The following is a 57,671-nucleotide window of genomic DNA, read 5'->3' on the forward strand; positions in this document are numbered from 1 at the left end:
TACGCTTCATCTGTGCAGGGTTGATCTGTATGGTCTCTCCGGTTTCCAGGTCTTTTAGTGCGGCATAGTTGCCAAAGTCCATTTCCAGTTCGTTCCTTCCCATCAGGTGAAAAACGATGAGCTCATGCTGCAGGGCAGATAAAGCGGACAGCAGGTGGCTGATCTCTTCTTTCTGCTGGTACATATCAGTGATAAAGATCAGCAGCTCGCGGCGGCGTTCACCGGTGAACAGCTGTTTGTAATGGATCTCTTCAGTAAAGCGGCCTGCGGGCTGCAGCTGCTCCAGCTGGAAGAACAACCTTGAAAGGTGCTGGGGATCTTTCCGGGAGGGCAGCGAATAAAGATGCGCATCGCGGAAAACATACAAACCTATTGCATCTCCCTGCATATAGGCCAGGTAGGCCAGCGCTGCGGCCAGGTAACGGGCATAATCCATCTTGGAAATGTCTCCATCCTTATGGTTCATGGAATTGCTGGCGTCTACCAGGAAGCGGACGGAAATGCTGGTTTCCATTTCAGATTCGCGGATGTAGTAACGGTCTGAACGGGCGTACATTTTCCAATCCAGCCAACGCAGATCATCCCCCGGCTGATAGCTGCGGTACTGGCTGAATTCCAGTCCGGCACCCTTCATCTGGCTGCGGTTAAGGCCAGACATAAAACCGTCTATCACCGTGCGGGCTGCCAGGGACAGGTCTTTAATGGCCATCAACACTTTTGGATCCAACAGCTGGCTCATAGGGGAGATTGTAACCTGGGTATTGTTTTTAACAGCTCTTTCGTAACGTCGTCTGCACTGATATGTTCTGCATCTGCCTTAAAGTTCATCAATACCCGGTGCCGCAATACGGGGTAAGCCATCGCATGCAGGTCTTCCATTGTTGCGGCATAGCGGCCTTTGAACAGGGCCCTGGCTTTAGCGGTAAGAATGAGGGCCTGCCCCGCTCTTGGCCCGGCGCCCCAGCGCACCCATTCCTTTACGTAAGGAACGGTGGTGGTATCCGGACGGGTGGCGCGTATAAGGGTGGCTACATACTGAATAAGATCTGTATCAATACTTACTTCACGCACCAGTTGCTGCAGCTGTTGTATCTCTGTGGCGCCCAGTACAGGCATTACCGTTACCTTTCGGTTGCCGGTGGTGCTGCTAAGGATGGCGGTTTCTTCCTCTGCGCCGGGGTAGCCGATCTTTATGTATAGTAAGAAGCGGTCCAGCTGCGCCTCCGGCAAAGGATAAGTGCCCGCCTGCTCAATCGGGTTCTGGGTGGCCAGTATGAAGAAGGGCCTGTCTAACACATAGGTTTGTCCGCCGTAGGTGATCTCAAACTCCTGCATGGCTTCCAGCAGGGCGGACTGTGTTTTGGGCGGTGTACGGTTTATTTCATCGGCCAGGATGATATTGGCAAACAGCGGCCCGCGGTTAAATTTGAAAAAGCGTTTACCGGTGGCATGGTCTTCTTCCAGTATTTCAGTGCCGATGATGTCTGTAGGCATCAGATCCGGTGTGAACTGTATACGGCGGAAGCTCAGGTCCAGCGCCTGTGAGAGGGTACGCACCATCAGGGTTTTGGCCAGGCCGGGCACCCCTTCCAGCAGGCAGTGGCCGCCAGCCAGCAATGCTACCAGTATCTCTTCTACTATGGCCTCCTGCCCTACTATGACCTTCTGCACTTCCTGTTTAAGCTGAGCCAGCTTTTGTTGTAACTGTTGAACCGTACGTTCTGTGATCTCCATGGGCAGGTTTATATATAAAAAAATGAAATAAATGCAGCTCCTTGTCTGAACGCAAGGAAATTATATATAAAAGCAGGAATTTTAAAACAAAAGCCGGATTTTTACACCAACGGCGAATGGAAGTTGCCGTTAACCCGTAATTTTCCAGCACTATCATGAACAGCGCCAAATTTACATTTACCCGTTTACGTTACCGTTCCGGCGATTGGGACACTGATCAGCGCATGCCTTCCAACCTGCTGAACTCATTGATAGAATACACCACCATCCCCGTTCACCTGCAGGAAAAAATAATTGACCTGGGCAGTAATGAATTGTTCAATGCCCCCTTTTGTTATCTGAGCGGTCATAAACTGGTACAATTTGACGCACAGGAAAGCGCCTTTTTCAAGAAGTATGTACAGAACGGCGGGTTTGTTTTTGTGGATGATTGTAACCATGACATAGACGGCCTGTTTGCCAAATCATTTGAAGCGCAGATGAGCAGCCTGTTCGGACCAGCCGCTCTAAAAAAGATACCCAATACTCATGAGCTCTATCGTTCCTTCTTTCACTTTGAGAAGGGACCGCCCACAACTTCATTTGAGCTGAACGGCTGGGGAGACGACCTGGTGCATGATTACCTGAAAGCAATTGAGATCAATGGCCGCATGGCCGTATTGTACAGCAACAAGGATTATGGATGCGAATGGGATTATGATTTCAGGAACAAGCGGTTTATGGCGGAGGACAATACAAAGTTCGGGGTGAATATTGTCGTATATGCAATGGGGTAAGCAACCGGCAGTAAGCATGATACTTACCACCGGCTGCAATAGTTTATTGAATATTAATAAAGGCTTCTTTTACATTCCATCCGTATAGTTCTACCGCCAGGTTGTTGTTACCGGGCGTATAGTTAATGGTGATGGTCTTCTCTTCACCGGGCATTACAGACACATAGTTATCATTGAAGAAGGCGGGCAGTACGCGCTGCTTTGTTGCGGCGTCTACCAGTGCTACGCGGTTAAAGAAAGCCACGGGGCCGCCTGCGGGGTTGCGCAGGGTAACGGCAATGCTGTCTTTACTGATGCGTTTGGCGCTCGCCTGCAGATCTGATGCCGTCATTTTCTGCAAACCGGAGTAATTGCCCTGCTCATCCGGGAACCAGTAGAAATTTTCAGAAACGGTCTGCTTGTTCATATCGAGGAAGCGCAGGCGGAGAAAAGCGCCCCGGTCTTTACGCGCCGCATCTACCGCCTTTTTAACGGGCAGGTATTTTTTTACGGATGAAGCGCCAATCTCTGCGAACACCTGTGTAAGCTGGTGGCTTTTACCATCCAGATCATACAAGGTTACTTCCAGCATCAGGTCGCGGCGGGGTGTGAAAGTGTTGTTCACCGCCATTACCATTCCCTGTACGGGATCGTACATTACGTGCAGCGGTTCACTGCCGTTGTGCAGGCCATAGAGGCAGGCGTTCACATCCAGGTAGTAATCATACATCTGTCCGCGCATGGCCGTCCAGGGGTTCTGCGTTTTCCAGATGATCACGCCTGTATACCAGTCCCACATGTGGGAACTGAAGCCTTCCATTAAAGCGCGGTACTGGTCATAGTTCACCAGCTGGGCTTTGTTCGCAAAGTCTTTGGCGTCTTTTGCCCGGCCGTAGGGATCGATATACTGATCATACCCGATGTACTTATGGTATTTCCAGACGGAGTCTACTTCTTCCTTATACTGCGGCGCGATCATGTTCTCTTTGGGAATGAACCGCTCCAGGGAAGCATAATCACCCACACCTACAGAGCCAATCTCTGAGTTAAAGGGCCAGGTACGGTGTGCCCAGAAAGTTTCCGGATCCTGGATGCCGTAGGGACCGTCGCCATTTCCGCCCAGGAAATTATAAGACATGCTGTCTGAGTTGGAATAGTCAAAAAAGTAGCGGATACCATCCAGTTTGGGCAGAATGGAATCTTTCAGCGGAACGATGATATCTTCCGGCGGGGTGATCTCGTTACCGCCGCACCAGAGCGCCAGGGAAGGATAGTTGCGGATCATTTTCACCTGGTCTTCGACAGAGCGCAGCACCAGGCCATGATCATCGGGGTAGCGGCGGCGGGTCCACTGATCTTCTTTCTTCATCGGGTCTACCCAGCGGCCGTTACAGTCGCCGGAGAACCAGAAGTCCTGGAACACCAGCAGGCCGTATTTATCACAGGCCTCGTAGAATTCGGGGCGTTCTGTCAAGGCCCCTCCCCATATGCGGATCAGGTTCAGGTTCATATCACGGTGGAACCTTATTTCTGCGTCATATCTTTCTTTGGAGAAGCGCAGCATGGCATCAGAGATGATCCAGTTGCCGCCTTTGATAAAGATCTTTTGTCCGTTTACGTTGATCTGGCGGCTGCGGGTGAATTCGTTCCAGGGCGTTTGGATTTCACGTACGCCTACCTGTACATTTTCCTTATCGCTTACTACATTGGCGGCATCAACAAACTGCAGCTGCAGCTGGTACAGCTCCTGGGCGCCATAGCCGCTGGGCCACCATAGTTTAGGGTTTTGCAGGGTATGATCCGGTAACTGTACCTCTGTGGTGGCATTTGCAGGAAGGGTTACTCTCTTTGATACCGTTTTACCGTCCAGCACATATTGCAGCGTACCGGTTACAGGTTTGGCAGCAGCATTCTCCAGCTCTGCAGATACCTGTACAATAGCAGGCGCCTGAGGGCCCTGCGGCTGACGGACACCAGGCACCCGGGTTACCACGTGCGGGTTTTTCAGGTTTACGGCGCCGGTGCGTTCGATCGTCACCTTATCCCAGATACCGGTGTTACGGTCGCGGATGGGTTGTATCCAGTCCCAACCGGCGGTGTATTGATGCGCCACGCTTTTGGCAATGATGCCATCGCCCCCTTGTCCTCCGTTAGGATTACCCGGAAGAGCAGCCGGGTGTATCAGCACGGCCAGGCGGTTGCGGCCATCTTTAGCCAGCAGGCCGGTAATGTTATAGGTTTGCCGCAGGAACATGCCGTAGTGAGTGGTTTTATTGAGACGCTGGCCATTCAGGTATACATCGCAACCATAGTTCACCCCACGGAAATGCAGCCATACCTGTTTACCTGCTGCTGCGGGCTGCTCGGTAAAATCCTTTACGAACCAGTAGGTGTAATGATCGTTCCCGGTGTGGTAAATGTCCGGGATCTGCTCATTGTTCATTCCATAAAAGGGATCCGGTACCTGCTTATTGTTCAGCAATGTGGTGAGCACGGTACCCGGAACGGTAGCAGGTATCCAGCCGTTTAATGCGTGTGCGGGATTGGAAAGCGCTTCTCCCTTGTCTGTTACTTTGGAAATATTGGCGCATTGCCACCCTGTATTTAATTCATACTGATCCTGGGCCCTGGCAGTGATACAGTAAGATAGCATCAGTAAAATGATGCAAAATTGTCCCCTGTTCTTCTTCATAGTGGCATAAAGATGAAAATAAAATCGAAAAAAGGGAAATGAAAAGGAAGAACGGGGAATAAAAGGCCCGGAAGGCGGCTGTCTGTGTGTACTATTTTAACTGGCTTATCCTTGCTTTATCCTTACTGTCAGGGCATCTGGTTAAAATAGTATCAGTACGTCAGCACCTTCCGGGTCAGCGGTTAGGAAAACGTTTATTGATAGTAGGGATTCTGGTACATCTTTACCGGGTCCAGCTGATATTCATCGAACGGTATCGGGAAGTACTGATCTTTTATGCCGAAGTTAGACAGCTTTGCTTTTCCGTAATCAGCCTGGTTCTTGGCATGCATGTAGGTAACCAGTTCGTCGATGGTAAAGAAGCGTAGCAGGTCAAACCAGCGGTGGTGCTCAAAGGCCAGTAATACACGTCTTTCATGCAGGATGGCCAGTTTGAGAGTTGGGAACTTACTGCTGTAGGCAGGATCATTCTTGACGGTGTTGTACAGCGGCATATTGGCTCTTTCGCGCACCATATCCAGGTACTCAATGGCTGCGGTGTTATCGCCCAGATACATATTAACTTCCGCCAGCATGAGGGCTACATCTGCATAGCGGATCAGGATCCAGTCGTTGCCGCCGTAGCCGTTAGTGCCTGCTGCCGTGCTGGTATCCCAGGGTGTCCTAACGTCTTGTATACAGGCATCATCTTCTATGGTTTGTTTAATGTTGCCATCCAGCGTATGTGTTTTCAGCAGGCCATTCCAGTCAATGCAATAGATCACGGCTTTCCATGCTGTACCCGCTGCGTTGAGGCGGATACTATTGCCGATGAACGTTGGACCAATACCGTTATAAGCAATACCGGTAGGATGACCGATCAGGCCTTCGCCGTTTACGGTGAGCTTATATTCATTACCGGTATATAACAGCGTGTCTTTAGCGGGAATGATAGTAGCCCAATAGCCATAATAGCAGCAGTGATGTGTATTTTCATCATTCTTGGTTTTTTGTTCCCGGCAAACAGCCCTGTTTCACACGTATGCTGGTGAGATGATATAAGGTTCCCGTGGCCACAAAGTATGGATGAGCAATTATGTACGATTGATTGTCCCGCTTAGCGTTCGCAAAGAGAATATTCCATTATTACTGAATGGTTAAGCATATATTACGCTATTGTTATAATAAGGTTACCTGCGGGGCTTCAACAAAAAACTTGCGTATTATGCTGAAATTTAGTTACTTACAAGGTCCCAAATAACCAAACCACCCCTCATATGAAAACCAGATACACCACCGCGGGCTCAATTGCGCGGATGATCCTGATTGCAAGCCTTGTATTTTCAGCCTGTAAAAAAGACAATGATGTAAAGCCGCCGCCGCAGTATTCCCTGGATGAACTGTATGCCCACTCTATCACGGATGCCATGGTAGCCGACAGCAGTGAAAGGATAGATACGCTTTGGGCCATCTCCCCGGAGAACAACAACCTGCAGTGGAAGACCATCAATGGCAAGCAATATGTGCTGATGGCCACCTTTATGCGTTTCCCAAACAGCTATCCTGCCGGGGATTCAATTACCAACACCTGGGGAGAATCGTGGGTATTTGCCCCCGCGCAAATGAAAAGGCGCCTGCTCCCCAGTTTTAAACCTGGTTCAGATACCATTTTGCGCATTTCACAACTACTGGGTTTACCACCGGTGAACAGCAGCAGCAATACCCATATTGCAGAGATCTGGGTAGAAGCCTCAAGGCTATACCGCCCGGCAGGCGATCCGGCCATTAATACCACTACTACCGGAGCGGTATTGGTAGAAGGGGTTTCTCCGAGCTACACCACCTGGTTCGATAATAATATTATCTACTCTTATTATCGTCCTTTACAATCTTCCACTGATTATTACTATCCCTGGACAAGGCTGGGTTATACTTATGACTGGAACCCCGAAGCCAAAGAAGTGGGTTTAAGTGAATTTGTGCTGCAAACCAATTCCGGTATCTGGGTAGAAAGAACAAGCACTGCACCGGCGTTTTTCAGCAACTAAACACCGTCATTTGTCATACCTGTTTACCCGGGCCCCGCGAATATTATATACGGCATAGGCCCGGGTAAATTTCTTTATTAACTTTAGGCATGCAAGCAGCAACTGTACTTTGGTTACTGGGGATACCCTGTTCCGGGAAAACAACATTGGCATATAAGATTAAAAGTGAGCTGGACAAGCAGCGGATCCCCTGTAAGGTACTGGATGGGGACGAACTGAGAAGCGGTATCAATGCAGATCTGGGATTCTCTCCACAGGACCGTGAGGAAAATATCAGGAGGGCCGCTGAAATTGCAAAACTATTCCTGGACGCAGGTTTTGTAACCATCTGCTCCTTCATAACCCCTACGGCTAAACTTCGGCACCTGGCGCGGGGCATTATCGGAAGCGAACATTTTCATGAAATTTATGTGAGCTGCAGCATCAGCGTTTGTATGCAGCGGGATGTGAAAGGCATGTATAATAAAGCCCGGAATGGAATCATAAAAAACTTTACCGGCTTACAATCAGCATTTGAGGCGCCGGAAGCACCTTTTCTGACAGTTAATACCGAAGAAAATGACGTGGCTGCGTCTGCCAGTGAAATATTAGCAGCGGTGTTCCCGTCCCTGTTCGGACAAATGGGCCGGGAGGCACTACCATCAACACTTTAGGAGCATTTCGGCCACATCCGCATTATCCGCTGCAAGAAAAAGATGAAGAAACATTTGCAGGAACAAAAATTTGTACCTTTCTTTGTGTCAAAATAACACAAACGGAAATGAAACCGTTCTCCTCATATAAGAACCCTGCGCTTGCTGTTGACCTGGTAGTATTTGGTTACCATGAGCAAAACCTGTCTGTGTTATTGCTGAACAGGAAGGAAGCGCCCTTTAAAGACCAGTGGACCTTGCCTGGCGCTTTTCTTCAGATAGAGGAAACTTTTCAGCAAACCTGCTCCCGTATATTGAAAACAAAACTGGGGATGGACGATGTGTACCTGGAGCAGCTGTTCTCTTTTGACGACCCGGCCCGCGACCCGCGGGGACGTGTGATATCTGTTACCTACTACGCCCTTGTGAACCCGCACAAACTGGAGATCGCTGCCGGTAAAATGGCCAATGATGTGCAGTGGTTCAATGTAAAGAAGATTCCGGCGCTGGGCTTTGATCACAAAAAGATCTTCGATAAGGCGCTGCAACGCCTTAAATCCAAGATCCTTTACTTCCCGGTGGGCTTTGAGCTGCTGGATGAGCTGTTTACCATGAGCGAACTGCACCAGCTATACGAATGCATCCTGGGGATAGAGATCGACAGGCGGAATTTCAGCAGAAAGATGCTGGTTGCTGAATACGTGATCAATACCGGGCAGAAGCGCGAAGGCCTACAAAACAGGCACCCGGAGCTTTTCCGGTTCAATAAAAAATTAAAGCACCACAATTTTCAACTTAATATCATCAACCCATGAACATGCTACCTATCCTGCTGAAAGACGGCTATAAAGTAGGTCACAAATTTCAGTATCCCGAAGGCACCACACTGGTTTATTCTAATCTCACTCCCCGCAAATCCCGGAATGCAGATATACAGGAAATCGTTTTCTTTGGCCTGCAGTATTTCATGAAGGAATATCTTGTACGGCAGTTCAATGAAAACTTCTTTAACAAACCCAAAGAAGAAGTACTCAGCCAGTACGCCCGCCGCATCAACAATTATCTTGGCAAAGACAGTATAACCTATGATCATATAGCAGCACTGCACGACCTTGGTTACCTGCCGCTGGAGATCAAAGCGCTTCCTGAAGGAACGCTGGTACCTATGCGCGTGCCTGTTTTCACTATCAAAAATACGGTGCCTGAATTCTTCTGGCTGACCAATATGCTGGAAACCATTCTGAGCGCCGTGCTGTGGAAACCTGCTACCTCTGCCACCACGGCTTTTCAATACCTGAAAACCTTTACCCGCTACGCAAAAGAAACGGTAGGCAACGACATGAGCTTTGTTCCCTGGCAGGGTCATGATTTCTCTTTCCGCGGCATGAGCGGTGTGGAAGATGCCCTGATCAGCGGCGCAGGCCACCTGCTTTCTTTTGCAGGTACGGATACGATCCCCGCAATTGACTTCCTCGAAATGTTCTATAATGCAGATTGTGAGCAGGAACTGATCGGCGGATCTGTTCCTGCTACTGAGCACAGCGTAATGTGTATGGGCACCCAGGATGGAGAGATCGGTACCTTCCGCCGGCTGATCAGCGAAGTATATCCTGGAGGTATTGTATCTATTGTAAGTGATACCTGGGATTTCTGGCAGGTAATCATGGAGTTCCTTCCGGAGATGAAAGATATTATTCTTGCCCGCAATGGTAAAGTAGTGATACGGCCCGACAGCGGCGACCCGGTAAAGATCATTGTTGGCGATGAATCTGCCCCTGTTGGCAGCCCGGAATATAAAGGCGCGATTGAATGTATGTGGGAAACATTTGGTGGTACCATTACCGAAAAAGGGTTCAAACTGCTGGACAGCCATATTGGCCTGATCTACGGCGATAGTATTACTACCGAAAGGCAGCTGGCAATACTGGAAGGACTGAAACGTAAAGGTTTTGCCAGCTATAACGTGGTACTGGGCATCGGCTCTTATACTTACGAATATGTTACCCGCGACACCTTTGGCTTTGCCATGAAAGCTACTTACGGAGAAGTGAATGGTGCAGGCCGGGATATCTTTAAAGATCCTAAAACGGATGACGGCACTAAAAAATCTGCCAAAGGCCTGATGCAGGTACGCCGGAACGCGATCAGTGGTAAACTTGAACTGAAAGATCAATGCACCTGGGAGGAAGAGGCACAGGGAGAACTGAAAACAGTGTTCAAAGACGGGAAACTGGTAGTGGACTGGACCTTGCAGCAGATTAGGGAAAGAATAAAAACAGCATTGGAAAATGATGGAGATGGTACAGTAGTACAGAACTCCAGGACTGAAAACGCTGTAGCCGATTATTGATCTACAGAATATTCAACACATGAACGATAAACAAAAGAAAAATACCAGTAAATTTCTGAGCCTTATTCTGCGGCATAGCCCGGAAAACTATTGACTTTTAAACACGACCGCGATCTATGTCTGCAAGGAACTTTATAAAAGATGTTTTATTAGGCGTGGCCACCGGGGATGCCTTAGGTGTACCGGTGGAGTTCAGGACCAGGGGCGAGCTGAAAGAACGGCCGGTAACCGGTATGCTGGAATATGGCACACACAATCAGCCGGCTGGCACCTGGTCTGACGACAGCTCCCTGACTTTCTGCCTGGCAGAGATGTTATGCAAAGGTTATGATCTGCATGATCTGGCTAACCGCTTCATCAACTGGATGGAGTATGGTTACTGGACCCCTCATGGTGAGGTATTTGATATCGGTATCGCCACTGCTGCGGCTATTCACGGTCTGCAGATGGGAGACAGACCCGTAATGGCAGGCGGCAGGAATGAAGAAAGTAACGGTAACGGCTCCCTGATGCGCATCCTGCCCCTATTGTTCTATGTGAAAGATCTGCCTGTTCAGCAACGGTTCCATTGTGTGGAAGAGGTATCTTCGATCACTCATGGTCATATCCGTTCTATCGCAGCCTGTTTTATCTATATTGAATTTGCCCTGGCCATTATGCAGGGCATGGATAAACATGCCGCGTATAAGGAGATTTGCTCCGGCACCCGAGATTTTCTTACAAAGAACAATGTGCTGGACCTTGTAGAGCAAAAGATATTGGGGCAGATACTGGAAGGTAAACTGCCTTCCCTGCAAGAAGCAGACATCCATTCCAGCGGCTATGTGATCCATACATTAGAAACAGCCATCTGGTGCCTGCTTACTACCAGAAGCTATAAGGAAGCAGTATTGAAAGCCGTGAACCTGGGCAGCGATACAGATACATCCGCAGCTGTTACCGGTGGCCTGGCCGCCCTGCTGTATGGCTGGGAGACCATTCCCACTGAATGGCTAAACGTACTTGCCAGAAGAACAGATATTGAAGACCTGGTCAAAAGACTGGACGATAAACTATAGACTATGCTTACACTGAATCTTATCTATCCTGAGCGATCCGACATTCGTTTTACCACCATGGTCTTTCCTGACGGACAACCTCACATTAAAATAGATATGGATAGTATAACCGGTTTGGATCGCAGCCAGCCGCTGAGGATCCTTACCAGGATAGCTAACACCAACGATCTGCTGTTAGCCCTGTTCATCAAGAACACCCTGGACTATCTCGAATTTGAACAGGTGGAACTGCATGTTGCTTACCTGCTGGCGGCACGTATGGACAGGGTGATGCTGGACGGAGAACCTTTTTCGTTAAAGATCGTAGCGGGTATACTGAACCAGGCGCAGTTCAAAAAAGTAAAGATATTTGATCCGCATTCCGAGGTGGCTACTGCGTTGATAGACCGCTCTTATGCAGTGAGCAATCACCAGTATGTGAAGGATGCGCTGGCGCATTATTTTAATCATCATCCTGCCACGCCATACTGTCTTGTTTCGCCTGATGCAGGTGCATTGAAGAAGATCCATAAGCTGGCGCAATTCCTGGCTGTTGACCACGTAGTGGAATGTATGAAAGAACGGGATGTAAGGACAGGTGCACTCACCAGCTTTAAAACCACTGCCGGGCAGCTGAACGGCCTGACCTGTTTTTTAGTGGATGACATTTGTGATGGCGGAGGCACCTTTGCAGGTACAGCGAAGATGTTGAAGGGAAAAGGCGCACAAAAGGTGAACCTGGTAGTGAGCCACGGTATCTTCAGTAAAGGAACAGTGATTGAAAGCGTGGACGAGATCTATACAACAGATTCTTTCAGGGACGTGGAAAACGTGCAACGCTTTGAGGTTGGGAAGTATCTTTAAACATTAACCCTATTATTTACACCTATGAAAATCCTGTTTAAATACCTGCTATCTGTTTTACTGGTATGGGCTGCTGCAAGGGTAAATGCCCAAATGCCACCGTCAACCGACTTTTATACGGTTATCAAAAAATATGATCTGCGTAAATTGTGACGTGCAGATCACATCCAGATAGAAGTAGAAGGTGAAAGTATTCCGTTCCCGGAACCAATAGGTTTTATTGGTGACAACTTTCAACGCTTTTACATTCACTACCTGTCAGTCAGCAAAAGTCCGGCTGCTCCGTATAGATATCATGTTAAAGGCAAAACAAGAGTAAAAGAAAATATCTGTAATTTTTCCGGAACCATTTCCGTTTTACAGGCAAAGCATTTTAAAGAAAGTGATATTCCAAGCTACAAGCAGGGATTTATTGTCTGCCGTGTAGATTATCGGGAAGACAGTACCCAGAGCGGTAGTGGTTTTATTAAGGGAATGCTTACAACGAACTTTTGCCTTGACAGTAATGGTCATCTTAGTTATGGGATGGGAAAGCTATACTAAGGCTTATGGTGCAGGTGGTGCTGAAGCGGAAAAGGCGCTTCAACTTGAGAAGGAGGAATGGTGGAAGTAGGGGTGGTCGAATGGATGGCATATTGTCTTTTTTATTCGGCCTGAAAAAAAGTCTTCACAAAGTTAAATCCATTATTATAAAACAAGTCATCTGCAAACTGCGCAACATCCAGCTGGTTTACCCATTGCCTGGAATCTTCCAGTCTTTCCAGGAAAATTTTAAAGTTTACCGTGATATAATTTTTCAGCGTTCGCATCTCTTCCACATTGGAGACATTGGTAAAAGGATTGATGAGGCCATCAAAGTCAGATCCAATGGTAATATGATGCTGTGCTTCCTGCAAAGGTATGCCTGCTGTTACGCAAACCTGTAAAAAATGTTTCAGATGCAGCAGTATATGATCATAAAAATACTCCTGGGCGTTCCCCTGCTCTGTACTGGCAGTCAGTTCTTCGATTGTGACACAGTCATCGTGGGGTAAGGGCTTTTCGATCCGCTTTGGCAGACCAAATACTTCCCATTCTGCTTTGGAGATATACTCCTTATCTACAATTGAGCCATCGTCTTTTCTGCCGGTGGGTTCGTGATCAAAGCGGCTGACGTATCCCAGGATGCGCCGGTCCATAGACAGGCCGATCATTCCCCCGTTCCTGACAATCCAGGTTATTTCTTCATCAAAAAGGTTGATGGTGGTCATATTGAAGGCCGGGGCGCCCGGACGCTCAGGCATATTCTTTACCTGCATGGTTTTACCGGTTTCAACATACATTACGCCGTCCAGCGATCTTGTAAGCTTAATATACTTCGGCCATTGAGAGAAGGGAATGCCGGTGAAGCCCGCGTGCGTACAAAGCAATGGCTTTATCTTGCTAAACTTTCCTGCATCTATCTCGTTCCGCAGCTCACTTCGCGACTGATAACTCATGTGCTTGAGATCAACATGAATGCCCCGGTCAAAAAGCGCCTGTACGATCTTCCTGCCGTCATCTGCAAGGCCTTTCCCCCGCGGGTAAAAGGGTGCATTTTCTGTTAGCTGTATACCAAAAGCATGATTACACAGGTTGGATTGCTGCATGTGCGTCAGGTTAACGGCGAGTACCGGTGCTTTGGCGATCAGCAGATCCAGGTTACGGATTATTTCATTGGTATCAAATAAAACGCCCGGGAGCGTTACTTCGTTAATCTTGTCTGCAAATGAATGGCAACCTTCTACCACAAAAAATATATTCACTGTATTCCTTTTCAACGGGGCATCAAAGCTTTGTCTGGATAATACATTGAAAGATGCGGGCGCATTGAGGTAGCTGTTCAGTGTTCTGGAAATGGTAAAATCCTTAAATGATGTAAAGGTGTTGTTACCGATGTGCTCCAATAATGTTGCTGACAGTTTATGTTGCGATTCTTTTTTCAGGAATTTCCGCAATCGGATCACTTCCCTGGCCAGCTTACTTTCCAGGGCGTATAGCGCTACTCCGATCACAACCTCTTCATCTATTTCTGCCAGCTGACTTTGATGGATCTGTGCGCGGATAATATTGGGGAGGTCACTGCAATGCTGTGGTATACCGGCGATATCGCCGGGACTGATCCTGGTATCGATATTGGGATTATCATCAAAAAGCTGCTTCAGGATGATATGCGTGTGAAAGTCAAAGTACTTCATATACGAGGTTTTAACCGGTGTGGTTGGGAGAAGCTGGTGTGCGCAAGCGCCAACCGGATGCCGGCATGAGAATCGGGGTCAGCTACCTCAATAAAGTTACGGATTTTGAGGATAGGAATAGTTAAAGGGAAGGTCCGGGATCATATACTAGTCCGGGTAAACGCTTCTATATGGCTCCATCTGCCGTGATTCTGGACCAGATGCCGTTTGCCAGTGTACATTTTCCTTACGGATCCTTGCTTTGACATCCTGCTCTATTAATTCCAGGTCAATAGGGGACTCCAGGTCTACCTTTATTTCCAGTACCATCCCTTTCCATTACTGCTAATTCATGTGATTTGAGAGTATGGCACATGAGTAAATCCGGTACGCTTTTACCCTAAGCAGGAAGTGGGCTTATTAAACCAGGTGCAGGATGAAAAGACAGTCAATACCATCCGCCAGCATGTGTAACAAAAGACCTATGGCAATAATGCGGGTGCTCTTCGGGACGAGCAGTAACAGATAGGCGCCAATGGCGATGTAGCTGTGCAGGGGATGAAAGCCAATACTGCAGCGGCAGGGGTTGAATATTGGTGTAGCCAGCAGGTGATCCAGATCCACCAGCATGGTGAGCATGAGTATAAGGTAGGTGCTGAACCAATGTGGTTTATTAATAAGATGTGCCAGCAGTAGCGGGAAGATAATGTGCAAGAAATAATGAATGAATGGCTGCATGGTGGAAGCAAAAATAAAAAAAGGTTTCAGCCTTGCCGCTGAAACCTTTTGTGGTCCCACCTGGGCTTGAACCAGGGACCCCCTGATTATGAGTCAGGTGCTCTAACCAACTGAGCTATAGGACCTGTCCTTTCGGACGAATGATTTATATATCTACTTTTTGTGGGTTCCCCTTAAGGGACGGCAAAATTAATTATTTTTTATTCAATAGCCACAAATTTTATTTCTTTTTATTGGCCTGCCTGATATTATTCTCCAGTAGCAGAAAGGGGGCGCTTTTCTGCCACCGGTCTCCTAATCCGGGAAAGTTGGCGGGCCCCTGGGAGAAATTACCGAGCACTAAGTCGGTATCTCCATCTCCATCTATGTCTCCGGCATCCATACATATCCAGTGGCCCCAGGTACCGCAGGGCAATGAGTAGACGTTAAATTTCAAACCGGCACGCTGTTCAAAATACAATACGGCTTCCTGCGGCTGACCTTCATAATCGGCAAAGAAGGCGATTGTCAGCATATCTTCATCTCCATCCAGGTCAATGTCCTTTACAGCCACCTTATAGCATCCGTTCACCGGGTAGAAGTATTCCTGTTCAAAGCGGTGATTTCCTTTATTGAGAAAAATATACACCCCGTGATAATTTTTCAGTACCCGTGAATTGTCTGCATTATCCCCGCAGGTATAGATGATATCCTCAAGTCCGTCATGATCTATGTCCTGCAGGGTAAAACTGCTGGAGCCATAAGCTGGCGGGAACTGCAATACCCGTTCGGGTTTGAATTTACCGTTACCGGTGTTCTCGAGGTACCAGATACTCTCATCGCCCTGAGCGAATAACACCCATATATCCGGACGGCCGTCCCCGTTCTCGTCTCTTATATAGGCTTTAATGGCCCCAGGGGAAGGCATCAGTATATCCGGCTGCCGGCTGTCCGGCTTCAGCCACGCCAGGTAGCCCTGGTTGAACCCAAATCCGCAAACCAACAGGTTTGTTTGTCCGTCCTGCCCCGGAATTGCCAGTGTTTGAACCGGTCTTGGTAACTTATCTTTAACCGGCTGTGCATCCACCAGCAGGCTGTCTTTCAGCTCACAGGCGTGTATACTGCCCTGTAAGGCATCTGAGGGAAAGATGGTACCAATGCAGGTAATATATCCCCTGCCCTCCCTTCCAGGCAGGGTGATATCAGATACAATACTCTGGGAACATGCCCGCTGCACCGGCTGGAGATCATCATTATAGATGTGTAAGGTGCTGTCTTGCGCGTCTGCCGTCCAGATACAGTGGCGCAGGGTATCTATGCCCACGTAGCTGGTGAGCGGGGCTGCATCTCTTGCCTGCCAGTCGGGCTCCCTTACGCTGAATATGGGGGGCGCATTCCGGGAAACAGGAACCGGTCTTTCCTGGGGTAGGGGCCGCCAGGGCGCAACTGTTGTATAGTATTCTACGATCTTATCCCAGTCATCCCGGCCTATAATACTGGCTGTCTTACCCGGGGTATCGGAGAGCACAGGCTCCCGGTAGTAGTTGCCCATGTAGCTTTTAATTCCCAGTTTGGCGCCCATTACCGGCAGCACGTCTTTCTCCCAGGTGGTCTTGTCCAGCAAAGCGGGAGACGGAAAGGCATGGCATGAACTGCAATAGTGGCGGGCCAGCTGACTGCCGGATTTCACCCGTTGGGTCCTTGCCAGGTCTCCGTTACAGGCATTCAGCACCAGCATGATAAGCAGGTACCGGAAAGGTATAAACGATTTGATGCGGTAGGATAGTTGCATAACGCGCTGCGCATTTCTAAAATACAGCATTAATTTGCAGCTTTGCAAATATTTTAAACAGCATGCAAGGAATCAAACATATTATTTTCGACCTGGGCGGCGTTATCCTGAACCTTGATTACCAACGTACGTACAAGGCTTTCGAGGAATTAGGCATTAAGGATTTTACAGGTTTGTATAACCAGTACCAGGCCACCCGTATATTTGACGACCTGGAAACCGGCCGGGTAAGCCCGGAAGAATTCCTGCACGCAATGCGGGAACATGTGCGCCCGGAGGTAACAGAACAGCAGATCATTGATGCCTGGAATGCCATGCTGCTGGATTTTCCTTTGCAGCGCCTGCAATTGCTGCAGCAACTGCAACTGCATTATGATATTTACCTGCTTAGTAATACCAATGCCATCCACCTGGAAAAATTCAACCGGATCTTACAGGAAAGCAGGGGCCTCCCTTCAGTGGATGTGTTCTTTAATAAAGCTTATTATTCACATTTGATGGGCTTCCGTAAACCGGAAAAAGAGGCGTATCAACTGATCCTGGATAATCATGGACTGAACCCGGCAGAAACTGTATTTATTGATGATACGTTGCCAAATATTGAAGGAGCTAAAGCGGTAGGGTTACAAACTATTCACCTGCAGGCGCCTAAAACCATTCTCGAAATATTTAAAACAGCTGTGGGCGGTTAGCTGCAGAACAGGGCTGTTTATTTGACTTCCTCGAAATCTATATAATCACCTTTATCCGCCGGCCGCTGATGATGAGTGGCGCGTTGCTGCTGCTCCTGGGCCCTGTGCTGCTGCGATTGTTGCTGTTGGAACTGTTCGCGCATCCGGGCCTGTATATCGCCCATCTGTTGCCGTACCTGTTTGGTAGACTGGTAAACGGGAATGATGAAATCAAATATCACTTTGTACGCCAGCCACAACAGGAATATGGTAATTAATATCTTCATAGTGTGACAAAGGTAGCAGATAATCTGCTACCCTTGCAGGAAAATCGATTCACTTTAAGGTTTCTTTAACGGTCTACTTTATCCCCATGATGGTAGCGCTTTCCATTGCCGCCTTCTTATTGAATTCCCATGCCAGCTTCTGATAATTAATGGCGTCTACGATAGTGCCCACGAAGCACAGGCCGATTGTCAGGAAATACAGGATCCCCATGCCTATCTGGTTCAGCAGGAAGCGATGAATACCCGCCGGGCCGATCAGGCCTATAAGGCAACAGATCAGAACGGTTTGCGGATCTTTGCGGCGGCCCTGGTAGATGCTCAGGAATCGCTGTTTTTCATCGGTACTCAGGTCTTTGGTAAGCTCTTGCAGCCATATCAGCTCTTCATGCTGGATACCCGGCAGGAAACCAAAAGAGAAGTCGTTCATGTGGGATTGCTTTTTAAATGATGGAATATCTTTATCTGTTGCTTTCCGAGATCAAAAATGCGGTAGCCAAGCACACCCAGGGCCAATATTCCCAGCGGATGGCTTTTCCAGGAAGCTGCCAGTTCTCCATGCAGCAGGTAATGAAGTGCATGTCCCAGCCCGCAGCCCGGGCACCAGCTGATACCCAGCCATTTGAGCGGACACAGGCTGGGGCCGCTGCCATGCGGATCCATGAAGAACAGGGCGACTAGGGCCAAAGGCCATATCAGTAACTCTATGTTGAAACGCTTTATATAAAGGGTGGCTGCAAGCATAAAGGTTAACCCAAATGTATTAAAACATTTCCTAATCCGTACTCCTGGGGCGTTTTTCCCTGCTTTAAATATTTCTACAAGTTAAAGAAATAGTTTTTGGATCAAAATAAAATCCTAATTTTGCAGAGGAAAATGATTCAAACGAAGGGGACGATAATAGTCCCCTTCTCGCTTTTTTAGTATGGCAAATGAACAAGTGATCGCATCGATCCGGCAACTCCTGGAGGGGCTACTATCCTCAAACCCGGAGTACTTTGTGGTAGAAGTGAAGATTAAACCTACCAATAATGTAAAAGTGTTTTTGGACGGGGACAAAGGTGTGCCTGTAGACAAACTGGTGAGTCTGAACCGCGCATTGTACCCGCTGCTTGAATCCGCAGGCCTTTTCCCGGACAACGACTTTTCCCTGGAAGTATCTTCTCCTGGTCTGGACGAACCGCTCAAATTACACCGCCAATACCTTAAGAATATTGGCCGCAAGGTGGAAGTCACCCTGCTGGATGGTACTGCTAAAGAAGGTACCTTACAGGCAGTTACGGATGATCAGATTACCATTGGGGAAGTGATCGGCAAGAAGAAGGATAAGAAAATTTCAGATATTCAATTTGCTGATATTAAGCACACCAAGGTGTGTATAGTGTTTTAAAAATGTGTTTTAAAATATAATTACCAAAACAAATGGCTAGTATTAACCTGATTGAGTCATTCACGGAGTTCAAAGAGGCGGAAAATATTGACCGTCCAACGTTGATGAAGGTATTGGAAGATGTGTTCAAAACGCTGCTGCGTAAGAAGTATGGCTCTGATGAGAATTTTGACGTAATTGTAAATACAGAGAAAGGTGACCTGGAGATATTACGCCGCCGTACCATTGTGGCTGACGGCGAAGTGGAAGACGATAATGCGCAGATTGCCTATTCCGATGCCATTAAGGTAGAGCCCGATTACCAGATAGGTGAAGATCTGTATGAAGAAGTGGAGATCCAGGACTTTGGCCGCAGGGCTATCCTGGCTGCCAAACAGACCCTGTCTGCCCGTATTGGCGACCTGAAAAAGAACATCCTTGTTAAAAAATATGCTGACCGTGTAGGGGAGATCGTCACCGGCGAAGTATACCAGGTATGGAAAAAAGAAGTTTTATTATTGGATGATGAAGGGAATGAATTAATATTGCCTAAATCTGAACAAATTCCGACCGACTATTTCAAAAAAGGAGAGAACGTAAGGGCTGTTGTTAAAAAAGTAGAACTGAAAAACAACGCTCCGCTCATCATTCTTTCCCGTACCCATCCTTCGTTCCTTGCTAAATTGCTGGAAATTGAGGTACCGGAGATCTTTGACGGACTTATAGTGATCAAGAGGATCGTTCGCGAACCGGGTGAAAGAGCCAAGGTAGCGGTAGAATCTTACGACGACCGTATAGACCCGGTGGGCGCCTGCGTAGGTATGAAAGGTAGCCGCATTCACGGCATTGTGAGAGAACTCAGGAACGAGAATATCGATATCATCAACTATACCGCCAACATCCAGCTGCTCATTCAGCGTGCATTAACTCCCGCCAAGATCAGCCGCCAGGAAGTGGACAACGACAACAAATACGCTGCTGTTTATCTGAAACCCGACCAGGTATCCCTGGCCATCGGTAAAAAGGGCGTTAATATAAAACTGGCCTGCGAATTGACGGGATATGAAATTGATGTATTCCGCGACGAAGAACAGGAACAAACTGAATTTGACGTGGATCTGGAAGAATTCTCAGATGAAATAGAAGAATGGGTGATCGATGAACTGAAGCGTATTGGTTGTGATACTGCCCGCAGTGTATTAGACCTTACAATTGAAGAACTTGTGCGCCGTTCCGATCTCGAAGAAGAAACCGTAAAAGATGTAAGAAGGATATTACAGGAGGAGTTTGATAAGGAATAGCGAAACCCGTCCGGAAACCTTCCCAGGATCAGGGTTCGCTTGGAATGGAATATATTTGAGTTATTTTTAAATGTAAAATGGTGTCCGCCTGCTGGCGGATAAAAGGGGAGGCCCGAGATAACAAATTATGCCCGAAGTAACAAACAACACACCAAGATTGCTGGCTGCCGCCAAAGAATTCAATATTGGCAAGGATACGCTCATAGAGTTCCTTGGCAATAAAGGATATTCAACAGAGGGGTTTGCACCCAATACCCGTCTGACGGCTGAAATGTATGCGGCCCTGCAGTCAGAATTCCAGCAGGACAAGGCTAACAAACGCAAAAGCGACCAGATAGCCCTGCCTAAAGGAAGCGTGTTAGATTCAATGAAGAAGAAGGAGAAGGAAGCAGCAGAAGCAGCAAGCAAGAAGAAGGAAACCGCGAAGAAAGAAGAACCAGCTCCGGCAGCAGAAACTACTCCACCCCCGGCAGAAAAACCCAAACAGGAACCGGCGCCCGAGCCGCAGGCCGCCCCTCAGGCAAGCGCCCAGCCCGACGTGCCTCCTGTTGTTGAAAGTAAACTGCCACCCAAATCCGAGGAAACGGAGAAGCCTGCCGCAGAAGATACCAGGAAAATTGAAACACCCCGCCTAAACGGACCTAAAGTTGTGGCTACCATAGATCTTAACGCTCTCCAGGGCAGAAAACCTGCCGCCAAAAAGGATGAGCCGGTTGAGGATAAAACCCCGCCCAAACCCCAGCCTTCCGCAAAACAGGAAGAGCCAGCTCCTGCCCCGGAAATCAGGGAGGTGAAGGAAGAACAACCAGCACCGCCTCCGGTTGCCCCGGCAGCAGAGAAACAGGAACCCGTTAAGGCGCCTGAACCAACGCCCGCTCCTAAAGCAGAGGAGAAACCGGCTGCCCCGCCCGCTTCCAGAGAAGAGAAGGCAGCAGAACCGGTACGCGAGGAGCCTAAACCTGTCAGCCCCCCGGCTCCGGCAGCCACTGAGAACACTCCTCCCCCGCAGGTGGCGGCAGAGGTTAAAAATGAATCAGGAGGAGATGCCGAGCAGGATGATAACAGCAATGCTGTGGTAGAAAATATACAGGCAGAAAGATTAACCGGCCCCAAGGTGATCGGCAAGATCAACCTGCCCGTACAATCCGACAGGCGCGACAATAAAGGAAACTTTAACCGGAACAATAATAATGATGAAAAACGCAAACGCAAGCGTATCATCATTGAAAAGAAACCGGAACCCATACAACCGAAGGAGTTCTCCAAGGACGATAAGGGAACAGGTACCGGCGCTCCGGGTAATCGTAGCGATAACCGCTTCGGGAACCGCGGTGACAACCGCCAGCAGGGTGGTAACCGTCCGCAGGGTCAGGGTGGAGGCAACCGCCCCCATCAGCCAGGACAAGGTCCGAACCGTCCGCACGCACCGGCTAACCGCCAGGGAGCCGGAGGCGGCCATAACCGCCCGGGCGGTGGCAACCGCGGGCCCGGAAACCGCGACAACAACCGTTCAGGATTTAACCGCGATCGCGACAAACGTCCTGACGACAGAGAAATTGACAAAAACGAGATCCAGAATAAGATCAAGGAAACCATGGCCAAATTGGGTGGCGGAGGTCGCGGCAAAAATATCAAGGCAAAACAGCGCCGCGACAAACGTAATGAGCTTGCCGAACAGATGGCCAACCAGAATGCTGAAAACAACAAGCTCCAGGTAACGGAATTTATTTCCGTGAGCGAGCTGGCCAACCTGATGGATGTGAGCTTCGCCGAAGTGATCTCCAAATGTATGAGCCTGGGCATCATGGTATCCATTAACCAGCGCCTCGACGCTGAAGTAATAGAACTGGTGGCCGGTGAATTTGGCTACGAAGTAGACTTCATAGGCCTGGACGATGTAGAAGAGGTAGAAGAAGAGGATGAAGTAGATGCAGAAGAAGACCTGGAGCCAAGGGCGCCGATCGTAACGATCATGGGTCACGTAGACCATGGTAAAACCTCATTGCTTGACTACATCCGAAACGCCAACGTGGTAGCCGGTGAAGCCGGGGGCATTACCCAGCACATTGGCGCCTACCAGGTAACCACCGCTAACGGTAAAAAGATCACCTTCCTGGATACTCCGGGTCACGAAGCCTTTACGGCCATGCGTGCCCGCGGTGCCAAGGCAGCGGATATTGCCGTGATCGTGATCGCGGCTGACGATGCTATCATGCCGCAGACAAGGGAAGCTATCTCCCACTCTCAGGCAGCTGGCCTGCCGATGGTATTTGCCATCAACAAGGTAGATAAAGACGGCGCTAACCCGGAAAAGATCAAAGAACAGCTGGCGGGCATGAACCTGTTGGTGGAAGACTGGGGTGGTAAATACCAGAGCCAGGAAATCTCTGCCAAGAGCGGGTTAAACATAGATGTACTGCTGGAAAAAATACTGTTGGAAGCTGAACTGCTGGAACTGAAGGCCAACCCGGCCCGCGAAGCCTCCGGCAGCATCATCGAGGCATCTCTTGACAAGGGCCGCGGTTACGTAGCCTCCGTGCTTGTACAAAACGGTACCCTGCATCAGGGCGATACCATTGTGAGCGGCGCCTTCTACGGTAAGATCAAGGCCATGTTCAACGAACGCGGCCAGCGTATCAACGAAGCCGGTCCTTCAAGCCCGGTACAGCTGCTGGGCCTTAACGGTGCTCCGCAGGCAGGTGAGAAGTTCAAGATGTATGAAGATGAAGGTGAGGCAAAAGACGTGGCCAACCGCCGCGCCCAGATCATCCGCGAACAGGGCATCCGTACCAAGAAGCACATTACGCTGGATGAAATCGGACGCCGCCTGGCACTGGGTAACTTCAAACAGCTCAATATCATCATCAAGGGTGACTTTGACGGCTCTGTAGAAGCACTGAGTGACTCCCTGCAGAAGCTGTCTACCGAAGAAATCGCTATCGCAGTGGTACACAAGGCAGTAGGTCAGATCACTGAGTCAGACGTATTGCTGGCAACCGCTTCAGACGCCATTATCGTAGGTTTCCAGGTACGCCCCTCTTCCCAGGCAGCCAAACTGGCCGAGAAAGAGAATATTGAGATCCGTACCTACTCCATCATCTATGACGCTATCGATGAACTGAAGAGCGCCATGGAAGGTATGCTGGAGCCGAAGATAGAGAAGAAGGTAGTTGCCAACGTGGAAGTACGCGAAACCTACCGCTTCGACAAGGTGACCGTTGCAGGTTGTTTTGTGCTGGACGGAAAACTGACACGCAACACCCGCGTTAACATTGTTCGCGATGGTATCGTGGTATTCACCGGCGAACTGGCTTCCCTGAAACGTTACAAGGACGACGTGAAGGAGGTTGCCTCCAACATGGAATGCGGTCTGAGTATCAGGAGCTACAACGATCTTAAAGTAGGCGATATAATTGAAGGCTTTGAAGAAGTAGAAGTGAAGCGGACTTTATAAGCCTGTCTAAAAATTTTGTTAAAGAATAAGCCGCACTCATGCGGCTTATTTTTATTGGTTATTTTTGAATTTCACTGCATTAGCTTATATGAACAAACTTTTGGCTCTATCTGCAGCCAGCCTGCTCTTTGGGCAGTTAGCCGCAGGACAGCAAAGAATGGTGGCAGACAAAATTGCCGCTATTGTAGGGGATAAGATCATTCTTAAGTCTGATATAGACGGGGAGGTAATGAACCTTCAACGTAATTCCCCGGATAATACGCTTCCCCCTAATGCCACTTGTATTATCATGGAGCAGATCATTGCGCAGAAAGTAATGGTACTCCAGGCAGAACGGGACAGCTTACCCGTGAGCGATGCCGACGTGGACGGTCAGATCGAGAACCGTATCCGGTACTTTGAAGACCTGTACGGCTCCCGGGAAAAGATGAAGGAAATAACCGGGTATTCCATTTACCAGCTGCGTGAACGCTTCCGTCAGCCCATTAAAGAGGGCTTACAGGCAAAAGCCATGCGCGATAAGATCGTGGACGCTATCAAGGTAACCCCTTCTGAGGTCCAGAAAGAATATGACCGTATACCGAAAGACAGTCTTCATTTCTATGAATCAGAGCTGGAAATAGGTCAGCTGATCGTATTGCCCAAAGCCACCAAAGAAATGGAGCAGTATGCCATAGACCGCTTGCTGGAGTTCAAAAAGCGGGTTGAAAATAAGGAGTCTGACTTTGGCTCTCTCGCAATCCTGTACTCTGAAGACCCGGGCGTAAAAGATAATAAAGGCGTTTACATCTTAAACCGTAACGATAAGGGTAACTGGGACCCCGACTTCCTGGCGGCATCTTTCCGCCTGAAAGAAGGAGAGATCTCTTCCCCAGTGAAAAGCCAGTTCGGTTATCACCTGATACAGTGTCTGAGGCGCCAGGGTGATAATGTGACCGTTCAGCATATCCTGGTAAAACCCAATATCACCAAATCAGATATTGAGCTGGCCACTAAAAAGCTGGATTCTATCCGTACCAACATCATTAACCATAATTATACTTTTGCCGAAGCAGTAACAAAATACAGCGACGCAGAAATGGCCAAATTCGACGGCGGTATGTTGCAGAACAGGATGACCGGCGGGACGCTGCTCACTATTGACCAGCTCGATGATCCATCTACCCGCGATATTGTATTGATGCTGGACACCCTTAAACCCGGCGGTCTTTCAGCCCCGATGCAGTTTACAGACGAGCGGGGACGTACCGGGGTACGTATTGTATACCTGAAAACGCGCACACAGCCTCACCGTGAGAACCTGCAGGATGATTATTCCCGCGTTCAACAGCGCACCCTACAGATAAAACAGGGCGATGCGGTAAACAAATGGCTGATGGAGAAGATCCCGACTTACTATATTCATGTAGAAGATGAGTTTAAAAACTGCGGAAACATCTCTAAATGGCTGGCCAGCATGGCTAAACAATAATAGAAAATTTCAATATCCGGATCCCAAATTCCAAATCAACTGCGGAATTTGGGATTTGGCATTTTTTCGCCGTACCTTTGCGCTTTCAAATTTTAGGGATGAGTGATGCGATAAAGCATGAATGCGGCTTAGCATTCATAAGATTAAGAAAACCATTCTCTTATTACCAACAAAAATACGGGACGGTTTTCTTTGGGCTCAACAAGCTGTACCTGCTGATGGAAAAGCAGCATAACCGTGGACAGGACGGAGCAGGTGTAGCAACCGTAAAACTCAATACAGAACCCGGGGTGCCATTCATGCAACGCATCCGGAGCAGTGCGCCCCAGGCAATCGGTGATATTTTTGGAAAGATCAGGGATGAAATCCAGGAAATCGAGAAGTACCAGCCTGAGATCACCAAATATCCCGGCCTGATGAAAGGCCACGTTCGCTTTCTGGGCGAACTACTGATGGGCCACCTCCGCTATGCTACCCAAGGCAAAAACAATGTGGAGCTCTGCCATCCCTTTGTACGCTACAACACTATTCCCGCCCGTAATCTTACCCTCGCAGGAAACTTTAACCTGGTAAATGCTGACGAGCTTTTCAAGTTCGTAAATGTTGATCCGGGTGAAGTGCACCGCAACAGTGACCTTGCCGCGATGCTGGAAGTAGTGCACCATTTCCTTTGCCAGGAAGATGAAGTGCGCCGTAACGGCCTGGATGTAAAACACATCCTGCAGCAGGCATTTTCCATGTTTGACGGCGGTTACCATGTATGCGGCCTCATTGGCAGCGGCGACTCTTTCGTGATCCGCGACCCGCATGGTATTCGTCCCTCCTACTACTATGTTAACGAAGACGTAATTGTGGCCGCCTCTGAAAGGGCCGCCATCCGCACCGCCTTTAATGTAGGAGAGAACGAAGTGCTGGAACTCATGCCAGGCAACGCCCTCATCGTAAAGAACGACGGCGAATACAGTATAGAGCAGATCCTTACCCCGCAGGAACGAAAAGCCTGTAGCTTTGAAAGGATCTATTTTTCCCGCGGCAACGATGAAAAGATCTATAAGGAGCGCTCCAACCTGGGTTATCACCTGTCTGAAACCGTTCTTAAAGCCATTGATAACGACCTTCGCAATACCATCTTTTCCTTTATTCCCAATACAGCCGAAGTAGCCTTTTACGGTATGATAAAAGGCCTGGAGGACTACCTGAATAAGATCAAGGTAGAACGCATCCTTTCATGGGGTAAGGATTTTGACGAGACCAAGCTCTCTGAAATGGTGAACCGCAGGGTGCGTATAGACAAGATCGCCATCAAAGACGTAAAAATGCGCACCTTCATCTCGGAAGACGCCGGACGTAACGAGATGGTACAACACGTTTACGACATTACTTACGGTACCGTAAGACCTGGCATAGACACCCTCGCTGTAATAGATGACTCCATTGTTCGCGGTACCACGCTGCGCGAAAGCATTATCAAAATGCTGGACCGTCTGGGCCCCAAGCGGATCATCATCATTTCTTCTGCCCCGCAGATCCGCTACCCGGACTGCTACGGCATTGACATGAGCAAAATGGGAGATTTTGTTGCCTTCCAGGCCGCCATAGCGCTGCTGAAAGAGCAAGGCAAGGAATATATATTGCAGGAAGCCTACGGCCTCTGTAAAGAGCTGCAGCGTACAAACACCCTGCACGCCCAGAACGTGGTGCGCAACATTTACAAACCATTCACCACTGAAGAAATTTCAGCCAAGATAGCGCAGATCATCACACCGGCAGGTATCAATGCCAAGGTAGATGTGATATACCAGTCAATCGAAAGCCTGCACAAGGCTTGTCCCAATAACCTGGGCGACTGGTACTTCACCGGTAATTACCCCACACCGGGCGGTAACCGGGTAGTAAATAAAGCCTTCATGAACTATATGGAAGGAAAGAATGAAAGAGGATACTGATCACATTTAACATCATCTCATACAATACCGGGCACTGTTACACCAGTGCCCGTTTGTTTTTCATATATAGACAGCTATTAATATTACAACCGCAACCCGCTGATGTTAATTTTGTTTTAAATCAGCGGGCTGCTGAGTGCCGGATTAGGGTAAGGCTTTAACTTTCTGCTCAATCTGAAATTCCGTATTTTCGTTATGGTTATTAATGGTTTTCAGCGTATGAAAACATTACTCCTTATCCGTCATGCAAAATCCAGCTGGAACGACCCGGACATGGACGATTTTGACAGGCCCCTGAATAAACGAGGCAAACAGAATGCGCCTGAAATGGCTGCCCGTTTGATACACAAAGGAATGGTACCTGAACTGATCATCTCCAGTCCGGCGAAACGTACCCGCACTACTGCCAAGATCATGGCCCGGGAATGGAAGTATCCTAAAGAGGCTATATTACTGGAGGAAGAGCTTTATCTGTGTTATGCGTCCACCTTCCTCAAAGTGATCACCAAGATAGACGATGATTTTAACGCGGTGGCTATTTTTGCGCATAACCCCGGTATTACCGATTTTGCCAACTACCTGACAGAAGAGATCAGGATTGACAATGTGCCAACATCCGGCATTTTTGCCGTGGAAGCCGATATCACGTCCTGGAAAGATTTTGACAGGGCTTATAAGAAATTCCTCTTTTTTGACTACCCTAAACAGGAAATGGTTTAGCCCTTTAATATCTTGTTGTAGGAAACAGTGATCCCCTTGATCAGCGAAGAGCTGAAACCCTGATGCTCCATTTCATTCAATCCTGCTATTGTACAGCCTTTGGGGGTGGTTACCTTATCAATTTCCTCTTCGGGGTGACGGTTGCCGCTTATCAGCAGTGCCGCAGCGCCCTTTACGGTCTGCGCAGCTATGAGGTTGGCCGTACGCACGTCAAACCCGATCTCTATCCCCCCCTGGATACTGGCCCTTATAAAACGCAAGGCATAGGCAATACCGCAGGCACCCAATACAGTAGCGGCATCCATCAGTTTTTCATCTATGCTGACGGTTACCCCCAACTGATCGAACAGCTCTTTTACCCAAACGCCCTGCTCCGGGCTGGTATTTTTATGGCAGATACAGGTCATGGATTCCTGAATGGCAATAGCGGTATTGGGCATGGCGCGTACTACAGCGATCCCCACGCCGGCTATCTGCTCCAGTTCATCCATACTAACTCCTGTAACTACGCTGATGAGCATATGCCTGGTGGGGTCAAAAGCGCTTTTGACCTGGCTTAATACTTCCTTAACGTTATAGGGCTTTAATGCTACTATGATGACATCTGCTGCGGCAATGGCTTTGGCATTATCCGTTTCCGTCTTTACCCCTTGCTTTTCGAGATCCGCCAGGGTGGAAACATTACGTTTAGTAATAATAATATCGTTCCCTTTTGCAAATCCGCTTTTCAATACGCCTTGTGCAATGGCTGAACCCAGGTTACCTCCGCCGATGATGGCGATTCTTTTGGCTGACATATCTACTTTTGATTTGAACAAAAGTAAAGTATCGGTATCAAAAAAACTAAGGCTATCCCTTCCGTTGATTGAACGGTTGGTCTAGCCTTAGTCAGACAACATCAATATTGATCATTCCCGGCAAACCAGGTGTTAATCCGCGCTTACATGGCTCCAGTTCTCACCGCTTTTTATACGGTACAGCTGCATTTCGCTGATGTCGAACTGTTCGGCGATCTGCTTCATGGTACGTTTGCCGGGTTTAGCCAGCAGACGTTTAATACTTTTAACCTTATTTACGTTCAGTTTAAGGCCTTTGAGGCGGTTACGCTGTTTTTCCTTATAAGCCAGTTTGGCCGGACTTTTTTGCTGGTGCTTCTCCATTTCCTCCTTAGTGGCCCAACGGAGGTTAGAGGCCTTGTTGTTCTTCTTATCGTAATCCAGGTGAATAACGTATTTGTGGGTACGGCTGGGTCTTTTGTTGAACAGTTTGGCAACTTCCCTGTGCAGGTACAGCGACTGATAGCTATCCGCCGGTTTTACGTTCAGGACCGTATACCCTTCTACGGTAGAGCCGGATAACAGTTTGCCGTCTTCTATTTTCTCATGGTAACTGATCACTCTCCCCATGTTAGACACAGCATATCTCTTGCGCAAGGCAGACTTGTTCTTGATCTGCAAGTCTTTCCAGACTTCGTTTTTCAGGTTTTTAATTGTGGCCATGTGAAAGTAATTTTTAATAAACGTGAATTTGGGGTTTACCCGTAAACGTTACAATCTACCATTTCATTATTTGCCGGCAGGTAATTACTGTTTGTTATCTGGGGAGTTGTCCGCTCAAAAATGTGATCCTTGTATTGTACTGCGATTGTATCCAGAACCTGTTCTACTTCTGCCAGTGTTTTGCAAGTTACTAATTGTAATCTGAAATCTTTTATATGCGGTAACCCTTTCAGATAGTTGGTATAATGCCGGCGCATTTCAAGTATGCCTACCACATCCCCCTTCCAGGCAACGGAGTGATGCAGATGCTTTTTACAAACCCTTACTCTTTCCAAAACAGTTGGGGGCGGTAAATGTTCACCCGTACGCATAAAATGCTTGATTTCGTTAAATATCCAGGGGTACCCGATAGCCGCCCGGCCTATCATAATACCATCTACCCCATATTTGGCTCTGGCTGCAACAGCTTGCTCCGGCGTGCATATATCGCCGTTACCGAATACCGGGATCTTTATGTGGGGGTTGTTCTTAACCTTACTTATGAGCGTCCAGTCTGCATTTCCCTTGTACATCTGGGTGCGGGTACGTCCGTGGATGGTGATCGCCTGAATACCCACATCCTGTAAACGCTCCGCTACCTCCTCAATGTTCCGGCTGTCATCATCCCAACCCAGGCGGGTTTTGACGGTTACTGGCAAATTAGTCGATTTCACCACTGCGGCTGTGAGCCTTACCATTTTGGGTATATCTTTCAGAATACCCGCGCCGGCGCCTTTACAGGTTACTTTCTTTACTGGGCAGCCGTAGTTGATATCCACAAGATCGGGATTGGTGGCAGCGGCAATCTGTGCCGCCATGGCCATTGGCTCCTCATCTCCCCCGAATATCTGGATGCCGACAGGACGTTCATAGTCAAAAATGTCCAGCTTCTGACGGCTTTTTATCGCATCACGTATAAGCCCCTCCGAAGAAATAAATTCTGTATACATCAGATCCGCCCCGTTCTCCTTACAAACTGCCCGGAATGGAGGATCACTGACATCTTCCATTGGCGCCAGCAGTAAGGGGAAATCCCCTAAGTTTATATTTCCAATCTTCACCATGTGTAATAATAAGTTATCAGTAGCTGTAGGGCTGTGTAGGTCAGTAAACTATTGCCAACTGGTTTTGGCGATGTAAATTTACGCAAATTTAATACAGCTAACATCTATGACCGGCTACTTGAAACAGTCTTCACCTTCGTTACAGTTTGTGGCTTTTATTGGGATCTTTATCGGTTTCATGCTACTCTACGGTACTTTTCTCTATACCGGCTTTCCTGCCCTGAGTGGTTATACTATTCAACAATTGCAAGACGCCGGCGCCACCGGTCCTAAAGTTATCGGCTATTTGAAATTAGTACAATTTTTATACACTTTGGTGGTTTATTTGGTGCCGGCCTTACTTTTTGCCTATCTCACGGATCCCAGGCCGGCAGCCTGGCTGGGCTTGGGTCAGAAGCCCCGTCCGCTGTCGTTGATATTAGCGCTTTTGATCATGTATTGTTCATTGTGGGCCGTGGATCTAACCGGAGAATGGAACCGCCAGTGGGAGGTGTCTGCCAACCTGCGGCAGCTGGAAGAGCAGGCAGACATGCTGGTAGAGCGGATGCTGCAAATGCCGCGTATAACCGATCTGCTTATAAACCTTGTGCTGATTGCCGTACTTCCAGCCATAGGAGAGGAAGTGTTTTTCCGTGGCGTGCTGCAGCGGCTTATTATTCAGATGGTAAAATTACCCTGGCTGGGGGTGCTCATAACCGCCATTCTCTTCAGCGCCGTACATATGCAGCTTCTGGGCCTGGTACCCAGGGCGCTGCTTGGCTTTCTGCTGGGCGCAATCTACCTGCTCAGCGGTAACCTCTGGCTGTCAATAGTGGGGCACTTTCTTGTTAACGGCATACAGGTAGTAGCTGCATACCTTTACCAGGCGAAGGTGATAACTGATGATCCCACCAAAACCGGCAGCACCTCCTGGTATGTAGCCCTGATCAGCGCGCTGGTTACCCTCTCGCTTTTGTGGGTGTTCTATAAACGTGCTAAATTGCCAAACCAACCCATAAAACCTGAGTAATGGAAAAAGACTGGATAAAAATATTTGATACCGACAGGCCTTTTGAGGCAGAACTGATCAAAGGTATGCTGCAGGAAAACGGTATAAATGCCGTATTGCTGAACCGCCAGGATTCGTCCTACCTGCAGGCATTGCCAGGACGAGCGGAAATATATGTCCATGTTTCGCAGCAGGCACAGGCCCTGGAGCTGATCAACGAAGGAAGAAGCACAACCAAACAATAACTGATGAAGACTTTTTTTACCCGTACCGCCTCCGCCCTGGTATTTGTAGCTGTCATGCTCGGGGGAATTTTATGGAGCCCTTTTACTTTTTTCCTGCTGTTCCTTCTCGTGAATATTTTTGCACTACAGGAGTATTTCAAACTGATCCGCCTGATAGATACAGACTACCAGGAAGTATCTGTATGGCACCGTTATGGGGTAGTGGTGGCCAGTTGTGCTATCACCATGGCGTTCACCGGCCAGGCGTTTGGTTCTGCCGATATTTCCCTGGGCTTTATGGGCTGGTGGATGTCTGTGATTTTCCTGTTAGTGCTACCCATGGGAGAAATCCTGCTGGGAAAGGACTTTTCACTGAAAAACATAGGTTATTCTGCCCTTGGTCTGCTGTACATCACCGTATCCCTTGGTCTGCTTATTGACCTGCGCCTCAGTGTGCACGACATTATCTTCACAGGCAATACCCCGGGTGGCCAGCCGGGCTGGCTGATCCCTTTACTACTGATCTGCTTTATATGGATAAACGACACGATGGCCTATATCATCGGTTCGCTGATAGGGCGTACCCCATTCTTTCCTGCCATCTCACCCAAAAAGACCATGGAAGGATCGGTTGGGGGTATGATCCTGGTAGTGGCAGTAGCAGGCATCTTTGGATACTACTGGGGGAGGAATTGGCTCGACCTGCAACACTGGCTGAGCCTCGCAGGTATTGCCGCTGTATTTGGTACGGCAGGAGACCTGCTGGAGTCTAAACTGAAAAGATTGGCCGGCGTGAAGGACTCAGGCAGTATCATGCCTGGCCATGGTGGTTTCCTGGATCGCTTCGATTCCCTGCTGCTTGCCTCACCCTTTGCCTGGATCTATGTACAATCCTTTATGATGGTTTGATTTCAAAGCAATTACGAATTATCAATTACATGTTACGAACAAGGTTATGCTTAATTCTTAATCGTAATTATACTACCTTCGCATTACCGAAACCAACAAACTAACAACAAACATGAAGATCCATCGCGAAGGATTGGGCACTATTGGACTTACTTTTCTGGTGCTGGCGCTGCTTAATGTAGCCGTTTTTTATTACCTCGGAACATCTCCGGTGTTTACCTGGAGCTTTTTTGTAATATCCCTGGTATTATTCCTCTTCATTGTTTCCTTTTTCCGCATACCGCTCCGGGATATGCAACAGGGCGAATCCCTGGTGATCTCTCCCTGCGATGGTAAAGTTGTGGTAATAGAAGAAACCTACGAACCCGAATATTTCAAGGATAAACGACTGCAGGTGTCCATCTTCATGAGCCCGGCCAATGTGCATGTGAACAGGAACCCCATCAGTGGCCAGGTAAAACTGTCTCAGTACCATAGCGGTAAATACCTTGTTGCCTGGCACCCGAAGTCATCTACCGAGAACGAAAGACACACGGTGGTGATCGGTAACGAAAAGGCAGAGGTACTGGTGCGCCAGATTGCCGGTGCGCTTGCCCGCCGTATCGTGAACTACCTGAAAGCAGGCCAGGAGGTAAAGCAGAACGAAGAACTGGGCTTTATCAAATTCGGCTCCAGGGTAGATATTTTCCTGCCCGTAGGCACGAAGGTGGACGTTCAGCTGGAACAGAATGTAAAAGGCGGACAGACGGTCATCGCACAGTTGTAAAATGTAGTATCTTTAGATAGTATGCCAATAAAACCGGTACAAATGAAAAAGATATTTATATCCCTCGCCGCCGCCCTGCTGATTGGCGGCACCGCCCTTGCCCAGGAAAAGGAAACTGCCAAGGCCTGTTGCAAAAAGGATGCAACTGCAGCTGCCTGCTGCAAAAAAGAAGGCGCTGCTACTGCCAAGACAAAAGCTTGTTGTATGCAGCCGTCTAAAGCAGCCGCCCTCAGAACGGCCGCTACTAAGTCTGCCAAAAAAGAACCGGCTACCAAACCGGCTCCAGTTAAAGAAGGCTGAGTTATATACTTACAATTTGCTATAAAGGAAGAGCCTCAGGTTCAGGGAATTATCCCTTAACCTGAGGCTCTCGCTATTAGGAGCCAGATGATTACAGTATGGTTTTTAGCTCACTCAGACAGGAAATCGTGTAAGTGGGCTGGAGAGTGGTGGCGGGTACAGCGGGATTGAAATACACCTGATCCATGCCTACATTATAGGCGCCGGCAATATCCAGATCCAGCGCATCCCCGATCATAATGCTGTCTGCAGCAGTGGTAGCCGCCTTGCCGATAGCATAATCAAAGATCTCCCGGTAGGGCTTCAGGCTGCCCGCTACCTCGGAGGTAATAATGTGTGTAAAATAACGATCAATACCGGTGTTACGCATTTTCAGCAACTGCGTTTCTTCAAAGCCGTTTGTAATCATATGGAGTGGATACTGCTTTTCTTTCAGGTATTCCAGCACTTCCACCGTATAGGGGAACAGGGCTGTTTTGCCCGGCAATATCTGCAAAAACTGGTCGCTCAGCGCGTCTGAAAGCTTCTCGTCCCCGATCTTAAAGTCGAGCAAAGTAGCCCGGAAACGTTTATACCGCAGATCGTTCCGGCTGATAAAGCCCTTCCGGAAGCGGTCCCACAGCGTTTCGTTATGCACTACATAACTGTTGTAAAAAGCCTCGAAAGTAGGCACCCCCCTGCTGCTCAGGTTATGGTGATAATAAAGCTCCTGAAGGGTTTGGTAAGAGTTGGTCTCAAAATCCCATAGTGTATGATCCAGGTCAAAGAAAATATGTTTATACTTCATCACGCGTACAAAGTTACACCATTCACTCATTTTTCTTATTTTCCGGTTTTTAACTATTCATTATGAACGCGGTGATAACAGGCGCCAGTAAAGGCATTGGAAAAGCGGTAGCAATCAAGCTTGCCATGGAAGGTTTTAACGTGGCGATCTGCGCCAGGAACAGCGCGACACTGGAGGAAACGACTGCTTTAATACAGCAGCAACGCCCACAGGCCCAGGTATTGGCAGTTCCGGTGGATATGGGCGATAAAAAGCAGGTACTTGGCTTTGCTGAAAAGATTAACGCCAGCTTTCCATCTGTAGACATACTTGTAAACAATGCAGGTATTTTTGTGCCCGGGGCTTTACATGAAGAGCCTGAGGGCCTGCTGGAGAAGCTGATGGCCGTAAACGTATACAGCGCCTATCATCTTACCCGGCAGCTGTTACCTGGTATGATCACCCGTCGTCAGGGCCATATTTTTAATCTTTGCTCAACGGCCAGTTACAAGGCATATCCTAACGGCGGCGCTTATAGTATCACTAAATTTGCATTACTGGGTTTTTCCAGGAACCTGCGCGAAGAACTGAAGCAACACAATGTGAAGGTCACTGCTATCAGCCCGGGCCCAACGTTAACTGCTTCCTGGGAAGGATTTGAAGCTCCCGCAGGCCGTATGATGGCCCCTGAGGATATTGCAAACATCATATGGGCGTCTTATACACTGGCAGCTCAAACCGTAGTGGAAGAGATCCTTTTAAGGCCTGTACTTGGTGATATTGGTTAATAGGCAGATCGCGCTCAAATCCTTGCCAGTTAAAGATTTGATCATCATATTTTATTATTTTTTTAACTAACTTTTAACGGGAAATTACGCTTCACAGCTAAGGCTTTGGTTAAATTTGTCAAGAGTTATGATGGTTAGTCAGGTTAAAATAAGGAAGTGGGGTCTGGCCCTGCTCTTTTGTTTGAGTATAGTGGCCTGTGCAAAAGCCCAGGAATTTCGCTTCACCACGAATGTAAGCAGTACCCGGGTTGCGCAGGACGAACCATTTCAGATACAGTTTATGCTGGAGAACGCCCCTAATGTATCCAGTTTTCAACCGCCGGCCCTGAATGATTTTGAAGTGATGCAAGGCCCGTCCCAGGTTCAGGGACAATCTATTTTCAATGGCAGACGTTCCGAGTATATAGCGCTCATATATGTCATCCAGCCTAAAAGGGTGGGCAACTTTACCATTGCAGGTGCAACAGCCCGTGTAAATGGTAATATCGTTCGCTCTAACCCGGTAACGATAGAAGTAGTAAAAAGTCCTCATGGTGCAGCGCAGGCGGCTCCCTCCAGCCCGCAACCGGGATTTGTTCCTCGCAGGGCACCGGGGCAGGTAGATGAGGAGGTGTCTGACGGCATATTACGTAAGGGAGAGGATGTTAATACCAAACTGCGGAAGAATATATTCCTGAAAGTAGACGTGGATAAAACGAGCCTTTATGAAGGCGAGCAGCTAACTGCAACGTATAAACTATACACCCGCCTTCCAACAAACTCAAGCGTTACCCGTGTACCGGCCTTCAAAGGCTTTTCTGCCAAAGATGTTGAGCTGCCTAATCCGCCGCAGGCAACTACAGAAAGGGTGAACGGCCAGCTCTTCAAAGTTTTCACCATACGTAAAACCCTGCTGTTTCCCCTGCAATCCGGCACACTGGAACTGGATCCGGTTGAAGTGGATAACCAGGTAAGGCTTGTAAAACTCGTTAACGACAATAACCGTAAGAGACCAAGGGATATTTTTGAAGACTTTTTTAACGACCCCGGTTTCAGAGATCCCTTCAGCGATCCTTTCTTTGATGACTTCTTCAACCGCCCGGAAGTTACCTACGAAGATGTTCCCTACAAGATACAGAGTACTCCTGTAAAGATTACGGTAAAACCGCTGCCGGTGGATACCCGGCCCCTTAGTTTCAATGGTGCCGTGGGCAACTTTTCCATGAATGCCACAATAGACAAAACGTCGCTCACTACTGATGATGCGCTCACGCTGAAAGTGGTGGTGGCAGGGCAGGGGAATGTAAACCTTCTTAACAGCCCAAAGATCAATATCCCGGGCAGTTTTGAAAAGTATGATCCAAAGATCACCGACAATATAGACAAGAACAGCAATCAATTATCCGGCAGCCGGCAGTTCGAGTTTGCGCTGATGCCGCTGGAAGCCGGTGAGCATACCATCCCGCCGGTGGAGTTCTCTTATTTTGATCCTGCTGCCCAGGCTTATAAAACGATCAGGTCAAAGTCTTTCACCATCAAGGTAAGTCCAGGCAAACAGAATAAACAGGTTAAGGAAGATTTCAGTGTAGACAAGAACGTGTTGATACCCGTTCGCAAAGCGCCGTTGAATTGGGTGAAAAACACCGGATTTATTATTGGCAGCTTCTGGTACTGGCTCTTGTTGCTGATACCGGTATTGGCGTTGGTAGCAGGCATACTATACCGGCGCAAAATCCATTATCAGCGGGTAAATGCAGATATGCTTAGACACCGCTATGCCAACAAAGCTGCTTTAAAACGCCTGGAGCTGGCTGCCCGCTACCTGAAAGAAGGTAAGGACCGGGCCTTTTATGAGGAGACATCCCGTGCGGTGTGGGGCTACCTGAGCCATAAACTGCAGATTCCCTTCGCAGATCTCAACAAGCAGCTGGTGCAGGATAGACTTGCATCACGGCATATCAACGGGCAGAATACACATCAACTCTTTGAACTGCTGGATAACTGTGAAATGGCTTTGTATGCTCCCATGCACAGTAACGATAGAATGCAGGGCACCTACCAACAAGCAGTGAAAGTTATCAGCCAGCTGGAAGATGAATTGAAAACGAAGAAGGAATTAATATGAGCGCCATACGCTATATAGTAACATTGTTATTATTGCTGGGCATTGGCTCAGTAGAGGCTCAGAATGCCACGCAGCAGCAGTACGAAAAAGCTTACCAGTTATATCAGCAGAACAAATACAGCGAAGCTGCGGCTGCCTACCAGCAGCTGATAGATCAGGGCTATTCATTGCCCGAGCTATATTTCAACGCAGGCAATGCCTACTATAAAAGTAATCGAACCGGCCTGGCAGTGTACAACTATGAAAAAGCATTACGTCTCGATCCTGGTCATGAAGCGGCCGCACATAATCTGGCCTTAGCCAATCAACGTGTGCAGGGCTTCACAGATGAATTGCCACTCTTGTTCTTCCAGAAATGGTGGCAGCAATGGGAGCACCTGCATAGCCCTAATGGCTGGGCCATTGGCAGCATCTTCCTGTTCTGGATACTGGTAGCGGGCATCCTGGTATATCTGCTGGCGGAACGGTTTGCCACACAGGTGCTTCGTGTGGGAATTGGCGTTATAGGGGCGCTGGCAGTTATTTACAGCTTTATGTCTGTCTACACCTGGAAGACGGCCAAAAACCATGATATTGGTATTGTCATGAACAGCGGCATTAAGGCTAAGCCAGGCCCAGATCCGGGCGGTAAAGACCTGTTTGAATTAAATGAAGGCATGAAAGTCGCCGTGCTGGATGCTACCGAGGATTATTGTAAGATAGAACTGGCCGACGGCAAAACGGGCTGGATAAGCTGTAATGAGGTAAAGCGGCTATAGCTTTTCTATTCTCGCCATAAAGTCCTGCTTGCGATGACGGGAAACCGGGATACAACTTCCATTTGTCATAATGATCTCGCCGCCATCTCCTTTAATATATTTGTCCATAAAAGAGAGGTTGATCAGGTAACTGTGATGCACCCTGAAAAAACCTTTGTCCTTTAACACCATCTCGACCTCTTTGAGGGTGCGGCACACTAAGGGCGCCATTTTATCGCTATGCTGGTACAGCCGTGTATAAGCACCTTCGGCCACACAATACACGATGTCCTTGGGCAGCACCATACGCAATCCTTCCATGGTTGGCAGCGCCAGCCGTTCGCCAGCCTGCAGATGCTCATGGAGGAATAGCAGCAGGTTGTTTACCTTATTACCATTAACCTGTCTTTGCTGAGAGACGGCCTTGTTTACAGCTCGTACTAATTCATCCTTGTCAAGCGGTTTTAACAGGTAATCCAGTGCGCTGTGACGGATGGCCTGTATGGCATACTGGTTATATGCCGTGGTGAATATGACGGAAAAAGCAGGCCGTTCACAGGCTTCCAGGAGCTCAAAACCATTCATGCCTGGCATCTCAACATCCAGGAACAATAGTTCCGGATGGCATCTTTCAATCGCCTCCAAAGCAGTAATGCCGTCAGCGCAGACGGCCTCAACCGTCACATCCGGGCAGTACTTATCCAATAGCAGCAGCAACAGGTCACGACAGTGCTTTTCATCGTCCACTATAATAGCACGCATATTGCACAGGTTAGATGTAATGGATTTACGTTCTCAATCGAAGGATTGCCGGAATAGTGCTTATTGTCCCATGTAAAAATTACGAAATTTCCGTGTAAGTTGCTTATCCGGCCAATAATTGCCGGCTGCTGATGTGCCGCATGCTGATGGTAACGCGGCTACCGGGGGTAGAAGATCCCTCTTCGTAGAAGTCCTGTTCTGTAATGGTAGCCTCCATATGATATTTCTCGCTCATAATATGGAGGCGTTCTGCGGCAATGTTAACATTACGGCTTAGCTGGGCGGCAGTATAGGAGGCGGGATGCAGCTCACTGCGCACGCCGTTGTCATCTACCTGTATATATAGCCTGTCCTGGTCACGCCCTATGAATATATCCAGGCGGCCCCCGCTTTTCTGCGGCCGTTGCAATATGCGGTGCCAGATAGCCTGCTGCACATAGGGCTGAATGATCAGGGGTGGTACCAGGGTAAAACGGTCACTAATTTCAGGGGAAAGCCTCAGCTGGTAGGTAAACTGCGATTCAAAACGGAGCTGCTCCAGTTGTATGTATAATTCCAGCGCCTCCAGGTCATCTTCCAGGTTCACCCATTCTTTATTGAAATTGGCGATCATTAACCGCATGAGCTTGGAGAAACGGGTCAGGTAGAGAGACGCCATGTCTGTACTGGTGGTGAGGATATAATGATGGATGGCGTTTAAGCTGTTGAAAATGAAATGAGGATCCATTTGCGCCTGGAAGGCATGCAATTCGAGGTTCACCATAGATTGCCGCCTGTTTATTTCTTCGGTGGTAGCCAGTTTGATCCTTTGTTCCCGCCGGAAGAAAAAGTAACTGATTAGCGCCACACTTAATAAAAAGAACAGCCAGTAAGGCCAATCACTCGCTGAAAATATATGCTCGTAATATCGTAACACTGATAAGGTTTACAAAAGGACCACCACGCATATTATATACGCTATTTAAATTTCTATTAAATCATCAGGAAAGGAAAGGGGTAATTACTGCAAGGCAGTATTTCTCTGGCAATCGGAAGAAAAACAATTATAAGTGGTCAGCCTTTACGGCTATTAGCTGCTGCCGGTTCAACAGCTAATAGCTATTCGGTAAATTTATATCCCACTCCTCTTACAGAATGGAAGTATTTGGAGTTACGGCTGTCTTCTTCAAAGTACTTGCGGAAGTTGAGTATAAAGTTGTCGATAGTGCGCGTGGTCGGATATACATTGTATCCCCAAACCACCTGGAGTATCTTTTCACGGGTCACTACTTCTCCCTTATTTTCTATGAGCAACTTCAGCAGCATCGTTTCCTTCTTACTCAGCTCATAATGTTTGCCGTCTTTTCCTATACATTCCTGCGCTGCAAAATCTATCGTATTGTTACCAAACCGATAGACGTTCGGCACACTGTCTTTATCCTGTATTCTTTTGTTCTTTACGATCAGTTTTTCCACTCTCAACAGCAGTTCTTCGAGGTTAAAGGGTTTGGTCATATAATCATCCCCTCCCTTTTTTAATCCCAGCACACGGTCTGCACTGCTGTTCCTTGCGCTCAGGAACAGAATAGGTACATCATTGTTCTGTATACGTATATTCTCGCATACGGCTATGCCATCCATTTCGGGCAGCATGATGTCTAATATGATCAGGTCAAAATACTCGTTCTTTACCGCCTTTAAGGCCGTTGTCCCATTGTCGGCTGCAGTTACTTCATAACCTTCCAGCTCCAGGTTCAGCTTCAGCGCTTCCTGGAGGTTTTCTTCGTCTTCTACAAGCAAAATGGACGCTTTCGTCGCTTCTTTCATGTGAAAAATTTTGTCTAAAGTTTACCATCCATCCTGCAAATTTACGCCGTTTGCACGGAATATACGGGCCAGCTGACCTCGAAGCTGGCGCCTGTTGGGATATTGTCCTTTACCAGTATGGAGGCGCCATGCTGCTCTACTATCTTCCTGGTAAGGAAAAGTCCCAGGCCGGATCCTTTTGCCTTACGGGTATTTTCATTGCCAATGCGGTAAAATTTCAGGAATATCCGCTCCCTTTCCTCAAGGGGTACACCGGGACCTTCATCTGCCACCTGCCATTTCAGGACATGTCCGGACTCGTATAACCGTACCTTGATCAGGGTGTGTTTAGGGGCATATTTGGCAGCGTTTTCTACCAGGTTGCTCAAGGCCATCTGAAGCATGAATTTGTCTCCCTCCACCCATATATCAGGCGCTATTTCAGCTGTAATTGTGTGAGTAGGTATCCGTGCCTGCACTTCCCTGATGCCGCTTTCCAGCAGGGCAGAAAAATCAAGTGGCTCTCTGAACAGGCGGTACCCCTGGGTTTCCAGCTGTGAGGCGAGGAGTATATTATTACAGAGCTGATCCAGCCGGTTGGCTTCTTTGATGGTATTCTCCACCAGCTTTTGTTGCTTTTCCTCGTCCAGCTTATGCTTGCGGATAGTTTCCAGGTTCAGTTTAACCGCCGCAATAGGCGACTTCAACTCATGGGTAACCGCCATCATAAAGTTCTGCTGCTGCTGGGTAAGCTTTATATGCTTTCTTATAGCGCGGTATACAAAGAAAGCGCCCAGGAGAATGATGCAAAGAAAAGTGCCTCCCTCGCCGGCGAACTTAAAAGTACGCATCCGTTCATCCCGGTCTATCCGTTGCAGTTCCAGCTGGTACTCTGTGGGATGAGTAACCTTGTCGATACGGAGGTCCAGGTTCTGTTTTTCAAAGCGGGTGATCTGATCGCTTTGCAGGAACAGCAGTACCCCCCACCATACCAGGGCCAGTATGGTATAAGCCAGCACAAAAAGATAGATGGCCGGCACCACTTTCTTATCCTGCATTTTAGTGAAAATGCGCCTCATGGTCTTTGTCCGGCTTTCTCTATCCGCAGCCCCACGTTCATTACATAAGGCAACGGATTCTGCCGCATATTCTGTTCAAAAATAAAACGGTAGGTACCCGGCTTATTCAGAATGGCCCTTTCCTGTATTGGAATGCGGTGCTCATAGATATCATCCAGGCCGCTGCCCAGCCATTTGCCGCTGGCATCTGCCAGGGGTAACTCTACCCGGCGGAGCTGCTGCGTGGTATCGCCCGGCGTTTGTGTACTTACCAGCACCCATATATTGCTATAGGGGTAGGCATCAGTATGCCGTACGTTCACATATAAGTTATACAGGTAGGCGGTATCTTCCGGGTTTACCGTTACTTCAAAAACGGGTTTGTATTGATATGTCCACTGATGCCTGGGTATTTCCTGGTTTTTTTCATAGGCATCCATTTTAGCGGGCAGGCAGGAAGCCATTAGCAGGCAACCGGCGATGATAATTGCGCCCAAACGGTTCATAAAACTGCTTCTATAGTACATTTAATACTTGTTCTTTGGCCTTTTCCAGTTCGTCTTTCATTAACACCACCCACTGCTGTATGGCGGCGTCGTTGGCTTTTGAGCCGGTAGTATTTATTTCACGTCCTACTTCCTGCAACACAAAACCCAGCTTTTTACCCTTTGCTGTTTCCGGCTCTCTTAATATCTCCTTAAAGTAGCGGCAATGGTTCTCCAGGCGTACCAGCTCCTCGGATATATCCAGCTTTTCCAGGTAGAAGATCAGTTCCTGTTCCATACGGTTTGCATCTACGTTTTCCTTTCCTACGTACTCTGCCAGCAGCTGTTCCAGTCTTTGGCGGATCCTGTCTTTTCGCAGGGGGTCCAGTTCCCGCACCTTGCTACAATAAGATTCAATATTCTCTATGCGCAGAAGGAGGTCTGCCTCCAGCATGGTACCCTCATTCAAACGGTGCGTATCCAGCTCTTCCAGCGCATGTTTCAGTACGTCCAGCACTGTATTCCATTCCTGTTCCGTTATCTGCTCTGTAGCCGGTGTTACTACCTCCGGAAGCTTCATCAGTACATTCAGCATATCATCCTGCGGCAGCTTTAGTTCGTTAGCCAGGGTGGTAATAGACTGATAATAAAACTTAGCCAGCTCGGTATTTACCATAACGGGACGGGTAGCCCCGTTTTGCCGGATGTTGATCGTCGTGTCCAGCGTGCCTCTTTGCAACGTTTGCTGCATCTGGTTACGGATGTCAAATTCATACGGTCTTAATAAGGGAGATAATTTCAGGTTAACCTCAAACTGTTTCCCGTTTAAGGACTTTATTTCCACGGTGATGGTCGTTTCGCCACGTGTAATTTCAGCCCTTCCAAAGCCGGTCATTGATTTCAGCATATTATGTGTTTGTAGGTAACAAACCTAGCTAAATTAGTGCAAAGCGCAAAAGGTGGCTCCCGGCTAGCGCTTAAAAGCTAGGAGTTTATATATTTCCTCCCCGGTTAATTCCCACATTTCTCCGGGATCCAGGCCGTCCAGCGTAGCGGCTGTAATCCGGTAACGGATAAGCCTCAACGTGGGGAAACCCACGGCAGCTGTCATTTTCCTCACCTGCCGGTTCTTTCCCTCTTTTAAGATCAACCGGATCCAGGGCGCCGGTATCTCTTTGCGGAAACGTATAGGTGGATTTCTCGGCGGCACAGCCGGTTCGTGCTCAAAAAAGAATGCCTGACAGCGTTGGGTATGATAAGGCTTACCATCTACTGAGATACGGACACCCTGCTGCAGCTGTTCCAGGGCGGTGGAAGTAACGGCCCCGTCTACCTGTACCCAATATTCCCGTTCATGCGCAAAACGCGGGTTTAATAAGCGGTGGTTCAGGGATTTATCATTGGTCAGTATCAGCAATCCTTCACTGTCATAATCCAGGCGGCCAACCGGGTATACGTCTCTGGGCACGTCAAAAAAGTCGGCAAGACTGGCCTTACCGCCCTCCCTTCCAAACTGTGTGAGGACCTGGTAAGGCTTGTAGATGAGATAATAACGAAGACGCAAGGGAACCGGCTTTGGTGAACGCCCTGCAAATTAGTAATTTTGCGCTATTGCATATGGGCACATCTATTCAACAAATCAGCTGTCAACATTGTAAAGCCCGCTTTGGTTCTATTTTCTGCAAAGCGGAGGGGGAGCAGCTTTCCTCGCTGAACTCAGCCAGGGTATGTTCGCTGTATAAGAAAGGGCAGGTAATTTTCCAGGAAGGCGCTTACTCTTTTGGTATCTACTGCATTAATTCAGGCAAAATAAAGCTTTCACATAGCGGAGACGACGGCCGCGAACAGATCATTCGACTGGTCAAGGCGGGCGATATTATGGGATACAAGGCATTGCTGAGCGGGGAACGATATACCGCTACCGCCATTGCGCTGGAAGACGCACAGGTATGTTTTATCCCTAAAGACCTGTTCCTTTCCGTGCTTCAAAGCGATCCTTCACTCTCCCTGGAAATGATGCGCATCCTCTCCAGCGAACTGCGCAAGGCAGAGTTAAAGATCACACACCTGGCCCAGAAACCGGTTCGCGAACGCCTGGCAGAAACCCTGCTGTTCATCCATGAAACCTATGGAGTGGAAAGCGATGGTCAAACACTTAACGTTAGACTTTCCCGCGAAGAAATTGCCAACCTGGTAGGTACCGCTACCGAATCTGCTATCCGTTTACTCTCCGAATTCAAAAAGGAAGGCATGATTGAGCTTGAAGGCAAAAAGATACGCCTGCTCAACATGAAGGGTATGATAAAAACCGCCAATTTGCAGGATTAGCAAGGGATACCGTTATTATGGCGTATGTACACGAACGTTAGTAATTCACGTTATTCCGCAACGCCTTTTATACGTTTACCGGCTCCATTTACACCCTCTTTTACTCCACTTTTCATTCCGTACCAGGATTACACCCGCCCCATCAAATTTTTTAACTCCTTCCGGAGCCTGAACGGTTAAAGAAACAAAAACCGAACGAAGTTCCCCTCTCTTTCACCACTCTTAAAAGCTGTTATAAAAGGGATGAAAAACGAATACATACATGATGATCAAAAAAGATAATGTTGGCTGAATTACAGGGCTGTAGCGGTTTTCAAAGGCAATAAAAAAAGTCTGACCGTGAGAACAATCAGACTTTCTTGTTATGTGAATGGGTTAGTAAGTACAGGGAAACAAAATTCCCTACACAATATTAAAAAGAATTTTATGACAAAAGAAAAATTTTACAAAAAATTTTATTCACACCACTAAAAAAAGTGTGGATAACAACAGTTAAGCAAACACATTTTTGAGAGCTTAACAATGCGGATTTTAAAACGCCGCAACCCTTCCTCATATATCCCTTATACCTCCCAACCCCCTTGAACATTCAAACTTTCGCCTAACTTTGCTCCACTTTAATCATTACACACTAATTCAATGCTATATGAAGTTTGAAGCACCTGTTGCAGTCACCGAAATAGCCACCATCATAGGCGCTGAGCTGGAAGGCAACAGCAAGCTGATGGCCGCTGGCATCAATGAAATCCATAAGGTACAGGAAGGCGACATATCGTTCGTAGACTTCGAGAAGTATTACGACGCAGCGCTTAATTCAGCAGCCACCATCATCATCATCAACAAGAAAGTAGCCTGCCCTGCAGGTAAGGCGCTGCTGATCACAAACGATCCTTTTACTGCCTACGTATCTCTTGTTAAACGCTACCGGCCCTTTGAACCGGCATCCAAACCCATCAGCGATTCCGCAGTGATAGGAAAAGATACCATCATACAACCTAACGTATTCATTGGTAACCATGTGCACATCGGTAATAACTGCATCATCCACCCCAACGTGACGATATATGATCATAGCGTGATCGGCGACAATGTTATCATTCACGCGGGTACCGTTATAGGCGCAGACGCCTTTTACTTCAAAAGAAGGAAAGAGAGTGTCGTGATGTACGACAAACTTGAAAGCTGCGGAAGGGTGATCATTGAAGACAATGTTGAGATAGGGGCCGGCTGTACCATAGACAAGGGCGTAAGTGGAGACACCATCATAGGTCAGGGCACCAAGCTCGATAACATGATTCACATAGGTCATGGTACCGTTATCGGGAAGAACTGCCTCTTTGCTGCACAGGTAGGCATTGGTGGCAAAGCAAAGATCGAGGATAATGTTATACTCTGGGGACAGGTTGGCGTATCCAAAGACCTTACGATTGGTAAGGATGCTATTGTGCTTGCTCAAAGCGGTGTTCCCAGCTCGCTGGAAGGTGGTAAAACCTATTTTGGCTACCCTGCAGAAGATGCCCGCAGCAAAAGAAGGGAACTGGCCTGGATAAAACGCATCCCGGAAATATGGGAAAAGATAACCAGCAAGGATCATCAATAAATATCCCTCCCATCACTGTTAGCCCGGTTGTTAAAATACCCGGCTGACAGTGATAGTTTCACTGATAAAGCTATTTACATGCGTCCCCTCTGCCTTCTTTGTACCCTGCTGTGCCTCAGCTGCAGCACCATGACAAGAACACCTGCCGCTTCTGCCGATCTCTATTCAGCTTCTCAGGAATGGCCGGTAAAGATCAATGACGGATGGCTGTCTGCTAAAACCATCAGCTATGGCAGTTACATTACCAGCTCCCGGCGTAACGGTATCAACTCTGCCGCCAATATCACCTTCATAAAAACCTCAGAAAATGCCTTTAACTTCAATGTTAAGGACAGCACAGAACAAATACTTGTACAGTCTTTAAATACTCCTGCGGTAGCCTTTTCAGGGCGCTCTTTACCCGAAACACTGGCTAAGCTGCCGGGTAACACAGTCCTGTTCTATTCGCTTATCAACGGCATCAGGCAGGCCCCTTTGGTACGCTGGGAACTGATACTTAAGAAACCACATTACCTCGAACTGAATGAGAATAACCCTGCTGGCGTACTCCGCTCGCCTAATGAGGATATCGGTATCAGTGCGCACAACAGGTTCGGGATAGTGAATTCCTACGAAAAGGTCTGTTTTGAATTCAGAGAACATGGCACACCGGTAGCCGCAGTAATACCAGGGGCACAACCAAGGGTGTGGGTAAGCAAACGCATCACAAAAGAGAAAGAGAAAATACTGGCCGCCGCAATCGGAGCCCTGTTACTTAGAGAATAGACCGGTTTCGGCCTCCATTTCCTGGCGGTAAATGTCGCACATCTCATCGATAGTTTGCTGCAGCGGCTTAAACTGGAACCCTGGTAGCGTCCTTTGTATCTTTTCATTGTTGTAGTACACCTTCAGCTGCGCTGTACGGGCTGTTTCCTTGGTCACCAGCGGCTTGTTACCGGAAATAAACCCTTTTATCTTTTCCATACGCCATACTACTTCCGCCAACCACGACCTAATTTCGATACGGGGCGGTTTTTTGCCCAGCCGGGCTGCCATCGAACTGAAAAGGTCATAGTAACTCCAGTTGTCTGCAGAGAGGATGAACCGGTCTCCCCTGATATCACTATCCATGAGCAGGCACATGGCTTTCACCACATCCTCCACATCCACAAAACCGTTTATACCTCTGGTATAGAATGGAAACTCTTTCCAGGCATTTTTTACCAGGACGCCGGAGCCATCATGCCAGAAACCGCTGCCCAGTATAATGGACGGGTTTACAATAGCGGTTTGCAGTCCTTCTGCCTGCCCTCTCCACACTTCCATTTCTCCCCTGAATTTGCTGATGGCGTATTGGGAATTATTACGGCTGTCCTGCCATTCACAGTCCTCGTCCATGATGTCCCCGTCTTTTATTCGCCCCAAAGCGGCTACGGAACTTACATGCACCATCTTCTTCACGCCGGCGTCCAGCGCCAGGTTCACTACATTGGCAGTACCGTCTACATTAACCTGCATAAGCTCGCGGCGGCTGTCAGGACTGAAAGATACCACTGCAGCACAGTGATATACCTGTGTGATTCCCTGCATGGCTTCCTCCAGGCTGATAACGTCCAGTATGTCGCCCTGTACCCACTGTACCTTATGCTGTATGTCTTGTACCTGTGCGGGGATCTGCTGCCTGTATAGCGCCTTTACGGGCTTACCGGCATTAACCAGCGCCCTTAATAAATGACTGCCTAAAAAACCTGTTCCGCCAGTAACTAAGATCATGAAATGATGTTCACATGTTAAAGAAGGTCCAAAGATAGAGAATTAGGAATGATGAATTACGAATTAGGCGGGCCGGGTTACTTATTCGTAACTATAAAAACCCCTGCCGCTTTTACGTCCAAGGTGACCCTGCTGCACCCTGGTTATCTGCAGTGCGTTAGGGATAAAACGGGGCGCTTTTGCAAATGCTTCATAAAGCGATTGGGTAACGGCCAGGTTCACGTCGTTGCCGATAAGGTCCATCAGGGCAAAGGGCCCCATACGAAAACCGGTGCCCTCCAGTAAACGGTCTATAGCGGCAAAATCAGCTATCCCGGTTTCTGCAGCTTTCATTGCTTCAAGATAATAATGCCGGGCCACCCGGTTCACAATGAAACCAGGCGAATCTTTTACTTGTACCGGTGTTTTACCCATACGTACTGCCAGTTCGCGGATGAGGGTTGTTGTTGAGACATGGGTGTTCCGTCCTGCTACTACTTCTACCAGCTTCATGAAAGGGGCCGGGTTAAAGAAATGCATTCCTGCCACCCTTTCGGGGTTAGGAAGTGCCGCCGCTATATCGGAAACAGATAAAGAAGACGTATTGGAGACTAATATGGCATCCGCCTGGTTAATAGCTGCCAGTTGCCTGAACAGGGCTGTTTTAGCCTCCATTCGCTCTGCAATGGCTTCTATAATGACTGCTGCAACGCAGTCCTGCAATTGGGAAGTAAATTGAATACGCGCCAGGATAGCGGCCATTGCTGATGTGGTCATACGCCCTTTGGAAACGGCCGATTCCAGGTTGCGGATAATTTGATCCCGGGCTTTATCCAGCATAGGGGCCTGTATATCAAATAACACCGTGTTATACCCGCTGCCAGCGGCTACCTCTGCTATACCGGCGCCCATTGTTCCGGCGCCGCATACAGCAATGGTATGTACCTGGTCGATGGTCATCATATGGCTCCGGTGAACTGTTCCAGGAAGCGAGTATCATTTTCTGAGAACAGGCGCAGGTCTTTGATCTGGTATTTGAGCATCGTAATACGTTCTATACCCATCCCAAAAGCAAAGCCTGTATATTTTTCAGGGTCAATACCGCAATTCTCCAGCACTTTAGGATGTACCATGCCACAGCCCAGGATCTCAACCCACCCGGTATGTTTACATACCGAGCAGCCCTCTCCTCCACAGATGATACAGGAAATGTCCATTTCTGCGCTTGGCTCAGTGAACGGGAAGTATGACGGACGGAAGCGGATGCGGACATCCTCCCCGAAAAGCTCTTTCACAAAGTGATACAATGTCTGTTTCAGATCGGCAAAAGAAACATTCTCGTCAATATATAGTCCTTCCACCTGATGGAAGAAACAGTGTGCGCGGGCGCTGATGGTTTCATTGCGGTATACCCGGCCGGGGCATATTACCCGTATAGGCAGCTTACCTGCTTCCATGGTACGTACCTGTACGCTGGACGTATGTGTGCGCAGCAGCCAGTCAGGATGCTTGCTGATGTAGAAAGTATCCTGCATATCACGGGCAGGGTGGTTCTCCGGGAGGTTCAGCGCCGTGAAATTATGCCAGTCGTCCTCAATTTCAGGCCCTTCGGCCACGGTAAAGCCCAGCCGTTCAAATATATGGATGATCTTGTTCCGTACAAGGCTGATGGGGTGACGGGTACCCAGCCTGTGCAGCTCTGCCGGCAAGCTGAAATCCACGGCAGCCTGTGCCTCGCCTGCGCCATTCTTCAACTCTTCAAACTGCGCATATTTCTCCTCCGCCAGCTGTTTGAAGCTGTTCAGTACCTGGCCAAACTCCTTTTTACGTTCGTTGGGCACCTGCTTCATCTCACCAAACATCGCTTTCACAATACCTTTACTTCCGAGGAATTTTATGCGGTATTGCTCCAGCTCTTCGGCTGTTTTAGGTTCAAAGGCCTGTATCTCCTGTGTATAGGCCGCTATTTGCTGTACGATCTGCTCCATAGGGCAACAAAGATAAGAGAAATAAGAAATGCCAAAAAAATCTTACCTTTTCATACACAAATACCCACCTATGACTGTTGCGTTCTACATTGGAGCAATTGCTGTACTCCTGGTGTGTATTGTTACCCTCTATGCACTGCTTATCCGGTACAAAAAGAAGTACGAGGCAGAAGCAACCGTTTCCTATTTCGCTACCTCCCTTTTCGGACAAAATACCATAGACGATATTCTGTGGGATGTCGCCAAGAACTGCATCAGCCACCTGAGTTTTGAAGACTGCGTGATCTACCTGCTGGACAATGATCGCCAGATGTTGGTGCAAAAGGCAGCCTACGGCCCCAAAAATCCCCTGCGCTTCGAAATAAAATACCCCATAGAGATTCCCTTAGGTAAAGGCATTACCGGTACGGTAGCCCTTACCGGCAAGCCGGAAATAGTCAGTAATACCAGCCGCGATGAACGTTATATCCTGGACGATCAGCGCAGACTATCAGAAATAGCTGTTCCCATCATTTACGAGAACAAAGTAATAGGGGTAATAGATTCCGAGCATTCCCGTAAATGTTTCTATACAAATGCCCACCTGCAGATGCTGGAAAAAATAGCCGCCATATGCGGGGTTAAGATCGGGAAGAGGCTGATTGAGGAACAGGCTTGCAGGCAGCAGGCAGAAGTACAGTACCTGCAACGGCAACTGGCCGAATTCCGCCTGGTAACCCTGAAATCACAGATGAACCCTCACTTCCTCTTCAACTGCCTGAACGGTATCTACAACTGCATCGTTACCGGGGAAACAGACAAAGCCCAGGAATATATCACCAGTTTTGCACGCCTGCTTCGCATGGTGCTGATCCATGCAGAAAAGAACTTTATTTCCCTGCGGGACGAGATGGACCTGCTGCAGTACTATCTTAAAATAGAATCCCTGCGTACCGATCACGCCTTTGTTTACTCCATGGAGATCGATGAGCAGATAGACCCCCGCGAATATTATGTACCGGGCATGCTTATTCAGCCCTTCCTGGAAAACGCTATCTGGCATGGGCTTATGAACAAAAACGGAGAACGGCAGCTGCAGATCAGCTGGCGCTATCTTAAGGAACATGTATTGCTTTGTGAGATCGTTGATAACGGCATTGGCCGCAGGGAAGCGGCACGCCGCCATAAAGACGGACTTAAAACGGGCTGTTATCAGTCAAAGGGCATGCAATTGTGCCAGGAAAGGGTAGAACTATACAAATCACTGTTCAATACCCGCTTCAGCGTGCAGGTGGTAGATCTGATGGATGAAGACGATCAGCCGGCGGGCACCAGGGTAAATATCGCGTTTGAAACAGATCCGGATGCCATGCTGGCCGAACTGTGTTAAAGGATGAGCTTATACCCCACACCCCGTATGTTTACAATCTGTACCCTGGGGTCTTCTTTCAGGTAGCGGCGTATTTTGGTAATGAACACGTCCATACTGCGGGCGTTGAAAAAACTGTCATCCCCCCAAAGATCAAGCAGCACAGCCTTACGTTCCATTACCTGGTTTTTGCTATCATACAACCTGCGCAATATCTCCGCCTCCCGGTGAGAGAGGAAAGCAGTGTTATTGTTGCGGGTCAGGGTTTGCTTGATATAGTTAAAGGCATACTGGCCAATCATTACCACATTTTCATTGTCGGCGCCGGGCGGGGGAGCCGGCTGCTCGTTGCTGCGCTTAAGCAATGCCTTGATCCGCACAATCAGCTCGTCCATGCTGAAGGGCTTCTTCAGATAGTCGTTCCCCCCCATTTCAAAGCCTTTTACCACATCAGCAGTCTGTGATTTGGCAGTCAGAAAGATAATAGGGGTTACTTTGTCCTGCTTGCGGATTTCGGTGGTAACGGTAAAGCCGTCCATATTGGGCATCATGATGTCCAGCACTACCACATCGGGACGGGCCTGCTGGTAAAGGCGCAGGCCTTCCTTGCCGTCTGCCGCGTACAGCATATCAAAACCCCGCATTTCCAGGCTGTCTTTTACGATCTGGCCCAGTTGCTGTTCATCTTCTATAAGTAATATTCTTGCCATAAAACAATAACTAAACTGGTAATTGAATCACAAATTCGCTGCCCTTTTCCGGTTCGCTGTGTACACGAACGGCACCGTTATGCATATCCACGATCTTCTTCACATAGCTCAATCCAAGGCCAAACCCCTTTACATTATGCAGGTTGCCCGTAGGTACTCTGAAAAACTTGTCGAAAATGCTTTCCTGGTACATACGGGGTATACCTATGCCATTATCTTTTACCCGGATGGTTAACAGGCCGTTCTCTTTTATACACTGTATATGCACCAGCGGCTGATCGCCGGAATATTTGATCGCATTATCCACCAGGTTGCTGACCGCATTAGCCAGATGTGTCTTATCCACAAATGCCAGGGGATGATCCAGGTGGTTATCATAACGGAACTGAACAGGCTTGCCCGCTTTCAGCTGCTGATTGGTGATAATGTTGTCTATCAACTCGTTCAGATCGGTTTCCTCCCTGAACAGCTCTATTTCTTCCTTCTCTTCTGCTGAGATCTGCAGCACTTTTTCTACCAGTTCAGACAAGCGCTGCAGCTCCTGTTTGGAGATGTCGAGGTAGCTCCTGGTCTTCCGCTGGTCACTTAGCGCATTAAAGTTCTGCATGGCTTCAACCGCCGCGTATACTGTGGCAATGGGCGTTTTAAGCTCATGAGTCATATTGTTGATGAAGTCATTCTTAACGTCAGAGAGCCGCTTCTGTTTCAATATTGTACGCAGCATATAAATGAAGCAGATGGTAGTAAGTATCAGCAAGGCCAGGGAGCTTACCAGGGTCCACATCATCTTCATGATTATATATTGCATAGGGGAAGCGAAAGAAGCCTGCACAAACAGGTTGCTGGCCGGATTGAATGGCATCTTGGTAGTCTTTTGCGGCTCCTTGCGGCGCATACTGTCGCGGAAGCTTTCCCGCGCAAAATTGTTGAAATCCACATGAAAAGTATCCATGCGGAAGGAGGTTGATATCTGCCGGCTATGCAGCTCCGCGGTGAAAGTAGAGTCCAGGCCCTTCAGGTTCACACTATCGCCATACAGGTTATTCAGCATAATTAGGTCCGATATCTGCCGGGCCAGCGTGTCTGCAAACGTACGGGAAGGCGTACTGCGAACCAGTATGCGGATATGCCGCTCCCGGTTCATTATAGAGTCCATAATAGCCCTTGCCGTATCCCTTTTCTCCACCGGGATGCCTGTTTGCTCCATCTGCATGAACATGCCCTTTACGGGTTGTGCCGAGGAGTCTTTGGTATAATAGTGCAGAAATTGCCGGATATCTGAATACTGGTTATTGAAGAGGGCAGTGCGCAGGGCGCCGTTGATATCCCTGTTGAACTGGTCAAACTGGACCTCATATGAATTATACAGCCAGTACCCCTGGAACAGGTAAATGCCCAGGATACAAGTGCACATCAGGATAAGTATGATTCGTATGCGCTTACGCATAAGGTTATACGGCTTATAAGCTCCGGGAGTTTAAAACCCTTGCGGGTTGGACCGGTGCCTACAAAACTATTGTTTTCCCCCCGTCCCTGGTTCCTTTTCTTAACAATAATTAACAGTAAATAAGGATGCTTAACGGTTTTAACGTGTAACTGGCACGCAAATGAGTACAGTTCCCGGTTTACAGCCTGCTGACAGATTCGATTTTACTTCTTAACTTACACCGCCGGTGTCCATTGCTGTGTAGTCACTATACAGCACCGTTAGCGCAACTAACTATTTTCTGATGAAACAACTTTTGCTCATCCTGGCTATTGTTACCCTGTGGACGCAATATACCCGGGCACAGGCAAAACAGGGACAGGTAAAGGGCCTTCTTACCGATAAAAGCACGAACCAGGCACTGGCAGACGCCAGTGTGGCCTTACTGTATGCCAGGGATTCTTCTATAGCGGCTTCTGCTTTTACTGATAAAAAGGGCGCTTTTAACCTGGAAGGCCTGGCAATGGGCGATTACAAGTTGTTTATTTCTTTCCTTGGCTACCGGTCCTTACTACAATCAGTAGCTATTTCCGCCGAACATAACGTAATAGACCTTGGCGCTATCCCCCTACAGAAAACCGGCGTTACCCTGGGAGAAGTGGAGATCACAGAAATCAAGCCCCCTATCCGGATCAAAAAAGACACGCTTGAATTCAATGCCGGCTCTTTCAAAACCCGGGAAAATGCTATGGTGGAAGAGTTGCTGAAAAAGCTGCCGGGCGTGGAGGTGGACAAAGACGGCACCATTAAAGCACAAGGTGAAACCGTTAAGAAGATCCTGGTAGACGGCAAACCCTTCTTCGGTAATGATACCAAATTGACCACGAGGAACCTGCCTGCTGATATTGTAGACAAAATACAGCTCATCGACAAAAAATCAGACCAGGCCCAGTTTACCGGTATCAATGACGGTGAAACTGAAAAGGCCATTAACATCACTATCAAAAAGGATCGTAAGAAAGGCCTGTTCGGACAAGCTTCTGCGGGCTATGGCACTGATCAGCGTTTTGCTGCAAACGCCAGTCTTAACCGCTTCCGCGAAGGACAGCAACTCTCGCTGCTTGCCAGTGGCAATAATGTGAACAATCTTGGATATACTGATCTCAATTCCCTGCAGTTTGGCGGGAGAGTGGTGGCCAGGGGTATGCGGGTGGCCATGAACAATGCCGGCGGTAATGGTGGCAACGGCATCTCCCGCAACGGCACTGCCGGGATAAACTATAGCCAGGACCTCACTAAAAAGCTGAAAATCAGCGGCAGCTACTACTATAATGATTCCCGTACAGAGAACCAGCGCACCAGCGCCCGACAGAACCTGCTGCCTGATACTACCTACTATTATAACAACAACGCCCGGTCGCTCAGCAATAACGGCAATCATAACTTTAATATGCGGGTGGAGTACGAGATTGACAGCATGCAATCGCTTATTGTTTCTCCCAACTTCAACTACAGCACCAATAGCGGCTACCAGGAAAATACCTACGCATCCCTGGGCGGTAAAGGCCAGCTGGTTAACCGTGGCACTACGCAGAACATCTCCAGCGGTACCGCGCCTAATTTCATGACCGATGTACTGTTCCGTAAAAAATTCCATAAACCGGGCCGCACTTTCACCGCCAACTTCAACATTGGCTATAACAACAGCGACCAGGAAAATTTTAACCGCTCCGCCAACTACTTCGTAAAGCCCGGCGGCGACAGTTATACCGACAGTATTGATCAGCACAACGATATTACTAACCGCGGCTTTAACACGGGTCTGCGCCTGATCTATACCGAACCGGTATTTAAGGATCGGTTCCTCGAGTTCACCTACGCATGGAACCACAATTTTACCGCTTCAGAAAAGCTTACTTACGATTATAATGCCGCCAAACTTACATATGACCAGCTGAATGACAGCCTTAGTAATTCTTTCGAAAACACTTTCTCCACCCATCAGGCGGGCATCAGCATACGCACACAGAAGAAGGCGTACGACTATAGCGCAGGCCTCAACATCCAGTTCAGTAACCTGGATAACGACAACATCAGCCTGCACAATCACCTGCAGCAACGCACGGTCAATTTCTTTCCTTCTGCCTCTTTTAACTATTCCTTCGGCAATAACCGCCGGCTGCGTTTTTTTTACCGCGGAGGTACCCAGCAACCCAGCGTTTCACAGCTGCAGCCGGTACCAGACAACAGTAATCCGCTATACATCCAGCTGGGTAACCCAGACCTTAAACCTTCTTTCAATAATAACTTCAGTGTAGGCTATAATACTTTCGATCCCGCTACCATGCGGGGCCTGTTCACCAATGTGAGCGCAGCCTTTACCAGTAACAAGATCATTAACGCTAATTCCTTTGATTCACTTGGACGGCAGATAAGCCAGCCCGTAAACGTCAACGGTTCCTATAACCTTAATGGTAACCTGGTGAACACCTTCCCGATCAAAAAAGAACATACCTCCATCAATGCCACTACCAACTTTAATTTTAACCGGGATATCAGCTTTACTAACGGTACCAAAGGAAGCACCAGCAACTTTAGCCTTACGCAGGGCCTGAGCTTCAATTATGTGTATAAAGAACTGTTTGATTTTGCCACAGCCGCCGGCGCAAGCTATAACGGCGCCCGCTATTCCATTCAGCAAAACAATAACACCAACTATTTCAACTATTCATTTTCCTTTGACTTCAACATCAATCTGCCACTGGGATTTATTGTTGGTGTTGACCTTGACTATATGCTTAATACCGGCCTTGCTGCCGGTTACAACCAGGATGTAACCATGCTGAATGCATTTATATCCAAAAATGTATTCAGAAATAAACAGGGGCTTATAAAACTGCAGGGGTTTGACCTGCTTAACCAGAACATAAGCATCAGCCGCAATGTAGGGGAGAATTTTATTGAAGATGTACAAACGCGGGTATTACAACGGTTTTGCCTCTTAAGCTTTTCTTATTTCCTGAACAAATTTGGTGGCAATAGTAACGGGGCTGCTAAAAATGCACGTCCAAGGAATGTTTCCCCTGCGCCCGTCAGGACTATTCGCGTAAAAGGCTAGTAACAAGCCCTTAAAAACTTGAAAGGTTGAAAGATGACAAAGGTGGATGCATGCTTATGCATTAGTTTCCGGACATCCAGCTTTGAAACCTTACAACCTTGGTATTTTTACAGATCCGAAGGCAAGGTGTTGACACTTCCCCCAACCTGTTCATATTTTCTGCTCCTGCACTTTTACTTTCTCCTGTACCTTCCAGGCCTGTGTTGCACGCTGCAACACCCAGGAAAGCGTAAAAGTTGGGATAAAATCAAGGCCCGGGAACAGTTCTTCCATGAAATTGAACAGACTACCAAAAGTACCCAGTGTACCGCCAAACATCCGGTAAAAAATGATGGCCGAGAGAGGCGCCCAGATTACGTCACCCACCTCCCCTAACATCGGAACAGCGTAGCTTGCACAACCCAGCAGATCCATTAACACGCAGACCCACAAACTTGGAGTATACTTTTTTTCCATTTCAACCTCCTCGCTTCTAAATTTAAATAGATCAAGAACTAACTATAAAAGCAAATAACCTATCAAAATGTTACAACCTCTCTAATGCATAAAAAGTGCCAAACTTTATTCTTAGTTTAAAACCCGCCACTGCGGCGGGTTTCCCTCCTATCTGTATATACGTAAAATTAGAGAAAATAGTTGTGCAGAATATACGGAAAAGCTAAAATGCGTAATTCCCGCAGGCCCCGCAGATCAGGCAACAATTGCTATTTCCTGATTTTTACGCTATATTTCCTTGATAATAAACCTTCTTACCAAATGTCCAATAAAAATTCGCGCCGCGATATGATCAAAAAAGCTGCCGCCCTGGCCTTCGCCTCTACCACCTTATCTTCCCTCACTAACCGGGTGATGGCCCATGAAGAAGCGATGGATGAAAAACTGAAAGGCAACATCAACCACTCGGTATGCGCCTGGTGCTACAACGATATTCCACTCGAAGACCTTTGTAAGGCAGCAAACAGGATCGGTATCCAGTCTATAGACCTGTTGGACCCGAAAGACTTTGCAACAGCAAAGAAATATGACCTTACCTGTGCCATGGTAGCCGCTATCAATAAAGACTGGGGTATCACCAAAGGCTGGAACCGCGTTGAACATCACGACCGCCTGGTAGAATATTACCAGTACCTGATAGAC

At 48.1% G+C, this 57,671-nt stretch carries 55 protein-coding genes and 1 tRNA gene (2 of these 56 only partly in view); 28 read left to right on the plus strand and 28 right to left on the minus strand.

The window, feature by feature from the left end:
* Both Q0577_RS13330 and Q0577_RS13335 read right to left on the minus strand, forming a co-directional pair.
* A protein-coding gene (locus tag Q0577_RS13330; protein WP_298737094.1) for a DUF58 domain-containing protein crosses the window boundary here: on the minus strand, positions 1–739 show its 5' portion. 149 nt of this gene lie to the left of the window's left edge; the window shows 739 of its 888 coding nt (coding positions 1–739); the start codon lies at positions 737–739; the stop codon falls past the left edge of the window.
* Entirely contained in the window at positions 736–1,734 is a 999-nt protein-coding gene (locus Q0577_RS13335; RefSeq protein ID WP_298737096.1) for a MoxR family ATPase, read from the minus strand. The genes Q0577_RS13330 and Q0577_RS13335 overlap by 4 nt, the downstream gene beginning before the upstream one ends.
* Before the next feature lie 155 nt (positions 1,735–1,889).
* Between Q0577_RS13335 and Q0577_RS13340 the strand changes: the two genes are divergently transcribed.
* Positions 1,890–2,510 carry a DUF4159 domain-containing protein gene (locus tag Q0577_RS13340; protein ID WP_298737097.1) on the plus strand — a complete coding sequence of 207 codons (621 nt, stop codon included), beginning with the start codon at positions 1,890–1,892 and terminating at the stop codon, positions 2,508–2,510.
* 43 nt (positions 2,511–2,553) lie between these two features.
* Here the strand turns inward: Q0577_RS13340 and Q0577_RS13345 are convergent, their stop codons facing one another.
* A complete protein-coding gene (locus Q0577_RS13345) occupies positions 2,554–5,181 on the minus strand; it encodes a glycosyl hydrolase (RefSeq protein ID WP_298737098.1) in 2,628 nt (875 codons plus the stop codon).
* A gap of 194 nt (positions 5,182–5,375) precedes the next feature.
* Positions 5,376–5,945, minus strand: coding sequence for a RagB/SusD family nutrient uptake outer membrane protein (locus Q0577_RS13350; protein ID WP_298737099.1), 570 nt, complete (start codon positions 5,943–5,945; stop codon positions 5,376–5,378).
* Positions 5,946–6,437: 492 nt separating this feature from the next.
* Between Q0577_RS13350 and Q0577_RS13355 the strand changes: the two genes are divergently transcribed.
* From Q0577_RS13355 to Q0577_RS13380, 6 genes are all read left to right on the plus strand, one after another.
* The gene (locus tag Q0577_RS13355; RefSeq protein WP_298737100.1) at positions 6,438–7,208 is read left to right on the plus strand and encodes a hypothetical protein; all 771 of its coding nucleotides are present in this window, start codon (positions 6,438–6,440) and stop codon (positions 7,206–7,208) included.
* An 89-nt stretch (positions 7,209–7,297) separates the two neighbouring features.
* Positions 7,298–7,861, plus strand: coding sequence for an adenylyl-sulfate kinase (cysC, locus tag Q0577_RS13360; protein WP_298737101.1), 564 nt, complete (start codon positions 7,298–7,300; stop codon positions 7,859–7,861).
* 107 nt (positions 7,862–7,968) lie between these two features.
* On the plus strand, positions 7,969–8,655 hold the full coding sequence (locus Q0577_RS13365) for an NUDIX domain-containing protein (protein ID WP_298737102.1): 687 nt from the start codon (positions 7,969–7,971) through the stop codon (positions 8,653–8,655).
* Positions 8,652–10,190: a nicotinate phosphoribosyltransferase gene (locus Q0577_RS13370; protein WP_298737103.1), complete on the plus strand. Its 1,539-nt coding sequence runs from the start codon at positions 8,652–8,654 to the stop codon at positions 10,188–10,190. The genes Q0577_RS13365 and Q0577_RS13370 overlap by 4 nt, the downstream gene beginning before the upstream one ends.
* 116 nt (positions 10,191–10,306) lie before the next feature.
* A complete protein-coding gene (locus tag Q0577_RS13375; RefSeq protein WP_298737104.1) occupies positions 10,307–11,248 on the plus strand; it encodes an ADP-ribosylglycohydrolase family protein in 942 nt (313 codons plus the stop codon).
* 3 nt (positions 11,249–11,251) lie between these two features.
* The gene (locus Q0577_RS13380; protein ID WP_298737106.1) at positions 11,252–12,091 is read left to right on the plus strand and encodes a phosphoribosyltransferase family protein; all 840 of its coding nucleotides are present in this window, start codon (positions 11,252–11,254) and stop codon (positions 12,089–12,091) included.
* A gap of 644 nt (positions 12,092–12,735) precedes the next feature.
* Here the strand turns inward: Q0577_RS13380 and Q0577_RS13385 are convergent.
* The 4 genes from Q0577_RS13385 to Q0577_RS13400 all read right to left on the minus strand — a co-directional run bounded on the left by Q0577_RS13385 (position 12,736) and on the right by Q0577_RS13400 (position 16,795).
* Entirely contained in the window at positions 12,736–14,307 is a 1,572-nt protein-coding gene (locus tag Q0577_RS13385; RefSeq protein WP_298737108.1) for a membrane dipeptidase, read from the minus strand.
* Positions 14,308–14,706: 399 nt separating this feature from the next.
* Complete coding sequence (locus Q0577_RS13390; RefSeq protein WP_298737109.1) at positions 14,707–15,024, minus strand: DUF6122 family protein; 318 nt, start codon at positions 15,022–15,024, stop codon at positions 14,707–14,709.
* Positions 15,025–15,075: 51 nt separating this feature from the next.
* Positions 15,076–15,149 (minus strand) — tRNA-Ile (locus Q0577_RS13395).
* A 95-nt stretch (positions 15,150–15,244) separates the two neighbouring features.
* Complete coding sequence (locus Q0577_RS13400; protein WP_298737111.1) at positions 15,245–16,795, minus strand: VCBS repeat-containing protein; 1,551 nt, start codon at positions 16,793–16,795, stop codon at positions 15,245–15,247.
* 62 nt (positions 16,796–16,857) lie between these two features.
* Here Q0577_RS13400 and Q0577_RS13405 point away from each other — a divergent pair, with 62 nt between their 5' ends.
* Positions 16,858–17,487, plus strand: coding sequence for an HAD family phosphatase (locus tag Q0577_RS13405; protein ID WP_298737112.1), 630 nt, complete (start codon positions 16,858–16,860; stop codon positions 17,485–17,487).
* 17 nt (positions 17,488–17,504) lie between these two features.
* On the opposite strand, the gene Q0577_RS13410 is transcribed toward Q0577_RS13405, so the two are convergent.
* From Q0577_RS13410 to Q0577_RS13420, 3 genes are all read right to left on the minus strand, one after another.
* Positions 17,505–17,753 carry a hypothetical protein gene (locus Q0577_RS13410; protein ID WP_298737113.1) on the minus strand — a complete coding sequence of 83 codons (249 nt, stop codon included), beginning with the start codon at positions 17,751–17,753 and terminating at the stop codon, positions 17,505–17,507.
* A 73-nt stretch (positions 17,754–17,826) separates the two neighbouring features.
* Positions 17,827–18,180 (minus strand): TM2 domain-containing protein, encoded by a 354-nt coding sequence (locus Q0577_RS13415; protein WP_298737114.1) that lies wholly within the window; start codon positions 18,178–18,180, stop codon positions 17,827–17,829.
* Positions 18,177–18,494, minus strand: a complete 318-nt coding sequence (locus Q0577_RS13420) for a DUF2752 domain-containing protein (protein ID WP_298737116.1) — start codon at positions 18,492–18,494, stop codon at positions 18,177–18,179. The genes Q0577_RS13415 and Q0577_RS13420 overlap by 4 nt, the downstream gene beginning before the upstream one ends.
* A 181-nt stretch (positions 18,495–18,675) precedes the next feature.
* On the opposite strand from Q0577_RS13420, the gene Q0577_RS13425 reads away from it, so the two are divergent.
* The 6 genes from Q0577_RS13425 to Q0577_RS13450 all read left to right on the plus strand — a co-directional run bounded on the left by Q0577_RS13425 (position 18,676) and on the right by Q0577_RS13450 (position 28,011).
* Entirely contained in the window at positions 18,676–19,140 is a 465-nt protein-coding gene (locus tag Q0577_RS13425; protein ID WP_298737118.1) for a ribosome maturation factor, read from the plus strand.
* A gap of 32 nt (positions 19,141–19,172) precedes the next feature.
* On the plus strand, positions 19,173–20,420 hold the full coding sequence (gene nusA, locus Q0577_RS13430; RefSeq protein ID WP_298737119.1) for a transcription termination factor NusA: 1,248 nt from the start codon (positions 19,173–19,175) through the stop codon (positions 20,418–20,420).
* A 127-nt stretch (positions 20,421–20,547) separates the two neighbouring features.
* Positions 20,548–23,874 carry a translation initiation factor IF-2 gene (gene infB, locus Q0577_RS13435; RefSeq protein WP_298737120.1) on the plus strand — a complete coding sequence of 1,109 codons (3,327 nt, stop codon included), beginning with the start codon at positions 20,548–20,550 and terminating at the stop codon, positions 23,872–23,874.
* Between the two features lie 88 nt (positions 23,875–23,962).
* Positions 23,963–25,345: a peptidylprolyl isomerase gene (locus Q0577_RS13440; protein WP_298737121.1), complete on the plus strand. Its 1,383-nt coding sequence runs from the start codon at positions 23,963–23,965 to the stop codon at positions 25,343–25,345.
* 98 nt (positions 25,346–25,443) lie between these two features.
* Entirely contained in the window at positions 25,444–27,291 is a 1,848-nt protein-coding gene (locus Q0577_RS13445) for an amidophosphoribosyltransferase (protein WP_298737123.1), read from the plus strand.
* Between the two features lie 219 nt (positions 27,292–27,510).
* Positions 27,511–28,011 carry a histidine phosphatase family protein gene (locus tag Q0577_RS13450; protein ID WP_298737128.1) on the plus strand — a complete coding sequence of 167 codons (501 nt, stop codon included), beginning with the start codon at positions 27,511–27,513 and terminating at the stop codon, positions 28,009–28,011.
* On the opposite strand, the gene proC is transcribed toward Q0577_RS13450, so the two are convergent.
* The 3 genes from proC to dusB form a co-directional block, all read right to left on the minus strand.
* Entirely contained in the window at positions 28,008–28,808 is an 801-nt protein-coding gene (proC, locus tag Q0577_RS13455; RefSeq protein WP_298737130.1) for a pyrroline-5-carboxylate reductase, read from the minus strand. The genes Q0577_RS13450 and proC overlap by 4 nt on opposite strands.
* Before the next feature lie 132 nt (positions 28,809–28,940).
* Positions 28,941–29,510, minus strand: a complete 570-nt coding sequence (locus Q0577_RS13460; protein WP_298737131.1) for an NUMOD4 domain-containing protein — start codon at positions 29,508–29,510, stop codon at positions 28,941–28,943.
* 35 nt (positions 29,511–29,545) lie between these two features.
* A complete protein-coding gene (dusB, locus tag Q0577_RS13465) occupies positions 29,546–30,613 on the minus strand; it encodes a tRNA dihydrouridine synthase DusB (RefSeq protein ID WP_298737132.1) in 1,068 nt (355 codons plus the stop codon).
* A 106-nt stretch (positions 30,614–30,719) separates the two neighbouring features.
* On the opposite strand from dusB, the gene Q0577_RS13470 reads away from it, so the two are divergent.
* The 5 genes from Q0577_RS13470 (at position 30,720) to Q0577_RS13490 (ending at position 33,800) form a co-directional block, all read left to right on the plus strand.
* On the plus strand, positions 30,720–31,622 hold the full coding sequence (locus Q0577_RS13470; protein WP_298737133.1) for a CPBP family intramembrane glutamic endopeptidase: 903 nt from the start codon (positions 30,720–30,722) through the stop codon (positions 31,620–31,622).
* Positions 31,622–31,846 carry a DUF2007 domain-containing protein gene (locus Q0577_RS13475; RefSeq protein WP_298737134.1) on the plus strand — a complete coding sequence of 75 codons (225 nt, stop codon included), beginning with the start codon at positions 31,622–31,624 and terminating at the stop codon, positions 31,844–31,846. Before Q0577_RS13470 ends, Q0577_RS13475 begins: the two co-directional genes overlap by 1 nt.
* A 3-nt stretch (positions 31,847–31,849) precedes the next feature.
* The gene (locus Q0577_RS13480) at positions 31,850–32,734 is read left to right on the plus strand and encodes a phosphatidate cytidylyltransferase (protein WP_298737135.1); all 885 of its coding nucleotides are present in this window, start codon (positions 31,850–31,852) and stop codon (positions 32,732–32,734) included.
* A gap of 112 nt (positions 32,735–32,846) precedes the next feature.
* Positions 32,847–33,500 (plus strand): phosphatidylserine decarboxylase family protein, encoded by a 654-nt coding sequence (locus Q0577_RS13485; RefSeq protein WP_298737137.1) that lies wholly within the window; start codon positions 32,847–32,849, stop codon positions 33,498–33,500.
* Positions 33,501–33,542: 42 nt separating this feature from the next.
* Entirely contained in the window at positions 33,543–33,800 is a 258-nt protein-coding gene (locus tag Q0577_RS13490; RefSeq protein WP_298737140.1) for a hypothetical protein, read from the plus strand.
* A gap of 91 nt (positions 33,801–33,891) precedes the next feature.
* Here Q0577_RS13490 and Q0577_RS13495 read toward each other — a convergent pair whose 3' ends face one another.
* Positions 33,892–34,617, minus strand: coding sequence for a YjjG family noncanonical pyrimidine nucleotidase (locus Q0577_RS13495; RefSeq protein ID WP_298737141.1), 726 nt, complete (start codon positions 34,615–34,617; stop codon positions 33,892–33,894).
* Between the two features lie 32 nt (positions 34,618–34,649).
* On the opposite strand from Q0577_RS13495, the gene Q0577_RS13500 reads away from it, so the two are divergent.
* The 3 genes from Q0577_RS13500 (at position 34,650) to Q0577_RS13510 (ending at position 38,216) form a co-directional block, all read left to right on the plus strand.
* The gene (locus Q0577_RS13500) at positions 34,650–35,354 is read left to right on the plus strand and encodes an SDR family oxidoreductase (protein ID WP_298737142.1); all 705 of its coding nucleotides are present in this window, start codon (positions 34,650–34,652) and stop codon (positions 35,352–35,354) included.
* Between the two features lie 127 nt (positions 35,355–35,481).
* Positions 35,482–37,458, plus strand: a complete 1,977-nt coding sequence (locus Q0577_RS13505; RefSeq protein WP_298737143.1) for a BatD family protein — start codon at positions 35,482–35,484, stop codon at positions 37,456–37,458.
* Positions 37,455–38,216: a tetratricopeptide repeat protein gene (locus Q0577_RS13510; protein WP_298737144.1), complete on the plus strand. Its 762-nt coding sequence runs from the start codon at positions 37,455–37,457 to the stop codon at positions 38,214–38,216. The genes Q0577_RS13505 and Q0577_RS13510 overlap by 4 nt, the downstream gene beginning before the upstream one ends.
* Here Q0577_RS13510 and Q0577_RS13515 read toward each other — a convergent pair.
* From Q0577_RS13515 to Q0577_RS13545, 7 genes are all read right to left on the minus strand, one after another.
* Positions 38,211–38,957 (minus strand): LytTR family DNA-binding domain-containing protein, encoded by a 747-nt coding sequence (locus Q0577_RS13515; RefSeq protein WP_298737145.1) that lies wholly within the window; start codon positions 38,955–38,957, stop codon positions 38,211–38,213. The two genes, Q0577_RS13510 and Q0577_RS13515, sit on opposite strands and share 6 nt — an antisense overlap.
* Before the next feature lie 103 nt (positions 38,958–39,060).
* Positions 39,061–39,873: a histidine kinase gene (locus Q0577_RS13520; protein WP_298737147.1), complete on the minus strand. Its 813-nt coding sequence runs from the start codon at positions 39,871–39,873 to the stop codon at positions 39,061–39,063.
* 182 nt (positions 39,874–40,055) lie between these two features.
* Complete coding sequence (locus Q0577_RS13525; RefSeq protein ID WP_298737148.1) at positions 40,056–40,763, minus strand: response regulator transcription factor; 708 nt, start codon at positions 40,761–40,763, stop codon at positions 40,056–40,058.
* A gap of 41 nt (positions 40,764–40,804) precedes the next feature.
* Positions 40,805–41,821: an ATP-binding protein gene (locus Q0577_RS13530; protein ID WP_298737149.1), complete on the minus strand. Its 1,017-nt coding sequence runs from the start codon at positions 41,819–41,821 to the stop codon at positions 40,805–40,807.
* Entirely contained in the window at positions 41,818–42,306 is a 489-nt protein-coding gene (locus tag Q0577_RS13535) for a gliding motility lipoprotein GldH (RefSeq protein WP_298737150.1), read from the minus strand. Before Q0577_RS13535 ends, Q0577_RS13530 begins: the two co-directional genes overlap by 4 nt.
* Before the next feature lie 10 nt (positions 42,307–42,316).
* Positions 42,317–43,192 (minus strand): YicC/YloC family endoribonuclease, encoded by an 876-nt coding sequence (locus tag Q0577_RS13540; RefSeq protein WP_298737151.1) that lies wholly within the window; start codon positions 43,190–43,192, stop codon positions 42,317–42,319.
* Positions 43,193–43,255: 63 nt separating this feature from the next.
* Positions 43,256–43,849: a pseudouridine synthase gene (locus Q0577_RS13545; RefSeq protein ID WP_298737152.1), complete on the minus strand. Its 594-nt coding sequence runs from the start codon at positions 43,847–43,849 to the stop codon at positions 43,256–43,258.
* 53 nt (positions 43,850–43,902) lie between these two features.
* Here Q0577_RS13545 and Q0577_RS13550 point away from each other — a divergent pair, with 53 nt between their 5' ends.
* From Q0577_RS13550 to Q0577_RS13560, 3 genes are all read left to right on the plus strand, one after another.
* Positions 43,903–44,613, plus strand: a complete 711-nt coding sequence (locus tag Q0577_RS13550) for a Crp/Fnr family transcriptional regulator (protein WP_298737153.1) — start codon at positions 43,903–43,905, stop codon at positions 44,611–44,613.
* Between the two features lie 646 nt (positions 44,614–45,259).
* Complete coding sequence (locus Q0577_RS13555) at positions 45,260–46,213, plus strand: UDP-3-O-(3-hydroxymyristoyl)glucosamine N-acyltransferase (RefSeq protein WP_298737154.1); 954 nt, start codon at positions 45,260–45,262, stop codon at positions 46,211–46,213.
* 78 nt (positions 46,214–46,291) lie between these two features.
* Positions 46,292–46,978 carry a hypothetical protein gene (locus Q0577_RS13560; protein ID WP_298737155.1) on the plus strand — a complete coding sequence of 229 codons (687 nt, stop codon included), beginning with the start codon at positions 46,292–46,294 and terminating at the stop codon, positions 46,976–46,978.
* Here the strand turns inward: Q0577_RS13560 and Q0577_RS13565 are convergent.
* From Q0577_RS13565 to pheS, 3 genes are all read right to left on the minus strand, one after another.
* On the minus strand, positions 46,964–47,965 hold the full coding sequence (locus Q0577_RS13565; protein ID WP_298737156.1) for an NAD-dependent epimerase/dehydratase family protein: 1,002 nt from the start codon (positions 47,963–47,965) through the stop codon (positions 46,964–46,966). The two genes, Q0577_RS13560 and Q0577_RS13565, sit on opposite strands and share 15 nt — an antisense overlap.
* A gap of 81 nt (positions 47,966–48,046) precedes the next feature.
* Positions 48,047–48,907: a 3-hydroxyacyl-CoA dehydrogenase NAD-binding domain-containing protein gene (locus tag Q0577_RS13570; RefSeq protein ID WP_298737158.1), complete on the minus strand. Its 861-nt coding sequence runs from the start codon at positions 48,905–48,907 to the stop codon at positions 48,047–48,049.
* Positions 48,904–49,932 (minus strand): phenylalanine--tRNA ligase subunit alpha, encoded by a 1,029-nt coding sequence (gene pheS / locus Q0577_RS13575; protein ID WP_298737160.1) that lies wholly within the window; start codon positions 49,930–49,932, stop codon positions 48,904–48,906. The genes Q0577_RS13570 and pheS overlap by 4 nt, the downstream gene beginning before the upstream one ends.
* A gap of 70 nt (positions 49,933–50,002) precedes the next feature.
* On the opposite strand from pheS, the gene Q0577_RS13580 reads away from it, so the two are divergent.
* On the plus strand, positions 50,003–51,301 hold the full coding sequence (locus tag Q0577_RS13580) for a histidine kinase (protein ID WP_298737162.1): 1,299 nt from the start codon (positions 50,003–50,005) through the stop codon (positions 51,299–51,301).
* Here the strand turns inward: Q0577_RS13580 and Q0577_RS13585 are convergent.
* Together Q0577_RS13585 and Q0577_RS13590 are read right to left on the minus strand one after the other, a co-directional pair.
* Positions 51,298–51,990: a response regulator transcription factor gene (locus Q0577_RS13585; protein WP_298737164.1), complete on the minus strand. Its 693-nt coding sequence runs from the start codon at positions 51,988–51,990 to the stop codon at positions 51,298–51,300. The genes Q0577_RS13580 and Q0577_RS13585 overlap by 4 nt on opposite strands.
* A 10-nt stretch (positions 51,991–52,000) precedes the next feature.
* Positions 52,001–53,404, minus strand: coding sequence for a HAMP domain-containing sensor histidine kinase (locus Q0577_RS13590; RefSeq protein ID WP_298737166.1), 1,404 nt, complete (start codon positions 53,402–53,404; stop codon positions 52,001–52,003).
* A 316-nt stretch (positions 53,405–53,720) separates the two neighbouring features.
* Here Q0577_RS13590 and Q0577_RS13595 point away from each other — a divergent pair, with 316 nt between their 5' ends.
* On the plus strand, positions 53,721–56,534 hold the full coding sequence (locus tag Q0577_RS13595) for an outer membrane beta-barrel family protein (protein ID WP_298737168.1): 2,814 nt from the start codon (positions 53,721–53,723) through the stop codon (positions 56,532–56,534).
* A 150-nt stretch (positions 56,535–56,684) separates the two neighbouring features.
* On the opposite strand, the gene Q0577_RS13600 is transcribed toward Q0577_RS13595, so the two are convergent.
* Positions 56,685–56,900, minus strand: coding sequence for a hypothetical protein (locus Q0577_RS13600; protein WP_298737170.1), 216 nt, complete (start codon positions 56,898–56,900; stop codon positions 56,685–56,687).
* Between the two features lie 390 nt (positions 56,901–57,290).
* Between Q0577_RS13600 and Q0577_RS13605 the strand changes: the two genes are divergently transcribed.
* Positions 57,291–57,671, plus strand: partial view of a TIM barrel protein gene (locus Q0577_RS13605; protein WP_298737172.1) — the start only. The gene runs 513 nt beyond the window's last position; only the first 381 of its 894 coding nucleotides appear in the window; its start codon is at positions 57,291–57,293; the stop codon falls past the right edge of the window.

The organism is uncultured Chitinophaga sp. (assembly GCF_937898475.1).
Classification (GTDB): Bacteria; Bacteroidota; Bacteroidia; order Chitinophagales; family Chitinophagaceae; genus Chitinophaga.

Excerpts from the sequence above, each read along its gene's own strand:
- Q0577_RS13335 (WP_298737096.1), bottom strand. The coding sequence starts at position 1,734 with ATGGAGATCACAGAACGTACGGTTCAACAGTTACAACAAAAGCTGGCT.
- Q0577_RS13340 (WP_298737097.1), top strand. The coding sequence starts at position 1,890 with ATGAACAGCGCCAAATTTACATTTACCCGTTTACGTTACCGTTCCGGC.
- Q0577_RS13345 (WP_298737098.1), bottom strand. The coding sequence starts at position 5,181 with ATGAAGAAGAACAGGGGACAATTTTGCATCATTTTACTGATGCTATCT.
- Q0577_RS13355 (WP_298737100.1), top strand. The coding sequence starts at position 6,438 with ATGAAAACCAGATACACCACCGCGGGCTCAATTGCGCGGATGATCCTG.
- cysC (WP_298737101.1), top strand. The coding sequence starts at position 7,298 with ATGCAAGCAGCAACTGTACTTTGGTTACTGGGGATACCCTGTTCCGGG.
- Q0577_RS13365 (WP_298737102.1), top strand. The coding sequence starts at position 7,969 with ATGAAACCGTTCTCCTCATATAAGAACCCTGCGCTTGCTGTTGACCTG.
- Q0577_RS13370 (WP_298737103.1), top strand. The coding sequence starts at position 8,652 with ATGAACATGCTACCTATCCTGCTGAAAGACGGCTATAAAGTAGGTCAC.
- Q0577_RS13375 (WP_298737104.1), top strand. The coding sequence starts at position 10,307 with ATGTCTGCAAGGAACTTTATAAAAGATGTTTTATTAGGCGTGGCCACC.
- Q0577_RS13380 (WP_298737106.1), top strand. The coding sequence starts at position 11,252 with ATGCTTACACTGAATCTTATCTATCCTGAGCGATCCGACATTCGTTTT.
- Q0577_RS13385 (WP_298737108.1), bottom strand. The coding sequence starts at position 14,307 with ATGAAGTACTTTGACTTTCACACGCATATCATCCTGAAGCAGCTTTTT.
- Q0577_RS13390 (WP_298737109.1), bottom strand. The coding sequence starts at position 15,024 with ATGCAGCCATTCATTCATTATTTCTTGCACATTATCTTCCCGCTACTG.
- Q0577_RS13400 (WP_298737111.1), bottom strand. The coding sequence starts at position 16,795 with ATGCAACTATCCTACCGCATCAAATCGTTTATACCTTTCCGGTACCTG.
- Q0577_RS13405 (WP_298737112.1), top strand. The coding sequence starts at position 16,858 with ATGCAAGGAATCAAACATATTATTTTCGACCTGGGCGGCGTTATCCTG.
- Q0577_RS13410 (WP_298737113.1), bottom strand. The coding sequence starts at position 17,753 with ATGAAGATATTAATTACCATATTCCTGTTGTGGCTGGCGTACAAAGTG.
- Q0577_RS13415 (WP_298737114.1), bottom strand. The coding sequence starts at position 18,180 with ATGAACGACTTCTCTTTTGGTTTCCTGCCGGGTATCCAGCATGAAGAG.
- Q0577_RS13420 (WP_298737116.1), bottom strand. The coding sequence starts at position 18,494 with ATGCTTGCAGCCACCCTTTATATAAAGCGTTTCAACATAGAGTTACTG.
- Q0577_RS13425 (WP_298737118.1), top strand. The coding sequence starts at position 18,676 with ATGGCAAATGAACAAGTGATCGCATCGATCCGGCAACTCCTGGAGGGG.
- nusA (WP_298737119.1), top strand. The coding sequence starts at position 19,173 with ATGGCTAGTATTAACCTGATTGAGTCATTCACGGAGTTCAAAGAGGCG.
- infB (WP_298737120.1), top strand. The coding sequence starts at position 20,548 with ATGCCCGAAGTAACAAACAACACACCAAGATTGCTGGCTGCCGCCAAA.
- Q0577_RS13440 (WP_298737121.1), top strand. The coding sequence starts at position 23,963 with ATGAACAAACTTTTGGCTCTATCTGCAGCCAGCCTGCTCTTTGGGCAG.
- Q0577_RS13445 (WP_298737123.1), top strand. The coding sequence starts at position 25,444 with ATGAGTGATGCGATAAAGCATGAATGCGGCTTAGCATTCATAAGATTA.
- Q0577_RS13450 (WP_298737128.1), top strand. The coding sequence starts at position 27,511 with ATGAAAACATTACTCCTTATCCGTCATGCAAAATCCAGCTGGAACGAC.
- proC (WP_298737130.1), bottom strand. The coding sequence starts at position 28,808 with ATGTCAGCCAAAAGAATCGCCATCATCGGCGGAGGTAACCTGGGTTCA.
- Q0577_RS13460 (WP_298737131.1), bottom strand. The coding sequence starts at position 29,510 with ATGGCCACAATTAAAAACCTGAAAAACGAAGTCTGGAAAGACTTGCAG.
- dusB (WP_298737132.1), bottom strand. The coding sequence starts at position 30,613 with ATGGTGAAGATTGGAAATATAAACTTAGGGGATTTCCCCTTACTGCTG.
- Q0577_RS13470 (WP_298737133.1), top strand. The coding sequence starts at position 30,720 with ATGACCGGCTACTTGAAACAGTCTTCACCTTCGTTACAGTTTGTGGCT.
- Q0577_RS13475 (WP_298737134.1), top strand. The coding sequence starts at position 31,622 with ATGGAAAAAGACTGGATAAAAATATTTGATACCGACAGGCCTTTTGAG.
- Q0577_RS13480 (WP_298737135.1), top strand. The coding sequence starts at position 31,850 with ATGAAGACTTTTTTTACCCGTACCGCCTCCGCCCTGGTATTTGTAGCT.
- Q0577_RS13485 (WP_298737137.1), top strand. The coding sequence starts at position 32,847 with ATGAAGATCCATCGCGAAGGATTGGGCACTATTGGACTTACTTTTCTG.
- Q0577_RS13490 (WP_298737140.1), top strand. The coding sequence starts at position 33,543 with ATGAAAAAGATATTTATATCCCTCGCCGCCGCCCTGCTGATTGGCGGC.
- Q0577_RS13495 (WP_298737141.1), bottom strand. The coding sequence starts at position 34,617 with ATGAGTGAATGGTGTAACTTTGTACGCGTGATGAAGTATAAACATATT.
- Q0577_RS13500 (WP_298737142.1), top strand. The coding sequence starts at position 34,650 with ATGAACGCGGTGATAACAGGCGCCAGTAAAGGCATTGGAAAAGCGGTA.
- Q0577_RS13505 (WP_298737143.1), top strand. The coding sequence starts at position 35,482 with ATGATGGTTAGTCAGGTTAAAATAAGGAAGTGGGGTCTGGCCCTGCTC.
- Q0577_RS13510 (WP_298737144.1), top strand. The coding sequence starts at position 37,455 with ATGAGCGCCATACGCTATATAGTAACATTGTTATTATTGCTGGGCATT.
- Q0577_RS13515 (WP_298737145.1), bottom strand. The coding sequence starts at position 38,957 with ATGCGTGCTATTATAGTGGACGATGAAAAGCACTGTCGTGACCTGTTG.
- Q0577_RS13525 (WP_298737148.1), bottom strand. The coding sequence starts at position 40,763 with ATGAAAGAAGCGACGAAAGCGTCCATTTTGCTTGTAGAAGACGAAGAA.
- Q0577_RS13530 (WP_298737149.1), bottom strand. The coding sequence starts at position 41,821 with ATGAGGCGCATTTTCACTAAAATGCAGGATAAGAAAGTGGTGCCGGCC.
- Q0577_RS13535 (WP_298737150.1), bottom strand. The coding sequence starts at position 42,306 with ATGAACCGTTTGGGCGCAATTATCATCGCCGGTTGCCTGCTAATGGCT.
- Q0577_RS13540 (WP_298737151.1), bottom strand. The coding sequence starts at position 43,192 with ATGCTGAAATCAATGACCGGCTTTGGAAGGGCTGAAATTACACGTGGC.
- Q0577_RS13550 (WP_298737153.1), top strand. The coding sequence starts at position 43,903 with ATGGGCACATCTATTCAACAAATCAGCTGTCAACATTGTAAAGCCCGC.
- Q0577_RS13555 (WP_298737154.1), top strand. The coding sequence starts at position 45,260 with ATGAAGTTTGAAGCACCTGTTGCAGTCACCGAAATAGCCACCATCATA.
- Q0577_RS13560 (WP_298737155.1), top strand. The coding sequence starts at position 46,292 with ATGCGTCCCCTCTGCCTTCTTTGTACCCTGCTGTGCCTCAGCTGCAGC.
- Q0577_RS13565 (WP_298737156.1), bottom strand. The coding sequence starts at position 47,965 with ATGATCTTAGTTACTGGCGGAACAGGTTTTTTAGGCAGTCATTTATTA.
- Q0577_RS13570 (WP_298737158.1), bottom strand. The coding sequence starts at position 48,907 with ATGATGACCATCGACCAGGTACATACCATTGCTGTATGCGGCGCCGGA.
- pheS (WP_298737160.1), bottom strand. The coding sequence starts at position 49,932 with ATGGAGCAGATCGTACAGCAAATAGCGGCCTATACACAGGAGATACAG.
- Q0577_RS13580 (WP_298737162.1), top strand. The coding sequence starts at position 50,003 with ATGACTGTTGCGTTCTACATTGGAGCAATTGCTGTACTCCTGGTGTGT.
- Q0577_RS13585 (WP_298737164.1), bottom strand. The coding sequence starts at position 51,990 with ATGGCAAGAATATTACTTATAGAAGATGAACAGCAACTGGGCCAGATC.
- Q0577_RS13590 (WP_298737166.1), bottom strand. The coding sequence starts at position 53,404 with ATGTGCACTTGTATCCTGGGCATTTACCTGTTCCAGGGGTACTGGCTG.
- Q0577_RS13595 (WP_298737168.1), top strand. The coding sequence starts at position 53,721 with ATGAAACAACTTTTGCTCATCCTGGCTATTGTTACCCTGTGGACGCAA.